The sequence below is a fragment of the Arthrobacter psychrolactophilus genome, from assembly GCF_003219795.1.
Lineage (GTDB): Bacteria > Actinomycetota > Actinomycetes > Actinomycetales > Micrococcaceae > Specibacter > Specibacter psychrolactophilus.
This window is the reverse complement of the sequence record NZ_QJVC01000017.1, coordinates 1-56,486: the sequence shown is the minus strand read 5'-3', so window position 1 is coordinate 56,486 and position 56,486 is coordinate 1. Positions and strand designations below refer to the sequence as shown.

At 61.1% G+C, this 56,486-nt stretch carries 56 protein-coding genes and 2 riboswitches; of the genes, 34 read left to right on the top strand and 22 right to left on the bottom strand.

Annotated elements, in window-relative coordinates; translation table 11 throughout:
- The first annotated feature begins 31 nt into the window (after window positions 1-31).
- The 4 genes from CVS30_RS13950 to CVS30_RS13935 all read left to right on the top strand — a co-directional run bounded on the left by CVS30_RS13950 (window position 32) and on the right by CVS30_RS13935 (window position 4,636).
- Window positions 32-958 carry an ABC transporter permease gene (locus tag CVS30_RS13950; RefSeq protein WP_110485934.1) on the top strand — a complete coding sequence of 309 codons (927 nt, stop codon included), beginning with the start codon at window positions 32-34 and terminating at the stop codon, window positions 956-958.
- Window positions 951-1,973: an ABC transporter permease gene (locus tag CVS30_RS13945; protein ID WP_110485933.1), complete on the top strand. Its 1,023-nt coding sequence runs from the start codon at window positions 951-953 to the stop codon at window positions 1,971-1,973. The genes CVS30_RS13950 and CVS30_RS13945 overlap by 8 nt, the downstream gene beginning before the upstream one ends.
- Before the next feature lie 5 nt (window positions 1,974-1,978).
- Window positions 1,979-3,679 (top strand): ABC transporter ATP-binding protein, encoded by a 1,701-nt coding sequence (locus tag CVS30_RS13940; protein WP_110485988.1) that lies wholly within the window; start codon window positions 1,979-1,981, stop codon window positions 3,677-3,679.
- A gap of 99 nt (window positions 3,680-3,778) precedes the next feature.
- Entirely contained in the window at window positions 3,779-4,636 is an 858-nt protein-coding gene (locus CVS30_RS13935; protein WP_110485932.1) for a PIG-L family deacetylase, read from the top strand.
- Here CVS30_RS13935 and CVS30_RS18645 read toward each other — a convergent pair.
- Both CVS30_RS18645 and CVS30_RS18640 read right to left on the bottom strand, forming a co-directional pair.
- On the bottom strand, window positions 4,621-4,749 hold the full coding sequence (locus CVS30_RS18645) for a hypothetical protein (protein WP_442320001.1): 129 nt from the start codon (window positions 4,747-4,749) through the stop codon (window positions 4,621-4,623). The genes CVS30_RS13935 and CVS30_RS18645 overlap by 16 nt on opposite strands.
- Before the next feature lie 288 nt (window positions 4,750-5,037).
- Window positions 5,038-5,220, bottom strand: coding sequence for a hypothetical protein (locus tag CVS30_RS18640; RefSeq protein WP_442320002.1), 183 nt, complete (start codon window positions 5,218-5,220; stop codon window positions 5,038-5,040).
- Window positions 5,221-5,382: 162 nt separating this feature from the next.
- On the opposite strand from CVS30_RS18640, the gene fdxA reads away from it, so the two are divergent.
- From fdxA to CVS30_RS13900, 6 genes are all read left to right on the top strand, one after another.
- On the top strand, window positions 5,383-5,706 hold the full coding sequence (gene fdxA, locus CVS30_RS13925; protein ID WP_110485930.1) for a ferredoxin: 324 nt from the start codon (window positions 5,383-5,385) through the stop codon (window positions 5,704-5,706).
- A gap of 10 nt (window positions 5,707-5,716) precedes the next feature.
- A complete protein-coding gene (gene dapC / locus CVS30_RS13920) occupies window positions 5,717-6,865 on the top strand; it encodes a succinyldiaminopimelate transaminase (protein WP_110485929.1) in 1,149 nt (382 codons plus the stop codon).
- Between the two features lie 215 nt (window positions 6,866-7,080).
- Window positions 7,081-8,364 carry a citrate synthase gene (locus CVS30_RS13915; protein WP_110485928.1) on the top strand — a complete coding sequence of 428 codons (1,284 nt, stop codon included), beginning with the start codon at window positions 7,081-7,083 and terminating at the stop codon, window positions 8,362-8,364.
- Window positions 8,365-8,449: 85 nt separating this feature from the next.
- Entirely contained in the window at window positions 8,450-8,641 is a 192-nt protein-coding gene (locus CVS30_RS13910; RefSeq protein ID WP_146233402.1) for a hypothetical protein, read from the top strand.
- 78 nt (window positions 8,642-8,719) lie between these two features.
- Window positions 8,720-9,367 (top strand): TetR/AcrR family transcriptional regulator, encoded by a 648-nt coding sequence (locus CVS30_RS13905; RefSeq protein WP_110485926.1) that lies wholly within the window; start codon window positions 8,720-8,722, stop codon window positions 9,365-9,367.
- A 154-nt stretch (window positions 9,368-9,521) separates the two neighbouring features.
- Window positions 9,522-10,133: a hypothetical protein gene (locus CVS30_RS13900; protein WP_110485925.1), complete on the top strand. Its 612-nt coding sequence runs from the start codon at window positions 9,522-9,524 to the stop codon at window positions 10,131-10,133.
- 6 nt (window positions 10,134-10,139) lie between these two features.
- Here the strand turns inward: CVS30_RS13900 and CVS30_RS13895 are convergent, their stop codons facing one another.
- From CVS30_RS13895 to CVS30_RS13865, 7 genes are all read right to left on the bottom strand, one after another.
- Entirely contained in the window at window positions 10,140-11,015 is an 876-nt protein-coding gene (locus CVS30_RS13895) for a hypothetical protein (protein WP_110485924.1), read from the bottom strand.
- Window positions 11,016-11,057: 42 nt separating this feature from the next.
- Window positions 11,058-12,047, bottom strand: coding sequence for a 2,3,4,5-tetrahydropyridine-2,6-dicarboxylate N-succinyltransferase (gene dapD / locus CVS30_RS13890; RefSeq protein ID WP_110485923.1), 990 nt, complete (start codon window positions 12,045-12,047; stop codon window positions 11,058-11,060).
- A gap of 61 nt (window positions 12,048-12,108) precedes the next feature.
- Window positions 12,109-13,692 carry a molybdopterin-dependent oxidoreductase gene (locus CVS30_RS13885; RefSeq protein ID WP_110485922.1) on the bottom strand — a complete coding sequence of 528 codons (1,584 nt, stop codon included), beginning with the start codon at window positions 13,690-13,692 and terminating at the stop codon, window positions 12,109-12,111.
- Window positions 13,693-13,801: 109 nt separating this feature from the next.
- Complete coding sequence (locus CVS30_RS13880; protein ID WP_110485921.1) at window positions 13,802-14,584, bottom strand: anti-sigma factor; 783 nt, start codon at window positions 14,582-14,584, stop codon at window positions 13,802-13,804.
- Window positions 14,584-15,165, bottom strand: a complete 582-nt coding sequence (gene sigK / locus CVS30_RS13875; protein WP_110485986.1) for an ECF RNA polymerase sigma factor SigK — start codon at window positions 15,163-15,165, stop codon at window positions 14,584-14,586. The genes CVS30_RS13880 and sigK overlap by 1 nt, the downstream gene beginning before the upstream one ends.
- An 81-nt stretch (window positions 15,166-15,246) precedes the next feature.
- The gene (locus tag CVS30_RS13870; protein WP_110485920.1) at window positions 15,247-15,924 is read right to left on the bottom strand and encodes a fasciclin domain-containing protein; all 678 of its coding nucleotides are present in this window, start codon (window positions 15,922-15,924) and stop codon (window positions 15,247-15,249) included.
- A 177-nt stretch (window positions 15,925-16,101) separates the two neighbouring features.
- On the bottom strand, window positions 16,102-16,965 hold the full coding sequence (locus CVS30_RS13865) for a LysR family transcriptional regulator (protein ID WP_110485919.1): 864 nt from the start codon (window positions 16,963-16,965) through the stop codon (window positions 16,102-16,104).
- A 79-nt stretch (window positions 16,966-17,044) separates the two neighbouring features.
- Here CVS30_RS13865 and CVS30_RS13860 point away from each other — a divergent pair, with 79 nt between their 5' ends.
- The 3 genes from CVS30_RS13860 (at window position 17,045) to dapE (ending at window position 19,807) form a co-directional block, all read left to right on the top strand.
- Complete coding sequence (locus CVS30_RS13860; protein WP_306418781.1) at window positions 17,045-17,998, top strand: EamA family transporter; 954 nt, start codon at window positions 17,045-17,047, stop codon at window positions 17,996-17,998.
- Window positions 17,999-18,026: 28 nt separating this feature from the next.
- Entirely contained in the window at window positions 18,027-18,626 is a 600-nt protein-coding gene (locus CVS30_RS13855) for a class I SAM-dependent DNA methyltransferase (RefSeq protein ID WP_110485918.1), read from the top strand.
- Window positions 18,627-18,715: 89 nt separating this feature from the next.
- Window positions 18,716-19,807, top strand: coding sequence for a succinyl-diaminopimelate desuccinylase (gene dapE, locus CVS30_RS13850; RefSeq protein WP_110485982.1), 1,092 nt, complete (start codon window positions 18,716-18,718; stop codon window positions 19,805-19,807).
- Window positions 19,808-19,890: 83 nt separating this feature from the next.
- On the opposite strand, the gene CVS30_RS13845 is transcribed toward dapE, so the two are convergent.
- The 4 genes from CVS30_RS13845 to CVS30_RS13830 form a co-directional block, all read right to left on the bottom strand.
- On the bottom strand, window positions 19,891-20,733 hold the full coding sequence (locus CVS30_RS13845; protein ID WP_110485917.1) for an amino acid ABC transporter permease: 843 nt from the start codon (window positions 20,731-20,733) through the stop codon (window positions 19,891-19,893).
- Window positions 20,730-21,380, bottom strand: coding sequence for an amino acid ABC transporter permease (locus tag CVS30_RS13840; RefSeq protein ID WP_110485916.1), 651 nt, complete (start codon window positions 21,378-21,380; stop codon window positions 20,730-20,732). Before CVS30_RS13840 ends, CVS30_RS13845 begins: the two co-directional genes overlap by 4 nt.
- A gap of 88 nt (window positions 21,381-21,468) precedes the next feature.
- Window positions 21,469-22,302: a glutamate ABC transporter substrate-binding protein gene (locus CVS30_RS13835; protein WP_110485980.1), complete on the bottom strand. Its 834-nt coding sequence runs from the start codon at window positions 22,300-22,302 to the stop codon at window positions 21,469-21,471.
- Between the two features lie 144 nt (window positions 22,303-22,446).
- Window positions 22,447-23,205: an amino acid ABC transporter ATP-binding protein gene (locus tag CVS30_RS13830; RefSeq protein ID WP_110485915.1), complete on the bottom strand. Its 759-nt coding sequence runs from the start codon at window positions 23,203-23,205 to the stop codon at window positions 22,447-22,449.
- A 120-nt stretch (window positions 23,206-23,325) separates the two neighbouring features.
- Here CVS30_RS13830 and CVS30_RS13825 point away from each other — a divergent pair, with 120 nt between their 5' ends.
- The 5 genes from CVS30_RS13825 to CVS30_RS13805 all read left to right on the top strand — a co-directional run bounded on the left by CVS30_RS13825 (window position 23,326) and on the right by CVS30_RS13805 (window position 26,668).
- Window positions 23,326-24,102 carry an LOG family protein gene (locus CVS30_RS13825; RefSeq protein WP_110485914.1) on the top strand — a complete coding sequence of 259 codons (777 nt, stop codon included), beginning with the start codon at window positions 23,326-23,328 and terminating at the stop codon, window positions 24,100-24,102.
- A gap of 45 nt (window positions 24,103-24,147) precedes the next feature.
- Window positions 24,148-24,480 (top strand): DivIVA domain-containing protein, encoded by a 333-nt coding sequence (locus CVS30_RS13820; RefSeq protein WP_110485913.1) that lies wholly within the window; start codon window positions 24,148-24,150, stop codon window positions 24,478-24,480.
- On the top strand, window positions 24,477-25,046 hold the full coding sequence (locus CVS30_RS13815; RefSeq protein WP_110485912.1) for a DNA-3-methyladenine glycosylase I: 570 nt from the start codon (window positions 24,477-24,479) through the stop codon (window positions 25,044-25,046). Before CVS30_RS13820 ends, CVS30_RS13815 begins: the two co-directional genes overlap by 4 nt.
- Window positions 25,043-26,308: a putative hexosyltransferase gene (locus CVS30_RS13810; protein WP_245934609.1), complete on the top strand. Its 1,266-nt coding sequence runs from the start codon at window positions 25,043-25,045 to the stop codon at window positions 26,306-26,308. Before CVS30_RS13815 ends, CVS30_RS13810 begins: the two co-directional genes overlap by 4 nt.
- A gap of 192 nt (window positions 26,309-26,500) precedes the next feature.
- Window positions 26,501-26,668, top strand: coding sequence for a DUF3117 domain-containing protein (locus CVS30_RS13805; RefSeq protein ID WP_110485976.1), 168 nt, complete (start codon window positions 26,501-26,503; stop codon window positions 26,666-26,668).
- 84 nt (window positions 26,669-26,752) lie between these two features.
- Here CVS30_RS13805 and CVS30_RS13800 read toward each other — a convergent pair whose 3' ends face one another.
- Window positions 26,753-27,385 carry an O-methyltransferase gene (locus CVS30_RS13800; protein ID WP_110485911.1) on the bottom strand — a complete coding sequence of 211 codons (633 nt, stop codon included), beginning with the start codon at window positions 27,383-27,385 and terminating at the stop codon, window positions 26,753-26,755.
- 194 nt (window positions 27,386-27,579) lie between these two features.
- Between CVS30_RS13800 and sigE the strand changes: the two genes are divergently transcribed.
- Both sigE and CVS30_RS13790 read left to right on the top strand, forming a co-directional pair.
- Entirely contained in the window at window positions 27,580-28,191 is a 612-nt protein-coding gene (gene sigE / locus CVS30_RS13795) for an RNA polymerase sigma factor SigE (RefSeq protein WP_110485910.1), read from the top strand.
- Between the two features lie 130 nt (window positions 28,192-28,321).
- Window positions 28,322-28,762 carry a twin-arginine translocase TatA/TatE family subunit gene (locus CVS30_RS13790; protein ID WP_110485909.1) on the top strand — a complete coding sequence of 147 codons (441 nt, stop codon included), beginning with the start codon at window positions 28,322-28,324 and terminating at the stop codon, window positions 28,760-28,762.
- Between the two features lie 89 nt (window positions 28,763-28,851).
- Here CVS30_RS13790 and CVS30_RS13785 read toward each other — a convergent pair whose 3' ends face one another.
- Genes CVS30_RS13785 through CVS30_RS13775 form a run of 3 tightly spaced genes read right to left on the bottom strand, consistent with a single transcriptional unit; the run spans window position 28,852 to window position 31,851 of the window.
- The gene (locus CVS30_RS13785) at window positions 28,852-29,976 is read right to left on the bottom strand and encodes an Mrp/NBP35 family ATP-binding protein (protein ID WP_110485908.1); all 1,125 of its coding nucleotides are present in this window, start codon (window positions 29,974-29,976) and stop codon (window positions 28,852-28,854) included.
- Window positions 29,977-29,987: 11 nt separating this feature from the next.
- Window positions 29,988-30,575, bottom strand: coding sequence for a DUF1003 domain-containing protein (locus tag CVS30_RS13780; protein WP_370801070.1), 588 nt, complete (start codon window positions 30,573-30,575; stop codon window positions 29,988-29,990).
- Window positions 30,568-31,851, bottom strand: coding sequence for a magnesium transporter MgtE N-terminal domain-containing protein (locus CVS30_RS13775; protein WP_110485907.1), 1,284 nt, complete (start codon window positions 31,849-31,851; stop codon window positions 30,568-30,570). Before CVS30_RS13775 ends, CVS30_RS13780 begins: the two co-directional genes overlap by 8 nt.
- A gap of 113 nt (window positions 31,852-31,964) precedes the next feature.
- On the opposite strand from CVS30_RS13775, the gene CVS30_RS13770 reads away from it, so the two are divergent.
- From CVS30_RS13770 to CVS30_RS13760, 3 genes are all read left to right on the top strand, one after another.
- Complete coding sequence (locus tag CVS30_RS13770; RefSeq protein WP_110485971.1) at window positions 31,965-32,783, top strand: YflT domain-containing protein; 819 nt, start codon at window positions 31,965-31,967, stop codon at window positions 32,781-32,783.
- 156 nt (window positions 32,784-32,939) lie between these two features.
- The gene (locus tag CVS30_RS13765; RefSeq protein WP_110485906.1) at window positions 32,940-33,395 is read left to right on the top strand and encodes a hypothetical protein; all 456 of its coding nucleotides are present in this window, start codon (window positions 32,940-32,942) and stop codon (window positions 33,393-33,395) included.
- The gene (locus CVS30_RS13760) at window positions 33,392-33,676 is read left to right on the top strand and encodes a transcriptional regulator (RefSeq protein WP_110485905.1); all 285 of its coding nucleotides are present in this window, start codon (window positions 33,392-33,394) and stop codon (window positions 33,674-33,676) included. Before CVS30_RS13765 ends, CVS30_RS13760 begins: the two co-directional genes overlap by 4 nt.
- Window positions 33,677-33,780: 104 nt before the next feature.
- Here the strand turns inward: CVS30_RS13760 and CVS30_RS13755 are convergent, their stop codons facing one another.
- Window positions 33,781-35,352, bottom strand: coding sequence for an aminopeptidase P family protein (locus CVS30_RS13755; RefSeq protein WP_245934608.1), 1,572 nt, complete (start codon window positions 35,350-35,352; stop codon window positions 33,781-33,783).
- A 104-nt stretch (window positions 35,353-35,456) separates the two neighbouring features.
- Here CVS30_RS13755 and CVS30_RS13750 point away from each other — a divergent pair, with 104 nt between their 5' ends.
- The 3 genes from CVS30_RS13750 (at window position 35,457) to CVS30_RS18160 (ending at window position 38,503) form a co-directional block, all read left to right on the top strand.
- Entirely contained in the window at window positions 35,457-36,305 is an 849-nt protein-coding gene (locus CVS30_RS13750) for a PHP domain-containing protein (RefSeq protein ID WP_110485967.1), read from the top strand.
- 365 nt (window positions 36,306-36,670) lie between these two features.
- Entirely contained in the window at window positions 36,671-38,362 is a 1,692-nt protein-coding gene (locus tag CVS30_RS13745) for a sodium:solute symporter family protein (RefSeq protein ID WP_110485904.1), read from the top strand.
- Between the two features lie 9 nt (window positions 38,363-38,371).
- Complete coding sequence (locus tag CVS30_RS18160; RefSeq protein ID WP_220033925.1) at window positions 38,372-38,503, top strand: putative transporter small subunit; 132 nt, start codon at window positions 38,372-38,374, stop codon at window positions 38,501-38,503.
- Between the two features lie 91 nt (window positions 38,504-38,594).
- Here the strand turns inward: CVS30_RS18160 and CVS30_RS13740 are convergent, their stop codons facing one another.
- Together CVS30_RS13740 and CVS30_RS13735 are read right to left on the bottom strand one after the other, a co-directional pair.
- Window positions 38,595-40,241: a DEAD/DEAH box helicase gene (locus CVS30_RS13740; RefSeq protein ID WP_110485903.1), complete on the bottom strand. Its 1,647-nt coding sequence runs from the start codon at window positions 40,239-40,241 to the stop codon at window positions 38,595-38,597.
- A gap of 263 nt (window positions 40,242-40,504) precedes the next feature.
- Complete coding sequence (locus CVS30_RS13735) at window positions 40,505-41,962, bottom strand: RNB domain-containing ribonuclease (protein WP_110485965.1); 1,458 nt, start codon at window positions 41,960-41,962, stop codon at window positions 40,505-40,507.
- Between the two features lie 65 nt (window positions 41,963-42,027).
- Here CVS30_RS13735 and CVS30_RS13730 point away from each other — a divergent pair, with 65 nt between their 5' ends.
- Window positions 42,028-42,732, top strand: a complete 705-nt coding sequence (locus CVS30_RS13730; RefSeq protein WP_110485902.1) for a ferritin-like fold-containing protein — start codon at window positions 42,028-42,030, stop codon at window positions 42,730-42,732.
- Window positions 42,733-42,831: 99 nt separating this feature from the next.
- Entirely contained in the window at window positions 42,832-44,241 is a 1,410-nt protein-coding gene (locus tag CVS30_RS13725; protein ID WP_245934607.1) for an MFS transporter, read from the top strand.
- Between the two features lie 162 nt (window positions 44,242-44,403).
- On the opposite strand, the gene CVS30_RS13720 is transcribed toward CVS30_RS13725, so the two are convergent.
- Window positions 44,404-45,648, bottom strand: coding sequence for an MFS transporter (locus CVS30_RS13720; RefSeq protein WP_245934606.1), 1,245 nt, complete (start codon window positions 45,646-45,648; stop codon window positions 44,404-44,406).
- 119 nt (window positions 45,649-45,767) lie between these two features.
- Here CVS30_RS13720 and CVS30_RS13715 point away from each other — a divergent pair, with 119 nt between their 5' ends.
- Window positions 45,768-46,751, top strand: coding sequence for a LysR family transcriptional regulator (locus tag CVS30_RS13715; protein ID WP_245934605.1), 984 nt, complete (start codon window positions 45,768-45,770; stop codon window positions 46,749-46,751).
- A 46-nt stretch (window positions 46,752-46,797) separates the two neighbouring features.
- Here CVS30_RS13715 and cycA read toward each other — a convergent pair whose 3' ends face one another.
- A complete protein-coding gene (gene cycA / locus CVS30_RS13710; RefSeq protein WP_110485899.1) occupies window positions 46,798-48,270 on the bottom strand; it encodes a D-serine/D-alanine/glycine transporter in 1,473 nt (490 codons plus the stop codon).
- A 177-nt stretch (window positions 48,271-48,447) separates the two neighbouring features.
- Window positions 48,448-48,564, bottom strand: a riboswitch (glycine riboswitch).
- 223 nt (window positions 48,565-48,787) lie between these two features.
- Window positions 48,788-48,883, top strand: a riboswitch (glycine riboswitch).
- A gap of 153 nt (window positions 48,884-49,036) precedes the next feature.
- Here cycA and gcvP point away from each other — a divergent pair.
- From gcvP to CVS30_RS13685, 5 genes are all read left to right on the top strand, one after another.
- On the top strand, window positions 49,037-51,904 hold the full coding sequence (gcvP, locus tag CVS30_RS13705) for an aminomethyl-transferring glycine dehydrogenase (RefSeq protein WP_110485898.1): 2,868 nt from the start codon (window positions 49,037-49,039) through the stop codon (window positions 51,902-51,904).
- A 33-nt stretch (window positions 51,905-51,937) separates the two neighbouring features.
- The gene (gcvT, locus tag CVS30_RS13700; RefSeq protein WP_110485897.1) at window positions 51,938-53,059 is read left to right on the top strand and encodes a glycine cleavage system aminomethyltransferase GcvT; all 1,122 of its coding nucleotides are present in this window, start codon (window positions 51,938-51,940) and stop codon (window positions 53,057-53,059) included.
- Between the two features lie 84 nt (window positions 53,060-53,143).
- A complete protein-coding gene (gene gcvH / locus CVS30_RS13695; protein ID WP_110485896.1) occupies window positions 53,144-53,527 on the top strand; it encodes a glycine cleavage system protein GcvH in 384 nt (127 codons plus the stop codon).
- Window positions 53,524-54,840 (top strand): serine hydroxymethyltransferase, encoded by a 1,317-nt coding sequence (glyA, locus tag CVS30_RS13690; protein WP_110485895.1) that lies wholly within the window; start codon window positions 53,524-53,526, stop codon window positions 54,838-54,840. The genes gcvH and glyA overlap by 4 nt, the downstream gene beginning before the upstream one ends.
- A 139-nt stretch (window positions 54,841-54,979) precedes the next feature.
- Window positions 54,980-56,377, top strand: a complete 1,398-nt coding sequence (locus tag CVS30_RS13685) for an L-serine ammonia-lyase (RefSeq protein ID WP_110485894.1) — start codon at window positions 54,980-54,982, stop codon at window positions 56,375-56,377.
- The last annotated feature ends 109 nt before the right edge of the window (window positions 56,378-56,486 follow it).

The following is a 56,486-nucleotide window of genomic DNA, read 5'->3' as shown; positions in this document are numbered from 1 at the left end:
GATCGGAATCCCGGCGAAAGGGGACACCGCAATGGTGATGTTCGCTTTTCGCCGCTTCCTGCAGCTGATTCCCGTATTTTTCGGGGCCACGCTGCTGGTTTATTTTTTGGTCTTCGCCACCCCTGGAGACCCCATTGCCGCCCTATCCGGTGGCAAGCCGATGGCTCCCGCCGTCGAAGCAGCATTGAGGGCCCAATACAATTTGGACCAGCCTTTCTGGATTCAGTACGGGCTCTACCTGAAGAACCTCGTCACTTTGAACTTGGGGCAGACCTTCTCGGGTCAGGAAGTCTCGGCAGTTATTGCCAGGGCATACCCCGTGACGGCTCGCCTGGCCATTATGGCCCTGGCTATTGAAGCCATCTTCGGTGTGCTCTTCGGTGTTATCGCCGGTCTGCGCAAGGGCAAGCTGTTCGACAGCACTGTCCTCGTTGCCTCCTTGGTAGTTATCGCTGTCCCGACCTTCGTCTTGGGCTTCGTTTTGCAGCTCGTTGTTGGTGTCAAGCTGGGCTGGGCACGTCCCACCGTCAGCGGAGCAGCACCGTGGAATGAACTCATACTTCCCGCAGTGGTGCTCGGTTTGGTCTCCTTGGCGTACGTCATTCGACTGACCCGCACCTCCATCAGCGAGAACATGAACGCCGACTATGTACGTACGGCAACGGCAAAGGGCTTGAGCCGCCGCCGCGTCGTCGTGGTGCACATCCTGCGCAACTCATTGATTCCGGTCATCACCTTCCTCGGCGCCGACCTTGGCGCCTTGATGGGTGGAGCCATTGTCACGGAGGGAATTTTCAACGTTCCCGGTGTCGGTAACCTGTTGTACAAGGCCATCTTGAAGGGCGAAAGCGCCACCGTCGTCGCTGTCGTGAGCATCTTGGTCATTGTCTTCGTGGTTGCCAACCTCATTGTGGACTTGTTGTACGCGTGGCTCGACCCAAGGATTCGTTATGTCTGAGAACCTCACACCCGAAAATGACCTGAGTAAGTCGGCGAAACCCGCCGCACGTCAGGGAAAAGTCTCCTCACGCGTCATCGAGCACTTCGTGGCGCCGCTGGAGGAAACCCCGCTTGTAGCCGTCGATAAGGTCGATATGACTGCGGCACCTTTGAGCCTTTGGGCCGATGCCTGGAAGAACCTGCGCAAGCAGCCGTTGTTCATCATTTCGGCGCTATTGATCTTGGCCGTGCTTGTCGTGGCCATCTTCCCCCAGTGGTTTACCCATATCGACCCGACGGACCAGTCCACCTGTTCTCTGAATGACTCAGGCGAGGGTGCCCGTTCGGGTCACCCCTTGGGCTTCACCCTGCAGGGCTGTGACGTGTACGCACGCATGATCTACGGAACACGCGCCTCCCTCATGGTGGGTGTCTTCACCACCATCGGTGTCCTGCTCCTGGGCGGCATCATGGGTGCTCTTGCTGGCTACTACGGTGGCTGGCTCGATGCGATCTTGGCTCGTTTGGGCGATATCTTCTTCGCACTGCCCATGATCCTCGGCGCCATCATCATCATGCAGTTACCGGCATTCCGCGACAACCGCAGTGTCTGGACCGTTATCGTGACCCTCGTGGTCTTTGGCTGGCCACAGATTGCGCGCATCACCCGTGGTGCCGTCATTGAAAACCGCAACGCAGACTTCGTCACGGCCTCCAAGGCGTTGGGGCTGTCCTCGTTCAAGGCCTTGGTCAAGCACGTCATCCCCAACTCCATGGCACCTGTCATCGTTGTTGCCAGCATCTCGCTGGGTACCTTCATCGTGGCCGAGGCAACCCTGTCCTTCCTGGGCTTGGGTCTGCCGCAGTCGGTCATGTCGTGGGGAAATGACATCTCCGATGCGCAGCCTCAGGTACGTAACAACCCGGCCGTTCTGCTCTGGCCCGCTCTTGCGCTCTCCATCACCGTCTTGAGCTTCATCATGCTCGGCGATGCCCTGCGCGATGCGCTGGATCCCAAAGCAAGGAAGCGGTGACGGATATGAACGTCAATGAAAGAAACACCCCCATGAACGACGCCGAGACTCCGCTATTGGAAATCCGCGATCTGGCCATCACCTTCGACACCTCCAATGGGCCGGTCAACGCTGTGCGTAACGCACACCTGACCATCATGCCCGGCGAGACGGTGGCCATCGTGGGTGAATCCGGTTCCGGTAAATCCACCACGGCCTTGTCCGCGATTGGCCTGCTACCCTCCAACGGGCGGGTCAGCGGCGGTCAGATCCTTTTCGACGGCGAGGACATCACCCACGCCAGCGAGAAGCGCATCATTGAGCTGCGCGGCAACTCGATCGGCATGGTTCCCCAGGACCCCATGTCGAACCTGAACCCGGTCTGGAAGATTGGTTTCCAGGTCAAGGAGACGCTCAAGGCCAATGGTCTTGCCGGTGCCAACTCCAAGGACCGCGTCGCCGAGGTGCTGGCCGAAGCTGGCCTGCCCGATGCTGCGGCCCGTGCCAAGCAGTACCCGCACGAGTTCTCCGGTGGTATGCGCCAGCGTGCCTTGATCGCAATTGGTCTGGCGTGCCGTCCGCGTTTGCTGATCGCCGATGAGCCCACCTCGGCACTGGATGTTACCGTCCAGCGCCAGATCCTCGATCACCTCGACACCATGACAACCGAGCTCGGCACGGCTGTGCTGCTCATTACGCACGATCTGGGCCTTGCCGCCGAGCGTGCCGAAAAGGTTGTTGTGATGTACAAGGGGCAGGTGGTTGAATCGGGTCCCGCTTTGGAGATCCTGCGCAACCCGCAGCACCCGTACACGCAGCGTCTGGTGAACTCGGCCCCGTCCTTGTCTTCTCGGCGCTTGCAGTCCGAGAAGTCCAAGACAGCCGAAACACAGCTCACCAAGCCCGCAGTTGTGGCCGCTCCCGTCGCCACCGCCGATGATCACATTGTTCAGGTTTCAAACCTGACCAAGGTCTTCAAGATCCGCGGCGCCCTGGGTAAGAGCACCGATTTCAAGGCCGTTGATGACGTCTCCTTCGACGTCAAGCGCGGCACCACCATGGCGATTGTGGGCGAATCCGGTTCGGGTAAGTCCACCGTGGCACAGATGGCGTTGAGCTTGTTGACCCCCACCGAGGGCAATATTAAGTTCGACGGCGTGGACGTCACCAGCCTGCGTGGCAAGGCACTGTTCGACTTCCGTCGCCGTGTTCAGCCCATCTTCCAGGACCCGTACGGTTCCTTGGACCCGATGTTGAACATCTACCGCACGATCGAAGAGCCGTTGAAGATCCACAAGATCGGTGACAGCAAGTCGCGCGAGAAGAAGGTCCGGGAATTGTTGGATCAGGTGTCCATGCCTGCCGCCACGATGCACCGTTACCCGAACGAGCTCTCCGGTGGCCAGCGCCAGCGTATCGCCATCGCGCGTGCCTTGGCCCTGAACCCGGATCTAATCATCTGTGATGAGGCTGTTTCGGCTTTGGACGTTCTGGTGCAGGCACAGGTTCTGAACCTGTTGGCCGAGCTCCAGGAAGACCTGGGCCTGACCTACCTGTTCATCACCCATGACCTGGCCGTAGTCCGCCAGATCGCGGACAACGTCACGGTCATGCAGAAGGGTCGTGTGGTGGAGTCGGGAACGACCGATGAAATCTTCGCGAATCCCTCGCAGAGCTACACACAGGATCTGCTCAACGCCATCCCCGGAGCAACCCTCCTGGCCTAAGACGCATCGCAGAATCACCGCGACCGGGCCGGTATCCGCAACAGAACTGTTGTGGATACCGGCCTTCGTCATTCCCAGGCTGCGGGTAGATTGGACTCTATGGAAACAACTGCCTTAATGCCCGGAGTCGAGGCCGGAGCCACTGTGCTCTTTGTGCACGCTCATCCCGATGATGAAACCCTGGTCACAGGTGCCACGATGGCGGCCGCGGCCGCTGCCGGAGCCACAGTGGTCCTGGTGACGTGCACGCGTGGGGAACTCGGCGAGGTCATTCCGGCCGAACTGGCACACCTTGAGGTCAAGGCCGCGGACCTTGCCGCGGGTCAGATCGCAGAAGACGGACTGGGAGCCGGGCTGGCCCTGGAACGCGAAAAGGAACTAGCCGCCGCACTTCAGGCGTTGGGTGTGAAGAAGCACATCTGGTTGGGGCAAGGCCTTGCCGCCCCCGCACAAGGACCCACGACCTTCCGCGACTCGGGCATGCAATGGGGGTCCGATGGCCGAGCCATCGCCGCCTCCACGATCCTGCCGGGCTCCTTCTCCCGGGCCCCTCTTCATGCAACGGCGGCGCTCTTGGCCGCCACAATTCGCGCCCTGCGCCCCGCCGCTGTCATCAGTTACGCGGCCGACGGCGGCTACGGTCACCCCGATCACGTGCGGACCCATGATCTCACCATGGCTGCCCTGCGTCAGGCAGCTGACGGGGATGCCGCATGGCAGGTACCGCACCTGTACGCGATCGTCAGTGACCGCCCGGAACGCCCGCTCGAGGATGGTGTGGTGCGGCTGGCCGTTGCCGGCGATCTGGCCGCCAAGACCGCAGCCATGCGGGCCCACCGCACCCAGATCACCGTGGAGGGGGAGCGCTATGCGCTGTCCGACGATGTTTGGAAAGACATTAGCGCCGTGGAAGAATTTGTCGCGATCGATCCCCGCACCGTTTATGAGTTGCCATGAGCCTGGCGCAGCCCGAAGGTGGCAACCTCACCGCTAAACGCTGGAGCGGCGTGATCGCCGCGCTTGGCGCCGGAATCGGGGCTGGCTTGTTGGGGACATCGCTCCACGGACATGCCTGGTTCCCCTCAGGCGCGGTGGTTCCCTACGGCGCGGCCCTTGCCCTGCTGCTCGTCGCCGCCGTGAGCATCTTTGTGGCGCTGTGGAGTAAAAAGTCGTGGAACGCCGTGTGGTGCGGCGCCGCAGCCTATGCCACTGCCGGGCTCTTGTCCTTGCAGCTAGGTTCCTTTGGGCTGATCTTTGACAACATGCAGGGCCGGATCTGGCTCTATGGCATAGCCGTCATCGCACCGCTGACCGGATGGCTGGCCTGGCTCATCCTGCGTGGTCAACGACGGCGTGACCTAATCCCGCACTGCCCGCTCACGCCGCGCGGGAGGCGGGGGAACCGGCTTAGCCAGCGTGACGTCGTCGTACTTAATAATGACGGGACCGGAGCGGGAGATAATGGTGCAACCGAAGCTGTCGCGGGCCGTGAGGAGGCCCAAGGCGTCGGTCAATCCGCCGTCAATCCGGTAGCGGACCACGACCCGGGTGCCTAGGGGAAGGGTGGCGAGTCGGTCAAGTGCGGTGTTCACCACTTCATACTAAGTCTTGCCTAGGTGCATGGTGTGGCGGTGGTGGGGGATAATGGGAGAACCGGTGACGATTTGTGCCGGAATGAGACTTTTGAAGGAAGGTTGGGGTTCGTGACGTACGTAATTGCGCAGCCGTGCGTGGATGTCAAGGACAAGGCATGTGTTGAGGAGTGCCCTGTTGACTGTATCTACGAAGGCGAACGCTCGCTCTACATCCACCCCGACGAGTGCGTTGACTGTGGTGCTTGTGAACCAGTTTGTCCCGTAGAGGCCATCTACTACGAGGATGATACCCCGGATGAGTGGGCCGAATACTACAAGGCCAACGTGGAATTCTTCGACGTGCTCGGTTCTCCCGGTGGAGCTGCCAAGATCGGCAACACGCACACCGACCACCCGTTCATCGCAGCGCTCGCGCCGCAGAACCAGGACTGATCCGCGCACCATGACTGCAGCTTCGCGCACCTTTGGCCTGCAACTTCCCGACTACCCGTGGGATGCGTTGGCGCCTTATCAGGCGATCGCCGCCGCTCACCCGGATGGTTTGATCAATCTCTCGATCGGCACGCCCGTGGATCCCACGCCGGCGCTGATCCAGGAAGCCCTAGTCGCGGCGGCTGATGCTCCCGGCTATCCCACGACCCACGGCACGCCGGCCCTGCGCCAGGCAGTTGTGGACTGGTTTGCGCGGCGCCGCAATGTGCCCGGACTTGATCCTGCCAATGTCATGCCCACGGTGGGCTCGAAGGAGCTCGTGGCCTGGCTGCCGCTTCTGCTGGGGCTGGGTGAGGGCGATGTTGTGGTGCGTCCGCGCGTTGCTTACCCCACCTACGACATGGGTGCCGTGTTTGCCGGGGCTACCTCGGTTGCGGCTGATTCACTGGACGAGCTCGACGCCGAGACCCTCGCCAAGGTGCGTCTGATCTGGGTCAACTCGCCGGGTAATCCCACCGGCATCGTGCGTGGCGTGGCCGAGCTGAAGACTCTCGTGGAGCAGGCGCGGGCCGTTGGCGCCGTGGTTGCCTCCGACGAATGCTATGGCGAGCTGGGCTGGGGTCAGTGGGACCCGGAAAACGGCGGCGAGGCCGTTCCGAGCGTGCTGGATCCGCGCGTCACGGGTGGCTCACATGAGAATCTGCTGGCTATTTACTCGTTGAGTAAGCAGTCAAATGTTGCCGGCTACCGTGCCGCGTTTGTGGCAGGGGACGGCGCCATTGTGGCGAACCTCGTCAACAGCCGCAAGCATGCCGGCATGATCGTGCCGTACCCGGTACAGGAATCCATGCGCGTGGCCTTGGGCGACGATGTCCACGTCAGCGCACAGAAGGCGCTGTACCGTGCGCGCCGCGAGCAGTTGGTGGGCGCCTTGGAGTCCTTCGGGCTCACGATCCACCACTCCGAAGCGGGGCTGTATCTGTGGTGCACCGCTGGCGAGGATACCTGGACAACGATTGGGCGTCTGGCAGAGCTGGGTATCGTTGCCGGACCGGGCACCTTCTACGGCGAGGCCGGCAACGGTTTTGTCCGAGTAGCACTGACCGGCACGGATGAACGCATCGCCGCGGCAGTCGCGCGACTGGGCGCAAAATCGTAACGATTTCCCGCAAACAGTACCCAAATGGCGCTCAGGATTAGTCTAGTTGGCCCTTAAAGCGGTAGTTTCGTAGATAGCCGTGTAGGCCACCGGACGCTTAAAATGCTGAGTTTTATCTTGGGGATTGCCTCAAGCTGGCGTGGGTGACCCGCCAACGGATAACGAGCATTGAACTAACCAAAGCCTTTCGAAGGCTACCTCATGAAGGGGACTCCATGACTGATTCCACGAGCGCATCGCTGCGCTACGACGGCGGAGAGCTTGAACTTCCGCGACTTGAAGCAGTAGAAGGCAACGCCGGCTACGACGTTTCCAAGTTGCTCAAGACCACCGGCGCGGTCTCCTATGACCCCGGTTTTGTTAACACGGCGGCAACGTCGTCGGCCATCACTTACTTGGATGGTGACGAGGGCATCTTGCGTTACCGCGGATACCCCATCGAAGAGCTGGCAGAGCACTCCAGCTTCTTGGAAGTTTCCTACCTGTTGATTTACGGGAACCTGCCCACCGCAGCCGAGTTGGACAAGTTTGACCAGCGCATCCGTCGCCACACCATGCTGCACGAAGACCTCAAGGGCTTCTTCGGCGGTTTCCCGCGCGACGCACACCCCATGCCGGTGCTTTCTTCCGCTGTTTCTGCGCTGTCGACGTTCTACCAGGATTCACTTGACCCGTTTGATGACGAGCAAGTTGAAATGGCCACCATCCGCCTCATGGCCAAGCTGCCTGTTTTGGCTGCTTACGCTCACAAGAAGTCCATCGGTCAGCCCATGCTGTACCCGGATAACTCCATGGGCCTGGTGGAGAACTTCCTGCGTCTGAGCTTTGGTCTGCCGGCCGAGCCCTACGAAATGGATCCCATTGTTGTCAAGGCCCTTGACCTGCTGCTGATCCTGCACGCTGACCACGAGCAGAACTGCTCCACGTCCACCGTGCGCATGGTGGGTTCGGCCAACGCCAACATGTTTGCCTCGGTTTCCGCTGGCATCAACGCCCTCTTCGGCCCGCTGCACGGTGGCGCCAACGAGGCCGTGTTGAACATGCTCCGTGACATTCAGGCCAGCGGCGAGCCCGTTGAGAAGTTCGTCGAGCGCGTGAAGAACAAGGAAGCCGGTGTCAAGCTCATGGGCTTCGGTCACCGCGTCTACAAGAACTACGATCCGCGCGCCAAGATCGTCAAGAACATGGCTCACGAAATCCTGGCCAAGCTCGGCGGCAACGACGAACTCCTCGCCATCGCCATGCGTCTGGAAGAGGTCGCGCTGACGGATGAATACTTCATCTCACGCCGCCTCTACCCGAACGTGGACTTCTACACCGGCCTGATCTACAAGGCCATGGGCTTCCCCGAGAAAATGTTCACGGTGCTCTTTGCTATTGGCCGTCTGCCGGGCTGGATTGCCCAGTGGCGCGAAATGATGAAGGACCCGGAAACCAAGATTGGCCGTCCGCGCCAGCTCTACATCGGCGAGCCGGAGCGCATGTACCCTTCGCGGTAACATTGCCTTAAGCACGACGGCGGCGGGAGACTTTCCCTGGAGAGTCTCCCGCCGTTTTTCTGTTCAACAGACGAAAGTAAACCACATGAAAATGTCCACCCTGTTGCTGCACACCTTCTCCATGGCCTTCCCGATTGTCGTGGTGGTTCTGGGAGTCATGGTCCTCATGGGCAAGTCCGTATTCCTGCCGTTCTTTATCGTTGCCCTGGTCATCATGATCGTGTTGCTGGTGCTGCTGGCCCGAGATAAGAAGAAGAACCCCACCGACGGCAAATAAGCCACCTCTAGTAGTGCTGCCTTCGCACAGGGACTTCCTGATTGAGGCATCATGAAACATCTGTGCTAAAAAAGAGCTGTGCCTAAAATTGTTGATGCAGACGATCGCCGTGAGCTGGTCGCAGACGCCGTTTATCAAGTCATTGCCGAGCATGGACTGACACAAGCTTCGCTACGTAATGTAGCCAAGGCCGCCGGACTGGCCCTGGGGTCGGTACGGCACTACTTTGATAACCAGGCCGAGCTCATGGAATTTGCCTTTCGCGTGAACTCCGAGCGGATTCACCTGCGAGCCCTGGAATCCCTTGAAGCCTTGGAACAAGAACCACTTCCTCTCGAGCGCGGTGGCTTGTTGGAGAAGTGCGCTGCGGTTCTGGAAGAATTGCTGCCCCTTGATGAGATACGTCGCGCGGACGCCGTGGTGCACATGGAGTTCATGCTCGATGCCCGGACGAACGCGGGGCTGACAGAGGCCGCGCAGGACGACTACCGGGCAACCGGTGCCGTTGTGGGCCGGGTCCTGCTCCAGCTCATGGAGAGCCCACTCGCACAGGAGGCTCTCGTGCCCATAGATGAAGCCGAACGGCTCATTGGGCTCCTCGATGGGCTCAGCCTGCGTATGGTGCTGCAGCCGGCCTGGGCGGCTCCCGAGCAGGGCCGAGCAACCCTCCGCCGCCACCTGGATTCCCTCCTCATTCCTAACGCCGCACCACTTTACGGCGTTTAAACCGTTTCGCTCCCTCACTCATTGAGGGAGCGAAACGGTTTAAAGCCCTGAAAGTGATGCGGCGTCTGAAGGGGAGTGCCGAGCTGGCTGCTTCGGAGTAGCCTAGTAAGAGGGATTGCGGCTCTTGCTGAGCAGCAGGCTGGAGGCAGAAACTATGCATCACACCGGTGGACCTGGCTGGCGAATTACCATGGACACATGCACGCCCATGTTGTTGGCACTGTACTTACGGGACGTGGCAGGACTTGCCGGAGCAGGTACGCCGTCCCTATCGCATGTGGTCCCCTCGATTCGGGCGGCCGACCATTCCCTTCTGACCTCGGCCGTGGGTGGCACCGACGCGCTGCGCGATCAATGGGAGGTTTGGTGGGGCAGGCTGCTCAAGGCTCTTCCCGATGGCCGTTATGAGCTCACGCCTCCGGACTTTCCCGAGCTGGCCGGTATGCCCGCCCTGCAACGAGTCGCGCACGCGCATTACGGGGCCGCCCTGAGCTGGTCTAGGGAGCAAACACAGCTGTATTCCATCATGAGCGCGGAACGGGAAACCTTGGGCGGGCACAAGATCCTCGCCGATCTCGTGCAAAACCGCGAGATGGAATTAGGTAGAAGCGCCCGCGACTTCACCTTGACCATTGTGGAGGTGCCCCTCGCGGAGCAGCGGGCCTGGTTCATTGAGCCAAACCGGCTCATCATGAGTTCGCATCTGCTGGCCGATCAGGATGTTTTCCGCAGTTACGTCCAGCCCGTCGTGGAGCTGCTGGTTTAGTCTCTCCTAGGGTGTGGCGGCCGGCAACACGATGGTGAGCTGGCCTGCGGTCGTCGAAGTGCTGGGCGCCCACCCCTTGTTGTGGCCGTCAGCATTAGAGTTGCGGTCCCAGGCCTGGCCGTCGTAGCTGACCTGGCTAATGCCGAATTGGTTGGCGTTGGCCAGCGCCCAATGTGCCAGCATCCAGCCGTAGGCCTCATGCACGGAGAAATGAACCGTAGTTCCAGCGCCATCGATCGAGGTTGTGGCACTGACCTGACCCACTGCAGTTTGCGCGGCGGCAATCACAACATCCGGTGCACTGCTGCTGGTCACGGGAGGTAGGGTGCAATTGAGAGCCTCTTGTGACTGCCCCGTCAATGCTGAGGCAAATGCGCGCGACAGCGGCTCGTGCTGTGCGTAGGCGTAGGGAAATCCCGAGCGTTGGACGATTTGCGCGGCGTCGTTGATGGGCATGTTGATGTAATCGGGCACCTTGGAGAGCACGTCGTAGAAGGCGTTGGTGGAGTACACGGGGTCCATGATTTCTTCCACCGTGCCCCAGTCCTGAGACGGCCGTTGCTGAAACAGACCCACCGAATCCAAGTCGCCGTAATCAATATTGCGCAGTCTGGATTCCTGCATCCCCGTGGCTAAGGCAATCGTGGCGGCCCGTGCGGGCATGCCACGTTGAATGGCGATCGAGGAGATCAGCGCGGCGTTTTCGGTTTGGTCCAGTGCTAAAAAGTACTGCTGGTCGGCAACGCTGGCGGTGCAGCCCAGCGAAAGACCCGGGGCGAAAGCATTTTTGACGGTGGTGACGACCCAGATGCCGCCACCGATTATGACGGCGATGACGAGGAAAAGGATCAAGAGCCACCAGAGGGCGGCGCGGCTTTTCATCGCCGGCCACCCTCTGGGTATGCAACTGCGGTAGGCAGGTATTTAGTTAGCATGCAGGCTTTCGTTCAGGGCAACGGTGGTGCCGAGGCGAGGAAGTACCTCGACCTCACCCGTCGTGGAGTTGCGGCGGAACAAGAGGTTCGCCACACCGGAAAGCTCGCTGGCCTTGACGATTACGGTGGTGTCTTCGCCGTCGTCGTTCTTGGGGCCCACAACGCGCACTCGGGTACCGGCCGTGACGTACAGGCCGGCCTCGACGACGGAGTCATCGCCAATGCTGATGCCCACGCCCGAGTTGGCGCCGAGGAGGACGCGCTCGCCCAGGGTGATGCGCTGCGTGCCGCCGCCGGACAGGGTGCCCATGATGGAGGCACCGCCGCCAACGTCGGTACCATCGCCCACCACGACGCCGGCGGAGATGCGGCCCTCAACCATGGACGTGCCGAGCGTGCCGGCATTGAAGTTCACGAAGCCCTCGTGCATGACGGTGGTGCCAGGTGCCAAGTGAGCGCCAAGGCGGACACGGTCGGCGTCGGCTACGCGCACGCCTGCGGGGACAACGTAGTCCACCATGCGCGGGAACTTGTCGATGGAGAAGACGGTCACAGGACCGCGTGCGCGCAGCTTGGCGCGCGTGAGTTCGAAGCCCTCGACGGCCGCGGGACCGAAGTTGGTCCAGACGACATTGCTGAGCTTGCCGAAGACGCCGTCCAGATTGATGCTGTTGGGGGTGACGAGGCAATGGGAGAGCAGGTGCAGGCGCAGGTAAGCGTCGACGGCGTCGGCGGGTTCGGCGTCGAGGTTGATCTGGGCAAAGACAACGCTCTGGTGCACGCCGCGGTCGGCGTCGGTGCCGGCCTCGGCTAGAGCGGAAAGTTCGGGGCTAGCCTCTGGGGTCTGGCCCAGGGCATCTGCCGCAACACCAAGGGCGGGGGCGGGGAACCAGACATCCAGCACAGTGCCGGAATCTGTGATGGTGGCAAGGCCAAAGCCATGGGCGGAACGGTCGGTCAACGGCGCAGATTCAGTCATGGCCTAAGTCTATCGAGGCAGCCGCAGGTCCCCAACATCTGCTACCTGTTCTGGACACAGTTTAGGTCACGGTGAAGTTGATGGAGTGCCAGCCTGTGGAACCATCCGGCTCCGGGGGCGCCTGGTCCTCAATTTGCAGCTCTCCACCGGTGTCATAGGCGCGAACCCGGACCTTGTGGGTGCCGGCAGGGGCGTCGTTCCAGATAAACGACCACTGTCGCCACGTGTCTATTGAGGCCTCGGCCGCGAGCGTGGCCTCCTGCCAAGCGCCGTCGTCGAGCTGGATCTCCACCTTCGAGATGCCCTTGGTTTGCGCCCATGCGCTGCCGCCGATGGACACCTTTCCGGCTGGAATTCGCCCGAATGCGCGAGGCACCTCAACCCGTGACGCGGTCTTGATGGGCCCGTGCGACGACCAGCCGCGGGAGGTCCAGTAGCCAGCCTTTTCGGCAAAGGTAGTGACCTCTAGATCAACAACCCACTTGGTGGCCGAGACAAAACCGTAAAGCCCGGGAACCACCATGCGGACCGGGAAGCCGTGTTCCAAGGGCAACGGCTCGCCGTTCATGCCGATCGCCAGCATGGCATCCCTGTCGTCCAGTAGCACGGGAAGGGGAGTCGAGGCGCTGAAGCCGTCGCTGCTGGTGGACAAAACCATGTCAGCGCCAGCCGTCGGCTTGGCACGGGCCAATACCTCACGCAAGGGAAAACCCAACCATTTGGCGTTGCCGGCGAGATTTCCACCCACAACATTTGAAACACAGGTCAGGGTTACATGCGATTCGATCAGTTCCGATTTCAGGAGCTCATCGAAGGTGATGCGCAATTCTTCTTCCACCATTCCATGGACGCGTAATTCCCACGTCTCAGGGTCCAGCTCAGGAACAATCAAGGCCGTATCGATGCGGTAAAAGTCCTCATTGGGTGTCACGAATGGCGTGACGCCGTCCACCGGAGCCTGGACACCGACTGGCAGGGGCGCTGCCTTGATTTTCGGGGACGGTAGCTTCAAGGCGTCACGGAATGCCCTGGCCGTGTTCCTTGAGGCCGAAAGGACGCTGCCGCCAAACCCGGCAACAATGGCAACACCGGCCAATGTTGCAGACTTGATCAGGAACATGCGTCGGCTGGGGGCCGCTCCTGGTACAGGATCCGTTTGCTCAGTTCCGCGGGTGCCCGGCTGGGTCAGCAAACTCTGGCTCAGGAAACGCAGCGCCCACAAACCGGCGGCCGTTCCAACGAGAAGGGGGAGCAGGTCGAAGGGGCCAGCGCCTGCGCGGGTAATGATGCAGACCGCCATGACGAGGGCAAAGGCGCCGACCATCCCCATAGCTATGCGCAGGGACTTCAGCGCCACGACTCCGGCAACTGCCGACAGCAGAGCCGCAACGATCCCCATGGACAATAGGAGCACCATCTTGTCATTCGTGCCGAACGTGGCAATGGCAAAGTTCTTCATCCACGCTGGTGTGAAATCGATGAAGGTGGAACCCACAGATGTCAGGGGGGAGGCCACCGGTCCAAAGAATGCGGCAATCAATTCGGCGATGGCGAACAGCACACCCGCCGAGATCAGCCCGGCTAGCGCCCCCACACCGACTGTTCGCCAGTCCTGCTTTTTAGACTCCGTGCTTCGCTTGCCCATGGGAGGCTCCTTTGAACTCTTTATTGGCTACCGCTTGGTATCCGGTAGAAGTACGTGCTGGTACTTCGGAGCCACACGCCCTCCGGATTGCTCCTGAGGGCGAAGGTTTCTAGATTTCCTGCACCAGTATGGGCGTTGTGGTGGGTTTCTCCGAGCCACCCAGTGGTTCCACGGTGATGCCAACGTGAGTTGCGCCGCCCATGTCGCCGTCGAGCAGCTGCATGGCCGGACCCTTGGGGCTGTCCATTAAGCCTGCTGGCACTGCTCCTGCTGCGGAGATGAACCAGAGCTCATAGGTTTTGCCCTCTGGCAGCGGTGGCATGTCATTGACCATGACAGCTGCCTTGTTGGCTTTGCCGGACGATGCAACTGTCACGGTTCCGCCATTGGAGAGCGGAGTTGTGGCAATTTGGGCGTCAGGGGAACTCATCAGGGCAAGCATTGCTTGCTGCTGTGCCTGTGAGGCCACAAGCTGTTCCTTGATGTCCTGCTCGGAAGAGTTTTGGCCAGCAACCCAACCACCAACTCCCACGCCGGCAAAAAGTGCCAGTGCGGCCGCGGCGCTTAGGGCCGGCACCCAACGACGGCGCTGCGTGGCTCCGCTCTCGGACCTCGACTTGGCGCTGCGGGCGGAGGAGATGTCTCGCACCACCGAACTAGCCGGCAGCTGGCGGGTATTGCGAATCGCGGACATGACGTTGGCCTTGAGAGCCGGTGGTGGTGTTTCCTCGGCCGTCCCGAACGCCAGGAGCGCTGCGGTCTCGCTCAGACTGCGCACTTCCTCCAGTGTCTGGGGATCGGTGAGTGCATGGCGTTCAAAGTCACTGCGCTCACCGTTGTTTAAGGCGTTCAAGGCGTAGGAGCCGGTCAGTAGATGTAGTTGTTTTTCCATCACGCCACCCCTAACTTGTCCCTGAGCCTGATCATGCCGTCTCTAATTCTCGTTTTAACTGTCCCAACCGGGATTTTGAGCAGCTCGGCTACTTCCTGATGGGTATATCCACCGTAGTACGCCAAGCTGATAGCTTCTCGTTGCGGATCTGTGAGAGTCTCCAAAGCTTTACGTACCCGTTCGGCCTCCATCTGTGTTTCCACAGTGTCTGCCACATTGTCATAACTCTCTTGGAATTCCTTGATGCCTTGGCGCAAGTCACGATCCGCGCTGGCTTGGCTTGCACGAACCCTGTCAACGGCCCGTCTGTGGGCTATGACAAGAATCCAGGACATGGCCTTTCCTCTGTCCGCATCAAAGCGGGAAGCTTGCGCCCAAACATCAACAAAGACTTCTTGGGTGACTTCCTGACTCTGTGCCGGGTCTCGAACCACGCGGCGAACGAGTCCGTAGACCCGTGGTGCCACCGCATCGTAGAGTTCTTCAAAGGCCGCCTCGTCGCCTAGGGCGACGAGGCGGATTAGATCCTCATGGGTTGGTGGTGCCAAAGGCTCCACGGACCGCATCCAAGGTAAACGCATAGTGTCTACCTTGCCACGGTCCGTGCCCATGAGCCCATTCCCTTCAAGACGTGTTGCATTTTGTTCCGTGAGAAGCCGGAGTTACTTCTTGGCCGGCGGCATCAGGACGGTGTCGACGAGGTAGACGGTTGCGTTGGCGGTCTTGACGCCGCCGCAGATCACCTTGGCACCGTTGACCATCAGGTTGTCGCCGCTTCCGGTGACCTCCAGGTTGCTGCCTTCAGCCGTTGCATGCTCGCCGGCAACGGCGCTGGGAGCCAACTGGCCGGGAACCACATGGTAGGTCAGGATGGAGGTGAGGGTCTTCGAATCGGTCTTCAGGCCCTCGATGGTTGCTGCCGGGATCTTGGCGAATGCATCGTCAACGGGTGCGAAGACTGTGAAGTCGCCGGAGTTGAGCGTGTCTACCAGGTTGACATCCTTGTTCAACTGGCCGGAGACGGCTGCGGTGAGGGTCTTCAGCAGCGGGTTGTTGGAGGCCGCCGTGGCAACCGGGTCGGCGGCCATGCCAGCGACGGAGCCCGCTCCATCGGGGACAGCTGCTGCGTACGCTGCACAGCCCGAGCCGACAAGATCCGAGGCCGGGTCCATGGCTGCACTGGTGGCCGGCGCCGGAGCGCTAGTCGCCATGGGTGCCTCAGAGGAAGCGCTGGGTGTGCTGGCCGAGCTGCAGGACGTCATGCCCAAGGCTGCAACGGCCAGGAGACCGAGTCCCATGGTGATGCTCTTACGGGTTCCAAGCTTCTGGGTGATGTTCATGATGATTCTCCGTAGTGTGAAGGCGGAATGATTCCGTGGTGCTTCTCCCGAGTCGCTTCTCAATTTCTTGGTCTGCAACGGTGGGCTGTCAGGTAGTACTTCGGAGCACTAGGGGAAGCGGATTGGAGAGTTTTTAGAATTCTTTTCGACCTTCAACATCCGAACAATCGGTGGCTGCTAGTGTACGAGCCCCAGGAACGCCAGAGCCGCGGGGCTGGGATTGAAATCACTCCACGCCAGATACTCAATTCGAGTGGGGCCGTCGGTAACCGGAACAGCCAGAAAATCGCGGCCATCCGGAATGAGGGCGGGGGAGAGCATGGCAATGGCAAGGTTTTGCTCAACCAGAGCGAGGAGTGATTCGGTATTCATCATTTCAAAGGCCACCCGCCGTGGTACACCCGCCGAAGAGAAACTGAGATCGGACTGCGCGCGACCCGATGTGCCCAAAGGAAAGTCTGCGAACGTTTCATCGGCCAGATCGCTCAAAAGTAGCTGGCCCTGTCCGGCGAGGCGGTGCGTGGAATTCATGACAGCGACAAGGCGTTCTCGGGTGATGACTTTGCTTGCGACTCGAACAGGGACGACGGCATCTGGTAGCCCCAGGACGGCAACATCCATCGCCCCGTCGCGGATGGCGGAGATGAACTCCTCGCTGCCTCCCACGCTGATCCTGATCTGTACCGACGGATGGCTGCGATGAAATTGTCCCAGGGCTGCCGGGATGTCAATGCCGGTGACGGTGGGGATGATGCCGATGGACAATTTGCCGCGGATCTCACCTGTTGCGGCCACGGCGTCAGCCGCCGCCCGATCTGCCGCGTCCAGGGCGACCCGCGCGGCAGGCAGGAATGCTGCTCCCGCCGCCGTCAGCTCGACCCGGCGGCTGCTGCGGGCAAAGAGCAGTACCCCGAGCTCACGTTCCAGTGCCTTGATCTGGTGGCTCAGTGCGGACTGCACAACATGGCATTTTTCTGCCGCTCGTGTGAAGTTTCGTTCCTCGTCGACGGCCAGTACGTACCGCAATTGCTGCAATTCCATTGATCTATCGTGTCACACGATCGCTGGGATGATAACTATGTGTTGGACTCATTGATACCTGTGGCGCGATAGTTTATCGGTGAAGAAAAATACTAGCCATATCGCGCCGAATTCGGTCGGCACCCGAGTGACCGCCACGCTCATGACAGCAATCGCCCCCATCGTGTGGGGAACGAGCTACATCGTGACCACGGAATTGTTGCCGCCCGGGCATCCTTTGTTCGCCGCCCTGATGCGCTCCTTGCCGGCCGGCGTCATTGCGCTGGTGATCGCGCGCAAACTTCCGAAGGGCGCGTGGTGGTGGAAGTCGGCCATTCTTGGCACGCTGAATATTGGGCTGTTCTTTCCCTTGCTGTTTATCGCCGCGGGTCGCCTTCCCGGTGGGGTGGCGGCAACACTCGGAGCTACTCAACCAATCCTTGTCACGATTCTGGCCGTCCTTGTGCTGGCGGAGCGCCTATCATGGTGGCGCTTGGGCTGGGGACTCGTGGGTGTGGGCGGTGTTGCCTTGGTGGTGCTGGGACCCGGTGCGGGTTTCGATCCGGTGGGCATTGCCGCCGGTATCGGCGGCTCCGCGGCGATGGGGGTTGGGGTGATCCTGGCCAAACGGTGGGGGCGTCCTCCGGGTCTTAGCGCCATGGGATTCGCCGGTTGGCAACTCGCCGCAGGCGGTCTCGTGCTCTTGATCCCGACCCTAGTCTTTGAAGGCATCCCCGCCCGGATCGACGCAGCTGGGGTGGCCGGCTACCTCTGGCTCGGCCTTATCGGCGGCCTTCTGGCCTACACATTGTGGTTTCGCGGGATCGGCCGACTCCCCGTCACGGCAACAGCACTTCTGGGACTGCTCTCTCCTCTGGTCGCAGCCAGCCTGGGTGTGACGATTGGAGGAGAGACCCTCGACAACCTTCAACTTGCCGGTTTTGCCCTCGCGCTCGCCGCCCTGGCTGCCGGGCAATTTTCCCCGCGCTTTCGACGGCAGGATTCTCTTCCACCCTTAACGAATCGATTTCAGCAGAGTCATGAGCTCAGGTAGCGGCGAGAGGAAAACCTACACTTATCGCATGACAGAAGAGCAAGTGCGCCAGGCCTACGCCGCTCGAGCATCGGAATACACGGCTCTTCTAGGTTCGATCGAGGATGTGCATGAGCTTGATCGACAGCGCATCACGCAGTGGGCCGAGCCAATTTCTGGACCCATACTCGACGCCGGATGTGGGCCAGGACAGTGGACAGAATTCCTGCACCGGCAGGGAACTGAAATTTCCGGACTCGATCTGGTGCCGAACTTCATAGAGACGGCACGCATCCGATTTCCCGACGTCGCATTTGCGCAGGGTTCCCTGAAGGCTCTTGAGATGGCTGACGGGAGTCTTCAGGGAATTCTTGCCTGGTATTCCTTAATTCACTTTTCACCGGAGGAGCTACCCGCTGTTCTCGCTGAGCTGGCTCGCGTCCTCGTGCCGGCAGGACGGCTCCTCGTGGGCTATTTCGACGGCGAGGCGGGAGCGCAGTTTGGGCATGCGGTCGCTACGGCGTACTTTCACTCGGCGGCGGAGTTGACCGGCCTGTTGCATGACGCTGGCTTTGACACGATAGACGTTCAGACTCGTCAGGATCCTGGCAGCAGGCCCCACGCGGCGCTGTCCGCGATTCGGCGCTGAGGCTGCGCCGCTAAACTGGTCTAATGACCAACGCCACCAGCTCCGCCCAGTCCACCTCCTTGCCAACCGGCCAAGGCGACCCGGGAGGGATGAGCCCGGCAGGCACCGTCGTTCTTGATTTGACCCAGGATGTGGCCTTCCTGACGGCGGCGCTCATGGACATTGAGAGCGTCTCGGCGAACGAGCGGGCCATTGCCGACGCCGTCGAGGTGGCGCTGCGGGCCCTGCCGCACCTGGAGGTTACGCGTAATGGTGACTCGATCGTGGCGCGGACCTCGCTGGGACGCGATGAGCGCGTCATCTTGGCCGGGCATCTGGACACCGTGCCGCTGCCCACGACGCCGGGATCGCGCGGTACCGTCCCGAGCAGCTGGGACGGTGAGGTGCTTTACGGTCGCGGCGCTACCGACATGAAGGGTGGGGTCGCCGTGCAGCTGGCCCTCGCTGCCACGCTGACCGAACCGACCAAGGACGTCACCTTCATCTTCTACGACCACGAGGAAGTGGCTGCCGTCAAGAGTGGATTGGGTCGTCTGGTTCGGGAAAACCGGGAACTGCTCGACGCCGATTTCGGTATCCTCCTGGAGCCGACGAACGGCACGGTTGAGGGTGGCTGCAATGGCACGATTCGTTTTGAGGCCACGACGCGCGGCAAGGCTGCCCACTCGGCGCGTGCGTGGATGGGGGAGAACGCCATTCACGCCGCGGCTCCCATTCTGGCCAGGCTCGCCTCGTACGAACCCGCCACGATCAACGTTGACGGCTTGGATTACCGTGAGTCGCTCAACGCCGTCAAGGTGCACGGTGGCACGGCCGGAAACGTGATTCCGGATCTGTGCGTTGTAGAAATCAACTACCGCTTCGCTCCGGATAAGACCCCGGACCAAGCCGAGGCGCACGTTCGTGAACTGTTGGAAGGCTTTGAGATGGTGCGCACCGACTTCTCGGCCGGCGCCCGCCCCGGGCTCAACGCTCCTGCCGCCGCGTCGTTTGTTGCCGCCGTAGGCCGCGAACCCCTGCCTAAGTACGGCTGGACAGACGTTGCTCGCCTGAGCGAGATGGGTATTCCAGCCGTCAACTTTGGCCCCGGCGATGCCTTGCTGGCGCACAGCGACAACGAGCATGTCCATGCCGACGCCATCCGCGAATGCTTGGCGGCCCTGCGACGCTGGTTGGCCTAAACCGCGGTTAAAGTTCGACGGCGGGAGGTTCCCTTTTCATCGAAAAGGGAACCTCCCGCCGTCGTTATGGCCAGAGGCCCAAATCAGCTCGTGAGTCCGACCTTGGCCTTGATGACCTTCACGCGAGATGACATCTTGTATTCGGTGAACTTGGCAACTCCGGAGAGCACCAAACACAGACCAACGTAGATGACGGCCGCCACCATGAGCGCCGGAACCACGGGGGAGCCGTACTGGCCCTGGGACCCGAGGAAGTTGGCGTACTTGAGGATCTCGTCGTAGGTGATGAGGAAGCCGAGCGCGGTGTCCTTCATGATGACGACGAGCTGGGCAATGATGACCGGAAGCATGGAACGAACAGCCTGCGGTAGCAAGATGCTGCGCAGCACCTGCCCCTTTGACATGCCAATAGCCAAACCGGCCTCGCGCTGCCCCTTGGGTAGAGATTCAATGCCGGCGCGGAAGACCTCAGCCAGTACCGAACCGTTGTACAAGATCAAACCAACCACGACGGCGATAAAGGGCGTGATGCCCTTGACGCCTGCCGACGGCAGACCGTAGTACATGATCATCATGAGGATCAGCAGCGGTACGGCACGGAAAAGCTCCGTGAACCAGTAACACGGGACCCGAACCCACTTGGTGTCAGCGAGACGGCCAAAGGCCAACAGCACACCCAACACGATGCTGCCGACGGCGGCAACGGCGAAGGCACTTAGCGTGGCACCAATGGCCTTCAGGAATGTCTCCTGAACACGCGGGAAGGTGAAGATCTCCCACTTCTTAGCTGTGAACTGCCCAGACTCATAGAAGCGGAACATGATGAAAGCAATAGCGCCCACCACGATGGCAACAGTGACGACATTGAGGTAGACGTTGCGCGTGCGGGCTTTAGGGCCGGGAACATCGAAAAGTACTGCACTCATCGCGCTACCCTCCACTTCTTCTCAAGGTAGCGTTGCAGCGGTGTCAAAATGCCCAGTACCAACACCACAAAGATCAAGGCAACCCACAACAAACCAGGCAACAACGGTTCGCCACGTTCGCTGAGGTAGGCACGAATAGCACCGGCCTCGAAAACGGAGAACCCAGCGGCAACCGTGGTGTTCTTCAACAGGGCGATGAACACGCTAAACAACGGCGGAACCACGGAGCGGAACGCCTGGGGCAGAACGATCAAGGTCAGGGTTTGCATGAAAGGCAAGCCAATGGCTCTGGCTGCCTCAGACTGACCCACGGACACGGTGTTGATACCGGAGCGGATCGCCTCGGAAACGTAGGTGGCCGTGTAGAGCGAGAGGCCAATGGCGGCCGCCGCAAGGAAGTCAACAGAGGGCAATCCCAGCTTGGGGTAACCCAGGGCAAAGAAGGCCAAGATCAGCGTGAGCGGGGTATTGCGGACAAAATTGACGTAAACAGTTCCGGCGGCGCGCATGGCCGGGGCTGGAGAAACGCGCATGCCAGCAACGATGGTGCCCAGAATCAGGGCGAAGAACGCTGAGATGACAAACAGGATCCCGGTGTTCTTGAAACCTGTCAGGAACAGGTCGCTGTTATCAGTAATTACATTCACAGGCCAGTGTCACTTTCAGTGAATTAGAGAGGACGAAGTGGTGGTGTTACTTAGCCCGCAGGCCAAAGTAACACCACCACTGGCGGGTTTAGTACTGGTTGACCTCAGGCTGTGTCACCTTGGTACCGGAGAGACCCAAGGTGGAATCGAAGATCTTGGTCCAGGTGGCGCCACCATCGGTGAGTGTCTTGTTCAAGAAGGTACGCAGCGCGGTGTCACCGAGCTTCAGGCCGATGCCGTAGTTCTCCGTGGTGAACGGCTCACCGACAACCTTCAGAGCCTCAGGGTCCTGCGAAGCAAAGCCCAACAGGATGGCCTGGTCGGTGGTTACGGCGTCAACGTCGCCATTCTTCAAGGACTCAACACACTTGGAATAGATATCGAACTCGACTGGCGTCGCTTCCGGGAAGTTCTCCTTGATGTTCTGGATCGGTGTGGAACCGGTAGCGGAGCAAACCTTCTTGCCGGCTAGGTCCTTTTCGCTCGTGATATCCGTGTTGCTCTTTGCCACCAGGAGGCCCTGGCCTGTCACGAAGTACGGTCCGGCAAAGTCAACAAGCTTCTTGCGCTTGTCGGTGATGGAGTAGGTACCCACGTAGAGGTCAACATCGCCATTGGCCAGTGCAGTCTCACGGTTGGCCGAAGGAATGGACTTGAATTCAATCTTGTCCGCGGCAACGCCGAGAGAAGCAGCCATCCAGCGGGCGATTTCAATATCAAAGCCGGTGCGGTCTCCCGTGGCTGCATCGAGGTAGCCCAGACCGGGCTGATCTTCCTTGACGCCGATGCGGATTGCGCCGGAGGACTTGATCTTGTCAAAGGTGGGGCTGCCGGTCAGGGCAACATCCTTGGCGACCTCAAATGCGGGAGCGTCGCCGGAGCCTTCGCCAGCGGTGTCGCCGCCGCCGCCACAGCCGGTCATGGCCAGGGCTGATGCCGTCAGAAGTGCGGCGAAGCCGAGAGTTGTCTTGCTAAAGAACTTTTTCAAGAGAGGTTCCTTTCATAATCGGCCATCACGGCCGGTGTAATGAGGGCTGAAGCAGCCGGAAATCGTCGGTTGGGTGATTTACCCGTTGGTCAGGATCTTCGAGAGGAAGTCCTTGGCCCGGTCTGTCTGCGGATTGGTGAAGAAGTTCTCGGGAGTAGCTTCCTCCACGATCTGGCCGTCTGCCATGAAAATGACACGATCGGCTGCCTTGCGAGCAAAGCCCATCTCGTGGGTGACAACCACCATGGTCATGCCGTCCTTAGCCAGCTCGACCATGACGTCCAAGACCTCATTGATCATTTCGGGGTCAAGGGCACTGGTGGGTTCGTCGAACAGCATGACCTTTGGCTTCATTGCCAAAGCTCGTGCAATTGCGACGCGCTGCTGCTGGCCGCCGGAGAGCTGAGCCGGCAGCTTGGCTGCCTGATGCCCAACGCCGACTCGTTCCAACAAGCTCAAGGCGAGCTTGTCGGCGTCGGCCTTGGCCATGCCCTTGACCTTGATGGGTCCCAGCGTGACGTTTTCCAGAATCGTCTTGTGCGCAAACAAGTTAAAGGACTGGAAGACCATACCCACATCGGCACGCAAACGAGCCAGTTCCTTGCCTTCTGCGGGAAGTTCCTTTCCTTCAATCGTGATGGACCCGGTGTCGATGGTCTCCAAACGGTTGATGGTGCGGCACAGAGTTGATTTGCCGGACCCGGAGGGACCAATGACAACCAAGACTTCGCCCTTGGCGACCTCTAAGTTAATATCCTTGAGCACGTGGAGGGCGCTGTAGTGCTTATTGACAGCTTTAAGCTCCACGAGTGCGGGAGCATGTGCGGGATTTGTCATGCAATGAATCTATCCATATTCACAAGTACCGGTAATGCTTTTGGACATCTCGAGCAGGATCGTAACCCTAACGAGATCTTGTGAGGCTGGACACGGTGGCTTTCGCGTACTCTTGGGTGCATGAGTGCACCTACTGAATCCAGCCGCCACACTAATTCGCCGCTTCCCGGAAGCGGCGCCTGGCGAAAAAACGGTGCCACCCACCAGACCGCTGATGCGAAACTTCTTGAGACACCACGCAGCAGCGCTTTCACCCACACCGACCCGTGGCGCGTCATGCGGATCCAAAGCGAGTTCGTCCAAGGTTTTGACGCGCTCGCCGAGGTCGGCCCGGCCATTAGCGTCTTTGGCTCGGCACGCACCAAGCCCGATTCCCCCTACTACATCACCGGCATGGAGGTGGGGCGACGTCTCGTCGAGGCCGGCGTAGCCGTCATCACCGGCGGTGGCCCGGGCTCCATGGAGGCAGCCAACCGCGGGGCCGCCGAAGCCGGGGGACTCTCCATTGGTTTAGGCATTGAGCTGCCCTTTGAACAAGGGATGAACGAGTGGGTCGGCCTGGGCGTCGACTTCCGTTACTTCTTTGCCCGCAAGACCATGTTCGTGAAATATGCGCAGGGCTTCATCGTGTTGCCCGGCGGATTGGGAACGCTCGATGAGCTCTTTGAGGCCATGGTCCTAGTGCAGACCGGCAAGGTCAGCAGCTTCCCGATCGTGCTGGTCGACAGAAACTTCTGGGCTCCCTTGCTCGACTGGATCCGTAGCACCATGGTGACCGAGGGGCTGGTCTCACCCGGTGACCTGGACATCTTCTCACTCGCGGACACGGCCGAGGAAGCCGTGGCCCTTGTCTTGGCGGGCAAGGCCGGGGAGCAGCTCGCCGCGCAGGAGAGTTAACGGTCATAACGCTCTAAGGCGCTGCACATCTGGCACCATGTATCTGTGAGCTATTTCCTGATCTTTCTTGCCGTGATCCTGGCCGCCGGGGCTGCAATTTATGTTGTGGGACTGAATCGGCCCCACGCCACAGCTCCCGTCTACGACGATGCCCTGGCAGCACCGGTGGCCAATCTGCCACCTGTCTTGCTGCCGGGGGAGCCTGTGCCGGCCGACGTGGATCGTCTGCGCTTTTCCCTGGGACTACGCGGCTACCGCATGGACCAGGTGGATGAGGTGCTTGATCTCTTGCGCGATGAGCTGGCCGTCAAGAATGCGCGCATTGCCGAGCTCGAAGCCTCTCTCGCGGGCACCGGCACGGCTGCTGACGCTTCGTGAGTGCTGAGCGAAAGATCCGCTGTGGCTGGCCCGGGCTCGAGAGTGATGAGCTCTATCAGCGTTACCACGACGAGGAATGGGGCCGCTCCGTCACCGGTGAAGCCGAACTCTTTGAACGGCTCAGCCTTGAGGCCTTCCAATCGGGACTGAGCTGGATCACGATTCTGCGCAAGCGGGAATCGTTCAGGGCCGCTTTTAGCAACTTTGACCCGGCGGCCGTTGCCGCGTTTGGACCGGCAGACTTTGACCGGCTGATGGCCGACGCCTCGATTGTGCGCAACCGTCTTAAGATCAACGCCACGATCGCCAATGCCAAGGCCCTTTTGGCTCTTCCCCAGGGCACGACCCTGGCGTCCATCATCGCCGAGCACACTCCGGCCCCGAGATCCGCCGATGAGGCCATCCCGGCCCAAACGGATGAGTCCAAGGCACTCGCCAAGGCCCTGAAGAAACGTGGCTTTGCCTTCGTGGGCCCCACGACCGCCTACGCCATGATGCAGGCCATCGGTGTGGTCAACGACCACCAAGCGGAGTGCTGGCTGGCTGGCGGCACGGAACCAGAGTGAGAATACGCGGCGAGAATCTCACCCGTTCACGAGAGGACCGCGCCGGCGCCCCCACGATCAATGACGCGATCTTCACGGCGCTGGGCCGGCTCCTGAGTCCCTTGCGCAGGGCCCCTTGGTGGCTGCAGGTCAGCGTGCTGTTCCTCGCTGCCCGCCTCGTGAGCTTCGCGATTCTGCTGGGCGCAGCATGGCATGCCGAGGAATCGCCCTGGGGAGGACGGCAACCCGACTACCTGACGTTCATCGATCGCTGGGATGCTGGCTGGTACGAGAGAATTTTCGACGGCGGATATCCCACCTCGATCCCGCGGAACGATGACGGGACAGCCCAGCCCAATCAATGGGCGTTTTATCCCGTGTTCCCGTTCCTAGCCCGTGGCCTCAGTACCGTGACTGGACTGGGCTGGCCGGCCGCAGGCGCCCTCGTGGCCACCGTGGCCGGACTCGGCGCGGCGTTCGTCATCTACCTCTTGTTCAGGCGCTTTGCCTCACCCGGAACTGCCCTGTGGGGTGTGGCGTTCTTCGCCATGTTCCCCGTCTCTCCCGTGCTGCAGGTTCCCTACGCCGAATCGCTGGGTCTGCTTTTCCTGGCCGCGGCACTATATTTGCTGATCAAGGAAAACTATTGGGCGTCGTTGCCCATGGTGGTGCTGCTGTGCCTCTCGCGCCCGGCAGGTGTGCCGTTTGCCGCCGTCGTACTGGTCCACCTGCTGCTGCGCTGGCGGAAGCGGGAGCAGCAGCCGTTCCCGCCACGGGACCAGGTGGCGGGGGTGGTGCTGCTCGTGGCCAGCGGGATCATGGCGTTCGCCTGGATGGGCATCGCGTGGTGGGTGACGGGGGAGCGGACGGCGTACACCGACACCGAAACAGCGTGGCGCGGCTCGGATTTGGTGTTGTTCAAGCCCTGGTTCGACGCCGGGATCGAGCTCGTGGGGCCGTTCTGGGGTCCGCTGCTGCCGATACTTTTTGTGGCCCTGGTGGCGCTCTATCTGAATTCGGCGGCGGTACGAAAGATCGGCCTTGAGCTGCGCGTGTGGTGCGCCATGTACCTGTTGTACCTGCTGGCCGTGCTGCATCCGCAGTCGAGCACCTTCCGGATGTTGCTGCCGCTGTTCCCGCTGGCGCTGGCCGCCGCCCTGATCTCGGGGTCGCGCGCGTACCGCTGGAGTGTGCTGGTCATGTTCTCGGTGCTGCAGATCGTCTGGGTTGTCTGGCTGTGGCAATTTTCCGCGATCAGCACGGGGCAGGCCTGGCCTCCCTAAAGCCTGCGGCATAGGTTACTAATCGGTAGCTAAATGACAAAAAGCTACCCGCGGCGACGCGTCGAGGAACGCTCCGATTAGCGCCCGGGCCCTCGCATACGGAATAATGGGCTGTGAGCAAGACAACAGCAAACGGCTCGTTGAGGAAAACTCAAGCGCGGCGTGAATGCACTACAAAAAGGGGAGCTCCTGATGGCGGCCATGAAACCGAGGACCGGCGACGGTCCAATGGAAGTGACTAAAGAGGGTCGGAGCCTGATCCTTCGACTGCCGTTGGAAGGTGGCGGACGGCTCGTAGTTGAGATGAATGCAGATGAGGCAGCAAGCCTCAAGGAGTGCTTGGTAGGCGTGACCGAATAAGGTCCGCAACGAAGACTTAAATAAAGGAACCGGCGGACAGCACAAGCTGTCCGCCGGTTCTTTTTGTTCTAGGCTGGCGCGTTGTTAACGCTTGACGGCCAGCAACAGGCCATCGCCGGTGGGCAGCATGGCGCTGACCATGGCATCGTTCTCGCGGATCATCTTGCCCACGCGGCGCAACACCACGGTGCTGTTCTCGCGAATGGCGGGATCGGAGACGCGATCCTTATCCATGGCGTCATTGATGATCAAAAGACCGCCGGACTTCAAGAGCCTGATGCCCTGCTCAACATATTCCGGGAAGCTGGGCTTATCGGCGTCGATGAACACCAGATCGTACGCCTCATCCGTCAGACGCGGCAGGACATCTTGGCCACGACCGGAAATAGTGCGGGTGCGGTTCGCGGGGGAACCGGATTCGGTAAAGGCCTCGCGCGCCGCGCGTAGATGGTCAATATCGGGATCGATCGTGGTCAAAACCGCACGCGGGCCCAAGCCACGCAGGATAGAAACGCCAGAAACGCCCGCGCCGGTGCCAACTTCCACGGCCGTTTGTGCCTTCGACGTGGCGGCCAGGACGGTCAAGGCTGCCGCGACTCCCGGGCTGACGGGGAACAGGCCCAGCTCGTGCGAGCGTTCGCGGGCACGTCGCAGGACACTATCTTCCACGGGTAGGCCCTCTGCGTAGGACCAGCTGGTGGATTTATCGGCACTCATGGGTGGTATTTCCTAAACTGTTGCGATGATTCCCTCTAGCCTACTGCCTCAACACCTCAGGGGAGGGGCCGGGGCCGTTCAGCAAAATGTCAGCTTCATTTGGCAGACTAGGTTGACTCGAGGGAAACGTCCCGGAGGATATCCAGGGCCGATTTTCCGCACCGCAGGAAAGCAGAAGAAGTGAGGTGGAGAATATGGAAACTACACAGTTCACCGAGTGGGTCACGCCGTCATGGGACGAAGTTGTCAATAACCACTCGGCCAAGGTCTTCCGGCTCGCCTTTCGCTTGACGGGCAATAGGTACGACGCCGAGGACCTCACCCAAGAGGTTTTTGTCCGCGTCTTTAAGTCCCTCGCCAATTTCAAACCCGGCACACTCGATGGTTGGCTGCACCGCATCACCACGAATCTCTTCCTCGATCAGGCACGCCGTAAACAACGCATTCGCTTTGATGCGTTGTCAGAAGATGCCGCCGCACGACTGCCCGGAAACGATCCTGGCCCCGAGCGAACCTTTGAATTTAACAATCTGGACCACGACATTGCCGCCGCATTGGAGGCGTTGCCGCCAGACTTTCGTGCCGCCGTCGTACTGTGTGACATGGAGGGCCTCTCCTATGACGAGGTGGCTCTGGCCCTGAATATCAAGTTGGGGACCGTGCGCTCCCGCATCCACCGAGGGCGCGCCATGCTGCGCGAATCGCTGGCCGACAGGGCGCCGGGACGCGATGGGGCGAAGGGTAAGGAGCTGCGCCCTCCGCGAAAGCCGCTGTTGGTGCTGCCGCGCATCGCTGGGGCACGCTAGACTTTTCCCGCTGGCCAGCACCGTTCACGATGGTGGCCGAAAAGTTGAATCCACGTCAATAAGCTAAATACTTTCGAGCGTTACCGCTAGGAATCGTTGCTTTGAGTCTTGAGAGGGTAATCTTCCTAACGTGTTTGGTATCAATACCCCTGAGCTGATCCTGATTGTCGTCCTGGCAGTCTTACTTATTGGCCCCACCCGGCTCCCCGGTTACCTGGAGAAGCTGAAGAACCTCATTCGCGAGGTACGCAAGATGGCTTCCGGCGCGCGCGAAACCATTAAGCAAGAAGCCGGCGTTGATATCGATGACATCGACTGGAAGAAATACGATCCCCGCCAGTACGATCCGCGCCGCATCATTCGCGAGGCGTTGCTGGACGACGATGACGTGGAAAACCTCAAGTCGTTGAAAATGGCTCCCGGCGCCGCCATCGCATCCATGATGGGCAAGGACGAGCTCAAAGGCATTGAAGGCGCCGAGGCGCAGCCCGGTGACGCACTTCCGGCAGCTCCGGAGATTGAACGTTTGGCCGAAGGCGAGCGGGCCCCCTTCGATGTAGAAGCGACCTAAACCCTCAGCTACCCCAACGCCGCATCACTTTAAGTGATGCGGCGTTGGCGTTTAATGGCCGGAAAGTGATGCGGCGTTTAGGGAGTGTTTTAGGAGCGAGGGGTGACGCCTAGCTTCATGCCGGCCAGGCCCCTCGGGCGTACGGCGAGCTTTCCTGCGATGCTGATCAGCGCCAGCGCTGCCGGTGATTCGAGAGCCGAGAGCACGATGGGCACGCCGGCATCGCCACCCTCACGCAGGGCCACGTCCAAGGGGATCTGGCCCAGCAGCTCAACCGGTGCGTTGACGGTCTGGCTCAGGCGCTGGGAGAGGATCTCCCCACCTCCGGAGCCGAAGACCTCCATGGTGCTGCCGTCGGGCAAGGTCAGGAATGACATATTCTCGATGACCCCGGCAACCTTCTGGCCTGTTTGGACGGCGATGGCACCGGCACGTTCGGCCACGTCCGCGGCGGCGGCCTGCGGGGTGGTCACGACAAGAATCTCGGCCTTAGGCAAGAGCTGCGCGACGGAGATGGCGATATCGCCCGTGCCAGGCGGCAGATCGAGCAGCAAGATGTCGAGGTCGCCAAAGTACACATCCCCGAGGAACTGCTCCAAGGCTCGGTGCAGCATGGGGCCACGCCATGCAACAGGCTGATTGCCCGCCACGAACATTCCAATGGAAATGACCTTTACGTCGTGGGCGACGGGTGGCAGGATCATTTCATCAACCCGCGTAGGGGTTTGCTTGATGCCCATGAGTCCGGGAACGGAGAAGCCGTAAATATCGGCGTCGACAATGCCCACACGCAAGCCCTTGGCTGCCAGGGCACAGGCCAGGTTGACGGTGACGCTGGACTTTCCCACGCCACCCTTGCCGCTGGCCACGGCGTACACCCGGGTCAGGGAATCCTCGGCATTGAACGGGATGCCGCGTTCGGCGGCGCCGCCCTTGAGGCGCTCCTTGAGTTCTGCGCGTTGCTCTGCCGTCATGACGGTGAGGTCCACGCGGACGTCCGTGACGCCGTCGAGCTTTAACAAAGCATCCGTAGCGTCGCGGGTGATGGTCTCATGAAGGGGGCAACCGGCGATCGTGAGACGGATGACGGAGGTGACCGCTCCGGCGTCGTCCATGGAGACCGACTCGACCATGCCGAGCTCCGTGATGGGGCGGCGCAACTCGGGATCGATGACCGTGGCGAGGGCGGCAAGGAGTTCGGATGGGGAAAGCATGGGGTAAGACCTTAAGAATTAGAGGAGCGCTTAGAGGAGCCGTTTTTCGTCGAGGAGTTCTTGCTGGAGGAGCCGCTCGTGGGCCGGGCATCCTCGGCGTCGTCCGCGTCCTGAAGGGCGATGAGCTCCTCGAGGAGGCTACGCAATTCGGACCGGACAAAGTCACGCGTGGCCACCTCGCGCAGGGAGATGCGCAGCGCCGCGACCTCACGCGTCAGGTACTCGGTGTCGGCCAGGTTACGCTCATTGCGGGAACGATCCTGCTCGATCTGGACCCGGTCACGGTCATCCTGCCGGTTCTGTGCCAACAAAATCAAGGGTGCGGCATAGGAGGCCTGTGTGGAGAAGAACAGGTTGAGCAAAATAAACGGGTACGGATCCCATCTCAATCCGAACAGACCAATGACGTTCACTGCGATCCAGACGATCACGAAAATGGTCATGTAGAGCAAGAAATTTGCCGTGCCCATGTAGCGGGCAAAGCGTTCGGCGAAGCGGCCGAAGAGATCCGGGTCGCTCGTGAGGTTCGGGAGGAGCCGAGACTTCAGCTCCATCGGGGTATCGAGGCCGCCGCCCTTTGCATGATGCCGCTCAGCCAATGCGTCCTCCTAGCTTCCGAAAGGGGGCACCGTCATCGTGCGTGCGCCAGTCTTCGGGTAATAGATGATCCAGTAAGTCATCGACGGTGACGGCACCGACGAGGCGCCCTTCCTTGTTAACTACGGGAAGTGAGTTCAAGTTGTACGAGGCCATGATGTGGCTGACGGTGCTGATGTCGTCCTGGTCCGACGCCGGCTCAAGGTTTTTATCAACGAGGGTGCCCAGTTGTTCTGGAGGTGCGCTGCGGAGCAATTGCTGAATGTGGACCACGCCAAGGAAACGACCCGTGGGGGTTTCCATGGGCGGACGGCAAATGAAGATTGTCGAGGCCAATGACGGGGAGAGGTCCTCGCTGCGAACATGCGCGAGGGCCTCTGCGACGGTGGCTTCGGGCGGCAGGATGACCGGCACGGGGGTCATGAGGGCTCCCGCGGTGCCTTCCTCGTACTGCAGGAGTCGGCGGACGTCCTTGGCTTCCTCCGGCTCCATGAGCAGCAGGAGCTCTTCGGCCTTGGCCTGGGGGAGGTCGGCGAGAAGGTCGGCGGCGTCGTCGGGGTCCATCTCCTCCAAAACGTCGGCAGCGCGCTCGTTATCCAGAGCCGTCAGCAAGGTGACCTGATCGTCCTCAGGAAGCTCCGACATGATGTCGGCGAGTCGCTCATCCTGGAGCTCGCTGGCGACCTCAACACGACGCTTGTCGCTCATCTCCTGCAGGGCGTCGGCGAAGTCGGCCGGCTTGAGATCCTCATGCGTGGCGACGAAGTGTGTGGCGCTTTGCGGTTCCGCAGCGGATTCGGTGTGGGCCTCGGACCAATCGATGAGCATGGTGTGGCCGCGGCGCAGCCCACGCAGGCGAGACGTGGAGGAACCTCGGCGGACAAAGAGCTTGGTGATGAGCCAGTCGCCGTTGCGTTGCTGATCCATGGCGATGTCTTCGATGACGGCAACCGTGCCATCGTCGACGAGGGTGACCTTGCGGTCAAAGATGCCGCCAACGACCAATTGTTCGGCCCCGCGCTGTTCAAAGCGGCGCAGATTGACCAGCCCGGTACAGATGATTTGGGATTGGTCCATGGATGTCAGACGCGTCATGGGCACAAAGACACGTTTCTTGCCGGGGACCTCCACCACGATGCCGACGGCGTGGGGTGCGGTGTTTTGCCGACGGCCCAAGACGACAACATCGCGCAACTTGCCCAGCCTGTCGCCCATGGGGTCAAAGACGTCCAGACCGAGGAGGCGTGCGACAAAAATGCGGGTAGGTTGAGTGCTCACAGATACAGGCTACTTCCCTTATCTGGCAATATCCCAAACAATGTTTCAGAGAGGTCGTTTCACTACCAGCGATACTCCAGCCAACGTGCAGGAACATGGTGAACAATGGGGGTATGGCAAACCTCTTTGGACGCACCCGGCCCCTGGACGAGGCACGCCTCGTTCCCACGGGCGAAACAATCGGTTCCTACATTTCCTACCTGGATGCGCAGAAGGCGGTTGACTACCTCGCTGACGAGAAGTTCCCCGTTCGCTATGTCTCCATCGTGGGCAATGATCTAAAAATCGTAGAACGCGTGACCGGCAAGCTCAGCTACCCGCGAGTTGCTCTCAGCGGTGCCATGACCGGCGCCTGGTTTGGCTTGTTCATTGGCGTCATGCTCTCTTTCTTTGACTCGGCCAACAATGCCGGAGCTCCCTACATCAACGTTTTCACGGCCGTGCTCCTGGGTGCAGCCCTCTGGATGCTGTTCGCGATCATCGGTTACGCGGCGCAGCGCGGTAAACGTGACTTCACCTCCACCAATCAGGTGCTGGCCTCCAGCTACGACGTCATTGTTGCTCCGGAGGTCGCCGGCGAAGCTCGCCGCTTGCTGGCGCAGCTGCCCATGAACTCCAACGCCCAGCGTCCGGTTCACAGCACACCGGACCAGGGCTACCGCCCGCCGGTCCAGCCGCCTGCCGCGGGTGCCGCGCCGACCCGTCCGGAAGGTTGGCACGACCCCTACGCCCCGGCAGAACCTGCCGCAGGCGATACTGCGGGCGCCGAGAACACTGATCGCCCCGGGCAGGCTCCGCTGGATGGGCCGCGTCGCGGCCAGTTCCCCGATCTGCCCGACGGTCGCCCGCAGTACGGCATCCGCGTCGAGGCGCCGAAGCCTGCTGAGCCGGAAGTTCCAGCTCCGAAGGCTCCGGAGAACCCGGAACAGTAGCCACCGCTTACCGCCCCTCATCGAGGAGGCAATTGGTGGATGAGACAACCCGAAAATCGAGGGTTTTCATCCAACGACTGCGTACTCGATGGCGTTTGGGGTGGGGAATGGGCCAGGGTTGACTTTCCACTCTGGAAAGAGTTTATACTTTCCACTATGGAAAACATTTCTTCGCAGGACGCCGCTGCAGCGTTGGCCTCGATTGATCAGGTTCGCTCCGAGGCTGCTGAGCGGCTGACGACTCCGTGGTGGTATCACCCGATCCTCGGCCTTCTGGCCGCTGCTTTCGTGGTCGCCTACACGATTGGTGGAACTGGCGTGATGATTGCCGTCGCTGTTGTGTATTTCCTGGGTCTGGGCATTCTTATGGGTACTTACAAGAAGCAGACCGGCGTGTGGATCAACGGTCTCAAGGCGGGCAAGGCAACGTGGTGGACGCTGCCACTGGTTGTCCTCATGGTGGCGGGAATGGGCGCAGCCTTTTACTTCCATGCGGAGCACGGCATGCATTGGCCTGCCTGGGCAGCTGGAGCGCTCGTGTTCATTGCCGTGAACGTCTTTGGCCGACGCTTTGACGGAGCCCTGCGTTCACAGCTACGAGGTAAATCATGAGCGAGGGCCTCAACGAGATCATCCATGCGCCTAACAGGCTGCGCATCTGCGCTTTTCTCAGCACCCTCGAGCAGGCCGAGTTCGCCACCATCCGGGACATGCTGGGCGTCGCCGATTCCGTGGCCAGCAAGCAGCTCAAGGTTTTAGAAGAAGCCGGCTATGTAAAGCTGAGCAAGCCCAAGGGGCTGGGGCGCGTCAAAACCTGGGCGGCACTCACGCCCGAGGGCTCGCGCGCATACTCCATTCACGTCGCGGCGCTCAAGGCGCTCATCGCGGGGTAGGCAAGTGCCGCCGTCGTCCTTAAAGAACTCTGCCGCACTTAGTGCACGAAAAACACCCTTTTAGGATGAATCCTTGCAATAAGTGCGGCACAGCTACCAAAAGGCTAGGAGAGCTTGGCCATCCAAGCCTCGACGTCATCCGGCGTGCGGGGAAGCGCGGCGCTCAGGTTGACGGGGCCGTTGGCGGTGATGAGGATATCGTCCTCGATGCGCACGCCGTTGCCACGGAACTCGGCCGGGATGGCCAGGTCCTCATCCTTGAAGTACAGGCCGGGTTCGATCGTGAAGACCATACCCTCGGTGATGACGCCGTCAAGGTAAAGCTCGGCACGTGCCTGGGCGCAGTCGTGCACGTCCAGACCGAGGTGGTGGCTGGTGCCATGCGGCATCCAGCGGCGGTGCTGCTGACCTTCGGGGGAGAGGGCGACCTCTGCCGTGACGGGCAGCAAGCCCCACGCGGCGAGCCGGTCGACCAGCACCTCCATGGCTGCCGTATGGACTTCACGGAACTTGCGTCCCGGAACGGCGACGGCGAATCCGGCGTCGGCGGCATCCAAGACAGCCTGGTAGATCTTGCGCTGCACCTCGGTGTACTTACCGTTGACCGGGATGGTGCGCGTGATGTCCGCCGTGTAGAGCGAATCGGCCTCGACACCGGCGTCAACGAGCAACATCTGGCCCTCGTTCACGGTTCCCGTGTTGCGGTTCCAGTGCAGCACGGTGGCGTTGTTGCCGCCAGCAGCAATGGTGTCATAGCCAAGCTCGTTGCCTTCTTCGCGGGCACGGGCAAAGAAGGCGCCTTCAACGACGCGCTCGCCGCGCTCGTGAGCCACTGCCCGGGGCAGGGCCTTGACGATGTCCTCGAAGCCGTTGATGGTTGCGGCAACCGCAATCTTCATCTGCTCGATTTCCCAGGCATCCTTGATCAGGCGAAGCTCGGAAAGTGCCTCGGCCAACTTGCCGTCCAGATCGTCTAGGGCGCCAAAGTCCAGGGCGTCCGGGTTCTGGGCCGTGTTGTAACGGGCCGTGTCCACGAGAGCGTCGATGTTCTCGTCAACCTTGCGGACCAAACGGATGGAGGTGCCACCCACGGAAGACTCGCCAACATTCTTGGTGATGGCCACCTCCAGTTCGGTGACATCGGCCGTGGGCATGCCCAACAGCGCCTGGAACTCGGGCAGGGTGGGGCGTGTGCCAATCCAGAACTCGCCGCTGCGAGAATCCGCGTAGAACGCCTTCGTGTCCCGGCCAGCCATGGGGCGGAAGTACAAGGTGGCGCGGTGGTGGCCGCTGTCGTCCCCGGTACCCTCGGCAACCGGGTCCATGACGAGCACGGCGTCGGGCTCGTGGTCCACGCCGAGGCCGGTCAGGTGGGCAAAACCGGAATGCGGGCGGAAGCGGTAATCGCAGTCGTTGGAGCGAACCTTCAAGGGCCCTGCCGGGATGACGAGGCGCTCGGACTTGAACTGCTCGGAAATCGCACGACGGCGGCGGGCGGCATGGTCTGCCACCTCGGCTCGGGCGGGGAGTTCGGCAGTCGACGGCGCCCAGTTGGCGGCCATGAAGGAACGGAAAGCGTCAGAGTCGGGGCGCTGCGAACGGTTGTTCACGCGCTCCTCGAGAGGCTGATCGCTTGAGTGGTCGGGGTGCGCGGAGGATTGCTCTGTCTGGTTCACCCCTTAAGTCTCCCACCGCATCCGCCGTGGGACAAAGAACCGCCCAGGGCGGCCGTTTGAGTGCGGCGCTGCGCTCTGGCCCGGAAGCCACGTACTCTATGAAGGTGAGGATCGATTTGCATGCGCACTCAAATATTTCCGACGGCACCCAGCGCCCTGCCGAGCTCGTCGCGGCCGCTGCAGCCGCGCGGTTAGACGTGATGGCGTTGACCGATCATGACACCACAGACGGCTGGGCCGAGGCGCTCACGGCGGCGCGGCACCATGGCGTCGGCCTGATCCCGGGCATGGAGATCTCGTGTAAAACCTCCCAAGGCATCAGCGTTCACCTGCTGTGTTATCTGCACGACCCACTCGATGCCGGCCTGGTGGAGGAAATCACGAAGGCGAAGGTGGCTCGCCTGACCCGGGCCGAGAGCATGGTGGCACGGCTGGCCGAGGACTACCCGCTGAACTGGGACGACGTCAGCGCCCATGTTGCCCCCGGCGCCACGATCGGCCGTCCGCATATCGCCGACGCGCTGGTTGCCGCCGGGATTGCTGCCGACCGCAACGAGGCCTTCGCCACCATCCTCACCTCGCACTCGCGCTACTTTGTCAGCCACTACGCCCCGGATCCCGTCCTAGCCGTGGAGTTGGTTCGCGCGGCCGGTGGTGTCCCCGTGTTCGCGCACCCGCTGGCGTCGGCCCGGGGTCGGGTGGTGGCCCCGGAGATCTTCCATGACATGATCGACGCCGGACTCCTCGGTTTGGAGGTCGAGCACCGGGACAATCCTCCCGAGGCCCGCATCTGGTTGCGCAGCCTAGCCCTGGAAAAGGGTCTCATCGTGACCGGTTCCTCGGACTATCACGGAGCCGGCAAGCCCAATCAGTTCGGCGAAAATCTGACGAGCCCCGAGGCGTTGGAACGCATCGTGGCACAGGGAACCGGCACGGCACCCTACCTGCCCTAACCGCACTGGTTTGCATCTTCGCTATTCTCTCTTAGAAGCAGCAATCATCTTGAATCATGAATGCGCTGTTACAGTAAGAGTTGACGATTGCTTTACAGAGGGTGGCTACACGCTGCCCGTGAATCGTCGTATTCCCGTTGCCGGCTGAACGTCAGCCGTTGAATTTCCGGTAGTGAAACCTCGCGTGAATCGCGATTCACTTTGGGCCGCCTGCGCAGAGAAATCTGCTTGCCTTGGCGGCTGATCCCGGGCGGGAAAGCGCGCCAGCTAGGTCCCTCACCGGATGATTTTCTGCACCCTTTTGCGGCGGCGCGCGCTGTTGTTGGCGGAATGCCGTTGGATTCCGTCCTAGCGAGAGGACAAGTATGGTGCCGGATGGCGCAGGACTGAACCAACTGGGAGGTTGGACAGTCATCAGCTTATTAGTGCTCTTTTTTGGTGGCACGTTACTCATGACCTTCTTTATTGGTCGAAAGAATGAAAATGCCGACGGATATATGACCGCCGGTAACAAGGTGGGCTTTGGAATTTCCGCGGCCAGCATGACAGCGACATGGATTTGGGCGTCGTCAATGTACGCCTCCGCAACATCGGGCTACACCTACGGGATTTCCGGGCCGATTCACTATGGCTTGTGGGGAGCGTTGATGATCTTGTTCATCTACCCCTTTGGCAAGCGCATCCGAGCCGTGGCACCCAAGGCTCATACCCTGGCCGAGATTCTGTATGTGCGGCATGGGAAGTCGAGCCAGCTGATGCTGGCAGGGTCCAATATTGTGGGCTCCCTGATCAGCATCACCTCCAACTTCATCGCCGGCGGCGCCTTGATTGCGCTGCTGTCCCCGTTTAACTTCACGCAAGGCATCGTGTTCATCGGCACGGGCATCTTGTTGTACTCGCTCTGGTCAGGTTTCCGGGCATCTGTCCTGACAGATGCGGCGCAGATCTTTGCCATGCTGGGCGCCGTCATCATCATTATTCCGGTGGTGTTCTTTGCCACCGGTGGTACGGATATGTTTGTCACGGGGGCTGCGAATCTCACTCCGCAGCAATCGAGTTTCTTCTCCTCGGATGCATTCCTGAATCAAGGCGCGCCCTATATTGCAGCCGTTCTGGCCTACGCCATTGGTAACCAGACCATTGCGCAGCGCCTCTTTGCCGTGCGTGAGGATCTTATAAAGAAGACCTTCATCACGGCCACCGTGGGCTATGGTGCCACGATCATTGGTATCGGCATGCTGGGCGTTATTGCCCTCTACGCCGGCGTCGTCCCGTTGGATGGGGACACCAACAACCTGATCCCGCAGATGGCCGCGACGTATCTGAGCCCCGTCTTGCTAGGCCTCTTCCTTGTCATGATTGTTGCCGCGCTTTCATCCACGGCAGACTCGGATCTCTCCGCCATGTCCTCCATCATGATGGCCGACGTGTATGGGCAGAACATCGCCAAGGAAGGCCAAGCCAACCCCAAGACGATGTTGTTCATTGGCCGGATCACGATGGTGGTCGCCACAGGGGCTGGGCTGTACTTCGCAAGTGGGCAATTGAACATCCTTGACCTGTTGGTCTTTGTCGGTGCCCTCTGGGGTGCCCTGGTCTTCCCTGTGATTGCGAGCTTCTACTGGGAAAAGGTCACCAACAAGGCCTTCACCGTCTCGGTTTTGGTGGCACTTGCGTGCTTTATCCCGGTGCGTTTTGCGTGGATTCCCATGTCGGGCGCCACCGGAATCATCGTCGACATTCTCGCCACGGTCGGCATTGGCGTGGTTCTTGGCCTGATGGCATTTGGCTTCTTCGGGCTCAAGGTCGCCAAGATTGTGGCAGCCGTGGCCATCCTGGCGACGGCACCCTTCGCCATCGGATTCTTGCACGATTACGCGATCCTCTCCGGATCACTCGTGGCGTACTCCGTCAGTACCTTGGTCTGTTATTTCATGTGCTTCCGCAACCAGGCCAACTTTGATTTTGACACCATCAAGGAGCGGATCGGCGACTTTGATAACCGCCAGGAAACCAACCACGAATCCGCAGAAGCATTGCTCGAGAAGAAAGCGTAGGCGCAATCCATGAGCGTATTTTTACTCTCCCTGTATGTCTTGATTTGGCCGGTCATTGTTGCCGGTGTGCTGTTTGTCCTGGGCCGGGGCCTGTGGCATGAGATTCGCGAGGCTAAGCGAGAAGGCCGCTCGCTGATTTAGTCAGCCAATAAAAAACCCGCAACTGCTACTCACGGTGCCCCTCAAGGGAGCATCGTGAGCCAGCGGCTGCGGGTTACTTTGTAAAAGCGGATTACTCGCCGTTTTGCGGCTGCGCAACCGTTTCGCCGTTACGACGACGGGTACGCGTGCGACGGGCGCGCGGAGCAGCTGTTTCGGTGCTGGCGCTGGTGGTCTCGGTGGGAGCGGCGCTTTCAGAAGACGGACGACGGCGGCTCCGGCCACCCTCGCGCTTCTCGGCCGAGTCGGAGGTGTTCCGGCTTTGGCCCTGGTTCTGGCTGGTGCCACGGTTTCCACCGCGACCGCCGCCACGAGGTGCATCCTGCCTGGGGGACTTGCCCTTGCTCGGTCCGCCCAGATCCTCGAGCACCTCGGCGCCAATACCGGCGTGCGTGCGCTTGTCGCGCGGCAGACGACCCTTGGTGCCGGCCGGGATATCCAGATCCGTGTACAGGTGCGGCGAGGAGGAGTACGTCTCGATCGGCTCGGGCACGTTCAGGCCCAACGCCTTGTTCACGAGAGCCCAGCGGGGCATGTCATCCCAGTCGACAAAGGTCACGGCCGTACCCTTGTTGCCGGCGCGACCCGTACGGCCTACGCGGTGCAGGTAAATCTTCTCGTCTTCAACACATTGGTAGTTGACCACGTGCGTGACATCGTCGACGTCGATACCGCGGGCGGCAACGTCGGTAGCGACGAGCACATCTACCTTGTTGTTGCGGAAGGCACGTAGTGCCTGTTCGCGGGCGCCCTGGCCGAGGTCACCGTGGATGGCGGCTGCGGCAAATCCGCGGTCCACCAATTCCTCGGAGACCTTGGCAGCCGTGCGCTTGGTCTTGGTGAAGATGATGGAACGGCCGCGGCCATTGGCCTGCAGGATGCGGGCCAAGACCTCGATCTTGTCCAAGTTGTGGGCGCGGTAGATCAGCTGGCGAATATCGCGCTTGGTCATGCCCTCGTCCTCGGGATCCGCGGCGCGAATGTGCGTGGGCTGTGACATGTAACGGCGGGCCATGGCAATGACCGGGCCGGGCATGGTGGCCGAGAACAACAGGGTCTGGCGCACGGGGGGAGTTCCGGCAATGAGGGTTTCAACGTCGGGCAGGAAGCCCAGATCCAGCATTTCGTCGGCCTCATCGAGAATCACGATGCGCACGTGCTTGATGTTCAGGTGACGCTGCTTGAGCAGGTCAATCAAACGGCCCGGCGTACCAACAATGAGCTCGACACCCTTTTGCAGGGCCTCGACCTGAGGCTCGTAGGCGCGCCCACCGTAAATCGTGGCGATGCGGATGCCGCGGTGCTTAGAGGCGGTGGTGAGGTCTCCAGCGACCTGAACCGCGAGCTCGCGAGTCGGCACGATGACCATGGCCTGAGGGGCGCCCGGTGCGGCAAGCTTCTCAAAGCCCTTGTCCTTGGGAGCCACGATGCGGTTCAGCGCCGGGATACCGAAGCCAAGGGTCTTACCCGTTCCGGTCTTGGCCTGGCCGATGATGTCGTGCCCCGTCAGGGCGATCGGCAGCGTCATGGCCTGGATGGGGAAGGGGTGGAGAATGCCGGCCTCGGTCAAGGAGGAGACAATCTCGTGGTGCACGCCAAAGCTGGCGAACGTTTCTTTTTCTTCGTGGCGGGCTGGCTCGTCGCTGCTCAAGGTTCCGTCAATTTCAACGATCTCGTTGCTGCTGTCTGCCTGCAGGAGTGAATCTGCTTCAATGCTCAAATGCTTACCATTCAATTCGTCTATACAAGGTGCCAGTGGCCGGGCTCAACGCGGGCGCGGGAGGCCTCACGGAACGCAGGACAGTGGCACAATCTAGGGAAGCCGATCGCGGGCTAACAAAAACTTGCCCTCCCTTCGTTTCATAAACGGTGCGGGAGGAGCTGAAAAGACGCGCGTTGGGGCGGGTTTGTTGAATCAATACTCTTTAATCAACGACCGGGCATCCATGTCTACAAGAATCAGTCTAGCCGCACACCTTAGCTTTACGCTGCCGGAACGAACGTTACGCTGCGCTTGGCAATATCGACGGCGGCCAGCTTGACCCGCACCACGGTTCCGGGCGTCAGATCCCCTTCGCAATAAGCACTCACGGCGGGGACACGGATCTGGATCGAGCTGCGTGGTGTGGACTTGGATCCATTAGAGCGCGGCCCGGCCACCACGACGGCGTCAAACTCCTCTCCCAACAGATGGCTCAGGAGGGCGGCCTCGACCGTGTCGACGGCGGCGCGGTCCACCTTGCCGGCGAGCTGATTCGAGACCGACATGATCTCGGGAAGTTCCATTAAAGCCTCGATCGCCCAGGCCGGGACGTCGTCATTGGCGCACAGCGCGGCACAGATCGCCAGGACAAAACGGTCAACGAGCCGGCGCAGCGGCGCCGTGGTGTGGGCGTAAGGAGCCGCGACTGCCGCCTGCATGATGTCATCCGGCACCGTGCCGTTGAACGGCGTGTACGTGGCGCCTCGGAAGAGGGAGGTGGCCGCGTGCATGATGGCGAGCTGTTTCGGGTCCTCGGTGTTGAGCCGGCGCAGGTACTCGCCATAGGCGATGTCCTTGGTCCACGGTGTTCCCAGGGCCACGGTTTGCAGCCGGAAGGTGGCGACGGCCTCTTCATCCGGGGTGGGCATGGTGCGAAGAATCCCCACCTTGCCCTCGATCATGATGGAGGCTGCGGCCATGCCGGTCAGCAAGGAAATTTGCGCATTCCAATCCTCGATGGGCAGATTCGGGCGGAACTCCAAGACATACCGCCCATCCACGAACTCGACCTCCTGAGCCGGCACGTTCAGGCTGGCTCCGCCGCGGGCCCGCTCGAGGGCGATCCGCTTCGTCCCAATCTCGGCCAACAGCGCTAAGGTGCTGGCGAAGGCGGCAGGCGCGGTCCCGGCGTCGTACATCTTTTGCGCCTCCTCGTAACCGAGTTTGGCGACGCTTTGGACCGTGGCCCGGCGCACCGTCGCGGAGCTCTGGGAACCGTCGGCGGCCAGATGGATCTCCCAGACATAGGCGGAGCGAGGCTGCTGGGCGAAGAGGCTCGCGGCACCCTCGCTCAAGGGCGCGGGGTGCAGGGGAATGCGCTGGCCGGGGGTGTAAATGGTCTGGCCGCGGCGGCGCGTCTCGGCATCGAGCGGACCTCCGGCGGGCACAAAGGAAGGGACATCGGCGATGGCGTAGTGCACCACATAGCCGTCATCGCTGCGCTCCAGATACATGGCTTGGTCCAGATCCTGCGAGGTGGGCGGATCGATCGTGATGAACGGCAGGGCGCTTAGATCCGGCGCGGGGAGCTCATGGGCGGCAATCACCTGCTCCACCTCGGTCAGGACCTCAGGGGCGAAGTCGCGGGGGAGCTTGAACTCCTCGCTGAGCGCGGCAAGAGCTTGGGCAAGGGACTGTTCTGCGGCGCTACTTCTGACGCCAATGTGAGAGTACGGCACGGTTTCAGCGTAAACGATTGCCGCGGAGGAACAAGGGCGGCGCGGCACGGACTACGCTGGTAGTTATGAGTATTTCAGCTTCCGCCGCCGATGATTCCGTTTCCGCAGGCGAACTGAGCGCCCGCTATGACAATTTCGTGGTGGATTTGCTGGGCAGCATCGCGTACGGGGAACTCTCGGCTTTTGAACGTTTAGCGACCGACGCGCGGCACTCGCCATCGCTCGCCGACCGGGCCGTCCTGGGGAAGATGGCCGTTGCCGAATACGGCCACTACGAATCCATGTGTGCCCGGCTCAACGCCATAGGCATGGATCCTGAGCTGGCCATGGCGCCGTATCAGCGCATGGTTGACGCCTTCCACGAACGCACGCGTCCGGCCGATTGGCACGAATCGCTTATGAAGGCGTATGTCGTAGAGGCCATCACGGAGGAGTTCTACGCCGCCATCGCCAAGAACCTCGATGAGCCCACGCAGCTAGCCATCGCCGCGGTACGCACGAGCGACGAGCAGCTAGCCGCCTTGACAGCATTGCTGAAGAAGATGCTGGCCGAGGACCCGCGGCTCTCCTCGCGCCTGGCCCTGTGGGGTCGGCGCATGGTGGGCGAGGCACTCACACAGGTCCAACGCATTGGCGCCAAGCACAGCTTCCTCGTGGGGCTGCGCCCGGATGGCACGCAGGAGCAAGCCGCCGCCGAGGTTGCCGTCATTGTGAGCGCACTGACCCGCAACCATTCCCGGCGCATGAGCCAGCTGGGACTGACCGCCTAAGTCCCTACGCCCCACGCTGCGGGTTGTTCTGCGTAGATCGCTCGGTTCAGTGAGTGGACGTACTGTGTCACATCGTGGGCATGTGGCTAGGCTTGTGCGGTGAGAATCAAAAGCACGACGACGAACGGCAGCAGCTCCTTTAGCCGCGCCTTGGCGCTTTTGGTCGCCGGGACCTACTTCATGGAGATCCTGGATGGGACCATCATCGCCACGGCGGCCCCGGGGATCGCTGCCGATCTAGGGGTCCGGGCGGTGGACATCAATCTGGCCATGACGGCGTACCTGATCACGCTGGCCGTGGGTATCCCCATCAGTGGCTGGCTCGCCGAACGCTTTGGCGCCCGCAAGGTGTTCACGGCAGCCATTGCGGTCTTCACGATCGCCTCACTCCTGTGTGCCTTCAGCCCCAACCTCGCCGTGCTCTGTGGTGCCCGCATGCTGCAGGGGCTCGGTGGCGCCATGATGGTTCCCGTGGGCAGGCTCGTGGTGCTCCGCGACGCCGACCGCAAAGAATTCCTCGAAGCCATTGCTTATCTGACTTGGCCGGCGCTCATTGCTCCGGTACTGGCCCCGGTCCTTGGTGGTTTATTTGTCACGTACGCCAGCTGGCACTGGATCTTCCTGATCAACGTCCCGCTGGGCGTCATCGCCTTCATCGTGGCCCTGCGCGTGGTGCCGGATATCCGCGCTCGCAGGGTGCCGCCGCCGGACTGGGTGGGCTTCATCCTATGCGGGTTGGCCTTGGCAGCCTTGGTGATTGGCATGGAACTGGTGGGTTCGGATCCCACGCCGTGGACCGCCGTCGTGCTGTGGCTTGTGGTATCCGTGGTCAGCACGGTGGCGGCGCTGGGCTGGTTCAAACGCTCCCGACACCCCTTGCTGGATCTACGCGCCCTGCGGATTCAAACCTTCCGGGTGGGCAATGCCGGAGGCGGCATGTACCGACTCATCATCAATGCCGTGCCATTCTTGCTGCCGCTGATGTTCATGCTGGGATTTGGCTGGAGCGCCTTCGAGGCAGGGCTTATGACCATGGCTGTGTTTGCCGGCAATGTCCTCATCAAGCCGGCCACCTCGCCGCTGATTCGCAGCCTCGGATTCCGCAATGTGCTGCTGCTGAGCAATATTGGCGGCGCCGTGGTGCTATTCGCCTGCGCCTTCCTCGGGCCACAGACACCGCTGGTCGTGACCGCCGCGGTGCTCTTCCTCAGTGGTGTGCTGCGATCCATCGGTTTCAGCGCCTACAACACGCTGCAATTTGCCGATGTGCCCAAGGCTCGGATGGCGGGGGCGAATACGCTCTCGTCCACGATCGCTCAGATCGCGACCGGACTTGGGGTGGCCGTGGGCGCGCTGATCTTGCGCGCCACCCAAAGCCTCTTGAATGGATCGGAGGCCGTGGTGAGTTATCAATGGACCTTTGCCGTACTGGGTCTGATCATGCTGTATCCGGTCATCGAAGCCGCGGCGATGCACCGCAGCGGCGGCGATCAGGTCCGCACCAGGTAATTTTGTACCCATTCCGTACTTCGCCGCACTCTTTTAAGCAGTACCTGCGGGTGTTGCGTGGCCCCGGAATTCTCTTAAGCAGCTTCGGTGGGTGTTTGGCCGCCTGACCCGCATGAGCTGCTTAAAGGATTTCTCCACACTGCCGCTACCCGCAGGAGCTGCTTAATCGATTTGAGAAGTGCTTTGATTTCGGCTGCTTGTCACCGGTCGTCCCGGAAGAAGTGTCACGGCCGCCACCGCAGCGACAAGGGCCAGAACGGCCAAGACGCCAGCCATCGCACTCCACCCGAGCTGCTGGAAGACAAGTCCCGAGCTCCAGCCCACCACGCTTGATCCGGCGTAGTAACTGAGGTTGTACAGCGAGGAGGCCTGAGCGCGTCCCGTCGTGGCCAGGGCGCCGGTCCAACCCGAGGCGATGCTGTGAGCGCCAAAGAAGCCCGCCGTGAATAGCACCAAACCCATGAGAATCACGGCCACGGGGGCCGCCAAGGTCAGGGCAAGCCCGGCCACCATGGCTCCCGTGCAGCCCAGCAAGACCGTACGTCGCCCCCAACGGCTGGCAAGAGTGGCCACCATTTTTGAGGACACCGTACCGGCGAGATAGGCCAGGAACAACAACGCCACGGCTGATGCCGGAAATAGATACGGCGGGGCTTCGAGCCGGAAACCGAGATAGTTGTAAACACTCACGAAGGACCCCATCAAGAGGAAAGCCTGAGCGTAGAGAGCTAGGAGCTTGCCATTGCGCAGCTGGGGGAGCAGCTTGCCAAGGACCGAGCCAAAACCCTCGGAGCGCGCGGGCACAAAGCCGCGTGGTTTCGGTGCCAACACGAGGAAGGCCACAGCTGCGGCGGCGGCACAGAGCGAGACGGCCAAGGTGCCCATCCGCCAACCGGCAACGTCGGCCACGGGGCCAGCTAAGAGCCGGCCAAAGAGGCCACCTAGCGAGGTTCCGGCAACGTACGCCCCCGCGGCGGCCGTTGCATTGCGTGGGCTGACTTCCTCCGTGAGATATGCAATGGCCAGAGCCGGAATGCCACCCAGCGCGGCACCTTCTAAGAAACGCAGAACTAGCAGGGCCTCAAAGGTGGGAGACAAAGGAACCAGTAGCCCCAGGATAGTGGCCAGGATGACGGCCAATCCCATGGTGCGGACGCGGCCCCACCGGTCAGCGGCAAACGACCACGGCAGGACAGCCACGGCTAGACCGACGGTGGCCGCCGAGATGCTGAGCGCAGCTTGTGCGGCGGAGACATTGAGATCGCGGGAGATGAAGGGCAAGATGCCCTGCAAAGAGTACAGCTGGGCAAAGGTGGCGACACCGGCACAGGCCAGTGCCGCGAGGATCCTACGGTAGCCGGTGCTGCCTTGGAGGTGACCCGCCCACGGGGTGTCGGTCTTAAACACGATCCACGTCGATCCCGTGGTTATTTGAGAAGTTATCGGCCCTATTCACATATTCCACCGTAGAACGCAGTAATTAATGCGTCTAATGCATTAGAAATGCATAAATAATCCATATTTGGATGACTTGGGGCGTGGCTGCGTGGTTCCATGAGGTTATGGACACTGACGAGAAGGATCTGGCGAAGCTCTTACCGGCCCTGCCCATCCTCGTGGAATTGGGAATCAGCCGGCATATCACGGCCACCGCCGAAGCGTTGGGGATTCCGCAGTCCACGGTGAGTCGCACCTTGGCCAGGGCGGCAGAGGTTGTGGGGACACCGCTGCTCTTGCGTAAAGGGAGAGGCGTGGAGCTGACACCGGCAGCGCTGGCTCTCATCCCGCGAGCGGCGGAGGCCTTGGACCAGATCCGTGAGGGTCTAGCCTTGGCGCGGCAAGAGTCGGGGCAACAATTTGGTCGCATCCAAGTGGCTTTCCAACATACTTTTGGTGAGGTGGCGCTGCCGATCCTCATCAGGGCCTTCGCGCACGAGCATCCCGGCGTCACCTTTGATTTACAGCAGGGGAGCAGGGCCTTCTGCTTGGATCTGCTGACGACCGGATCTGCGGATCTTGCCCTGGTCGCGCCGCCGCCGGCGCCCAGCAGAACCATGGGGTCTGAGGTGCTGTATTCGGAACCATTGAAGCTCGTGGTACCGGCGAGCCATCCGCTCGCGGGATCGCCCGGCATCAGACTCGATGCTGTTCGGGACGAACCTTTTGTCATGCTGGAACCTGGCTTTGGCATGCATTCGATCGTGCAGTCGCTGTGCCAAAGCGCAGGGTTTCGTCCGCGGATGGCATTTCAAGGCCAGGACCTACACACGATTCGAGGCCTCGTCTCGGCAGGTCTGGGACTTGCCGTGGCCCCTCCGGAACGAGAAACGACCCAAGCGCTGCGCAGTGGCGGCTTGGGTCGTTGCGAGGTGGATATTCTCTGGCCGAGTGCTCATCGAGAGGTGGGCTTGGTCTGGCGGAACCGCTCTGATGGATCCGCTCAGGCCACTCGCTTTCGCGATATGGTGCTCTCCTCAGGCAAGCAACTCCTGGGGACCATGCTGCAGTGAGGTTTGCCCACGAAGGTACGGGCAAACCTCACGGCTGTTATTTTTCTTAGGAGCTCTTGTCCGCGTCCAAGTAGGCATCGCTTTCGTCCTTGTCGGTGCGCAATTCCTCCTTGAACTTTGCGTAGCGGGCGCGGTGGCTGGGGGTCTTGCCCACGAGGTACCAAACTATGGCTAGAGCAATGAACCAGATCGGCGTCACCAGCAGGGCGATCAAGGTGTCACGCTGCGTGGTCAATGCCCAGAGAACAAAGGCAAAGAAGACAAAAACCGTGTAGACCATGGGTTTGCCACCAGGCATCTTGAACTTGGAGCTCTGATGCAATTCCGGACGGCGCCGACGGAAGGCCAAGTAGCTGGCCAGAATAATGGACCAGACAAAGACGAAGCAGACAGCGGAAACGGTGGTGACCATTTCAAAGGCCTTGCTGACATCCTCCCCGACGTACAGCAGCACCAGGCTCGAGAGGAGCAGGATGCAAGAGAGGAACAGGGCATTGTTGGGGACCTTGCGCTTGGACAACTTCGCAAAGCGCGACGGCGCATCGCCTTCCTGTGCCAAGCCGTAGACCATGCGCGAGGTGGAGTAGATGCCCGAGTTGGCCGACGACATGGCCGAAGAAAGGACAACCAGGTTGATGATCGTGGCGGCGGCACCGAGGCCGGCCAGGGAGAACATCGCGATGAAGGGGCTCTTGCCTGCCTCGAACTGGGTCCAGGGAATGACCGACATCAAGATGATCAAGGCACCTACGTAGAAGAGCAGGATGCGGACCGGGATGGAGTTGATGGCCTTGGGAAGGTTCTTCTCCGGGTCCTTGGCCTCGGCGGCAGTCGTTCCAACCAGTTCAATGCCCACGAAGGCAAAGACGGCAATCTGGAAACCAGCAACGAAGCCCATGAATTCGTTGGGGAAGAATCCGCCATGGCTCCAGAGATTGGTGAAGCTGGCGGTGCCGGAATCCGACTGGAAACGGCTCAAAATCATGAACAAGCCCACAAAGATGAGCGCCGCAATCGCGATGATCTTGATCAAGGCGAACCAGAATTCCGTCTCGCCGAAAGCCTTCACGGTCGTCAGGTTCAGTACCAGCAAGATGCCGATCGTGACCAGGCCTGGGACCCAGAGGGGGATTCCCGGCCAGAGTACCTCGGAGTAGGCGGCGATGGCGATGACATCGGCAATGCCGGTGATGACCCAGCAGAACCAATACGTCCAGCCGGTGAAGAAGCCAGCCCAGGGGCCGAGCAAGTCAGCAGCGAAGTCGCTAAATGATTTGTACTTGAGGTTGCTCAGCAGGAGTTCGCCCATGGCGCGCATGACGAAGAACAGCATGAAGCCGATGATCATGTACACGAAAATTACGGAGGGCCCGGCGGCCGAGATGGTCTTGCCTGAGCCCATGAACAAACCGGTGCCGATGGCCCCGCCAATGGCAATGAGCTGGATATGCCGGTTGCTCAGCTGCCGCTCTAGATGCGGCTCCGACTGGGCTTGCGTGCTGGATTGGATACTCGTCAAAGGAAGACCCTTCGTTTTAGGTGGCAGGGTGCACCACGAAGATTTGCTTCCTCCCCACTCTGTCTGGGACCTGAGAGTTTCCGCGATGCCTTGACATACTTTAAGGCACCGCTTGCACCTTCGGTGAGCACGGATCGGTGCGCGGAGCGCAAAGGCCATGCTGCTTTCCAGAGTTGCCTCGCCGCGGCGGTACATGGGCCTGAGAGATTCCCGGGGAGGGTTTGCTCCTTCGGCGCCCACTGACTGGCTGCGCTGAGCGTAGCTGTACCGGCGGAACTCTCCCGCCGCGGATCATAGGCACTTCAATTACTAAGTTTGGTGACGCGAATCACAGAATATCTAAAGTGTCTACCGGGCGCAATGTCTGTCCACAATATGACAGAAGGAAATTGTCGCGAACACATGGCGGGAGGAATTTGTCGCGAGAATTTGAAGCCATGCGCTGGACAATGCTTGGCAGTCGAGGGTTTTATCGTGTAGTCTGTGCTTCGAATCACCCCCAATTTAATATGCCTTTTGAACCGTGGCGGGAGAGTCCTCCAGCTATTTTGGTGGCGCCGTAGGAGCAAATCCTCCCCAGGAATCTCTCAGGCCCCCGTACCGTCATGGTGAGGCAACTCTGGAAAGCAGCCACGGGTGTTTCGTGGCTCACCGACGGTGCAAAGTGAATGAATCATTCACGGAATCTCTCAGGTCCAAGACAGAGCGGGGAGGGACCCAGCCCATGCCGCATCCCCTATGGTGCGGCCGTATCTTGGAGTTCCTCATGACGATTCAGTCCAGTCCAGCGATTTTTGCCGACCGACACATCGGTGCCCGCCAGCCGTCCCACATCGAGACCATGCTCAAGGCCATCGGCTACGACAGCGTTGACTCCCTCGTTGACACGGCTGTTCCCGATTCCATTCGTCAATCACAGCCCTTGGCACTCCGCTCGGCCCTGAGCGAAGTTGAAGTTCTCGCGGAGCTGCGAACCATTGCAGGCAAGAACAAGACGGCCGTTCAGATGATCGGTCAGGGCTACTACGACACCGTGACCCCTCCGGTGATCATGCGCAACATCCTTGAAGCCCCGGCCTGGTACACGGCTTACACCCCGTACCAGCCTGAAATTTCTCAGGGCCGCCTTGAGGCACTCCTGAACTTCCAGACCATGGTCAGCGACCTGACGGCTCTGCCCGTCGCTAACGCCTCCCTGCTCGACGAAGCAACCGCCGTCGCCGAGGCCGTGCTGCTCATGCGTCGCGCCAACAAGTCCAAGACGGCCGCTAACGGCAAGACCGTGCTGGACGCGGATCTGCTCCCGCAGACCATCGCCATCGTCAAGGGCCGCGCCGAAGCTCTCGGCTTCGAAGTTGAGGTCGCCGATCTCGCGCAGGGCCTGCCCGACGGTGAGATCAACGGTGTCGTGCTCCAGCAGCCTGGTGTTTCCGGCCGCGTCTTCAACCACGCACCCGTCATCGCTGCAGCCAAGGAGCGCGGCGCGCTTGTCACGGTTGCCGCAGACCTACTGGCGCTGACCTTGATCAGCCCTCCTGGTGAACAGGGCGCCGACATTGCTGTTGGAACTGCCCAGCGCTTCGGCGTGCCGCTGTTCTTCGGTGGCCCGCACGCCGCTTACATGGCCGTCCGCAACGGCATGGAGCGTTCACTGCCCGGCCGTATTGTTGGTGTTTCCGCGGACAACACCGGCCTGCCGGCTTACCGTTTGGCGCTGCAGACCCGCGAGCAGCACATCCGCCGCGAAAAGGCTACGTCCAACATCTGTACGGCTCAGGCCTTGCTGGCGATTGTCGCCTCGATGTACGCCGTCTACCACGGCCCGGCCGGCCTGAAGGCTATCGCCGAGACGGTCAACGGCCACGCCCGCACCTTGGCATCGGCACTGCAGGCGTCCGGCGTCGAACTGGTTCACACCTCCTTCTTCGACACCCTCACGGTCCGCGTTCCCGGCCGTGCCAGCACGTTGATTGCGCTGGCCGAAAAGGACGGCATCAACCTGCGTCCCATCGATGCTGACCACGTCGGTATCTCCGTCGATGAAACCACGACGGCGGACATCGTCGCTCGCGTAGCCGTCGTGTTTGGTGCCGCGGCAGCAGGAGACGGAACGGACCAGGGCGCTGTCTCTGACTTCGCGCTTCCGGCCGAGACCGTGCGCAGCTCGGACTTCCTGACTCACCCCATCTTTAACACGCACCGCTCAGAAACTCAGATGCTGCGTTACATCCGCCGCCTCAGCGACCGCGACCTGGCACTGGACCGCACCATGATCCCCTTGGGCTCGTGCACCATGAAGCTCAACGCAACGGCCGAGATGGAAGCCATGTCCTGGCCCGGATTCGCCTCCATTCACCCCTTCGCTCCGGATTCTCAGACGGAAGGCTGGCGCGAACTCATCGGTGGTTTGGAAGCCGATTTGGCTGAGATCACCGGTTACGACCAGGTCTCCATCCAGCCCAACGCTGGTTCTCAGGGCGAGCTCGCCGGCCTGCTGGCCATCCGCGGCTACCACCTCTCCCGCGGCGATGTGCAGCGCACCATCTGCCTCATCCCGCAGTCGGCTCACGGCACGAACGCTGCCTCGGCAGTTCTGGCCGGCATGAAGGTTGTTGTTGTGGCCACGGCCCCCGACGGCACCATCGACCACGCTGACCTGAACGCCAAGATCGAGACCCACAAGGATCAGCTCTCGGCCATCATGATCACCTACCCGTCCACGCACGGCGTGTACGACGCCGATGTGCGCGAGGTGTGCGATGCCATCCACGCAGCCGGTGGCCAGGTGTATGTTGACGGTGCCAACCTGAACGCTCTCGTTGGACTCGCTCAGCCCGGCAAGTTCGGCGGCGACGTCAGCCACCTGAACCTGCACAAGACCTTCTGCATCCCGCACGGTGGTGGCGGCCCCGGTGTTGGCCCCGTTGCTGCCAAGGCTCACCTGGCACCGTTCATGCCCGGCGATGCTAACTCGGCCCAGACGGGTGCCGGTATCCCGATCTCGGCTACCCGCTTCGGCTCGGCTGGCGTTCTGCCGATCTCCTACGCTTACGTCAAGCTCATGGGTGGCAAGGGCCTGACCGAGGCTACGAAGTCAGCGCTGTTGGCTGCGAACTACATCGCCTCACAGCTCAACGAGCACTTCCCGGTTCTCTACACGGGCGAGGGCGACCTCGTTGCTCACGAGTGCATCTTGGATCTGCGCGACCTGACGGCCAAGACCGGCGTCACGGCAGAAGATGTCGCCAAGCGCCTCATCGACTATGGTTTCCACGCACCCACCCTGTCGTTCCCCGTCTCGGGAACCTTGATGGTGGAGCCGACCGAGTCTGAAGACCTGGGCGAGATCGACCGCTTCATCGACGCCATGATCAGCATCCGTGCGGAAATCGATCAGGTTGCCGACGGTGCTTTCACCTTGCTGGACAGCCCGCTGCGCAACGCCCCTCACACGGCTGCCGCCGTCGTGGATTCCAACTGGGACCGTGGCTACTCACGCGAACAGGCCGTCTTCCCCGTGGCCAGCCTGCGTCAGGATAAGTACTTCCCGCCGGTCGGTCGTATCGATGGCGCAGCAGGCGACCGTAACCTGGTCTGCTCCTGCCCGCCCATCGAAGACTTCGAAGAAAACTAAAGCGTTTACTCTCCCCACCGCAAAGGAATTCCCATGACTGAGAACCACACAGCCCTTTACGGCGAGCACCAGAAGGCCGGAGCTTCATTCACCGACTTCGGTGGCTGGCAGATGCCTTTGAAGTACTCCTCCGAATTGGCGGAGCACCACGCAGTACGCAACGCTGCCGGCCTCTTCGACCTCTCCCACATGGGTGAAGTTTGGGTCACCGGCCCGGATGCCGCAGCGTTCCTGGACTACGCCTTGGCTGGCAAACTCTCGGCTGTTGCCGTCGGCAAGGCCAAGTACTCGCTGATCTGCAACGTTGACGGCGGCATCATCGATGACCTCATCTCCTACCGCCTGGCCGACGAGAAGTTCCTCGTTGTCCCGAACGCGGGCAACGCCGTGACCGTGGCCGGACTCTTGGCAGAGCGCGCCGCAGGCTTCGACGTTGTCGTCGAGGATGCTTCCGCGGCAACTTCGCTGATTGCCGTTCAGGGCCCTAACGCCGTGGCCATCTTGTTGACCTTGGTACCTGCCGAGCAGCACGCTCTCGTGACCGAGATGAAGTACTACGCAGCCTCGGAAGTCACCATCAACGGCCAGGATTTGCTGCTGGCTCGCACGGGTTACACCGGCGAAGACGGATTCGAGATCTACGTTCCCAACGCCGACGCAGCCGGTCTCTGGCAGGTGCTGTTGGAAAATGGTGCGGATCAGGGGCTCATCCCGGCAGGCCTGGCCTGCCGCGACTCCCTCCGCCTCGAGGCTGGCATGCCCCTCTACGGCAACGAGCTCGCCGTGACCGGCCACGCGTACTCCGCCGGGCTCGGCCCTGTGGTCTCGCTCGCCAAGGAAAGCGACTTTGTTGGTAAGGCCGCCTTGGCTGCCATCAAGGAAACGGGCGACGGCGTCACCTCCGGCCGCCGTCTGGTGGGCCTTAAGGGTCTGGGACGCCGTGCGGCTCGCGGACACTACCCGGTCCTCAAGGATGGTGCCACGATTGGTGAAGTCACCTCGGGCCAGCCCAGCCCCACGCTGGGTTATCCCGTGGCGATGGCCTACGTTGACGTGGCCTTCTCCGAGGTTGGCACCGCCCTTGATGTGGATCTTCGCGGCAAGGCTGAGCCGTTCGAAGTTGTTGCACTGCCGTTCTACAAGCGCCAAAAGTAGTTCTTAGTCTCTGCTCCCGCACGAAAGCGGCGGGAGCAGAGGCCACACTCATCGTTTACCCACACTTTTAAGACAAGGATCATCATGAGCAAGGTAGCAGCAGAACTGAAGTACTCCGTCGAACACGAGTGGATTGCTCAAGACGGCTCAGGCCCCACCACCATCGGCGTCTCCGCCGTGGCCGCCGACGCACTCGGCGACATCGTCTATGTAGACCTGCCCGAGGTTGGTTCCACCGTCACAGCAGGCGAGACCTGCGGCGAGATCGAATCCACCAAGTCCGTCTCTGACCTGTTCTCCCCGGTCACCGGCACCGTCACCGAGGTCAACACCGCGGCCATCGATGACCCCGCAGTAGTCAACTCAGACCCGTACGGAGCCGGCTGGCTCTTCAAGGTTGAGGTTGAGTCCTTTGGCCCGCTGCTCAGCGCAGAAGAGTACGCAGCAGCAAACGGTGGCGAGCTGTGAGCGCCGCAACCGCGACCTTTGTCCAGGTAACCTCACCGAGTCTTGACGCCAAGCTTTCTGAGCTCGACCCGGAAGTTGCCGCATCCATCGATGCTGAGCTGGGTCGCCAGCGCAGCGGCCTGGAAATGATCGCCTCCGAGAACCACACCGCGGCAGCCGTCATGGCCGCCCAGGGTTCGGTGCTGACCAACAAGTACGCCGAGGGTTACCCAGGCCGCCGCTACTACGGTGGTTGCGAGCATGTTGATGTCGTCGAGCAGCTGGCCATTGACCGAGTCAAGGCCTTGTTCGGCGCCGAATACGCCAACGTTCAGCCGCACTCCGGTGCTCAGGCTAACGCGTCTGTCATGCACGCCCTCATCAAGCCGGGCGACACCATCATGGGTCTGAACCTGGCTCACGGCGGACACCTGACACACGGCATGAAGATCAACTTCTCCGGTCGTCTGTACAACGTGGTCCCGTACCAGGTACGTGAAGACACCCACCAGGTGGATATGGCCGAGGTTGAGCGTCTGGCGCTCGAGCACAAGCCGGCCCTGATCGTTGCTGGCTGGTCGGCGTATGCCCGTCAGTTGGACTTCGCAGAATTCCGCCGCATTGCTGATCTGGTCGGTGCCTACCTCATGGTGGACATGGCTCACTTTGCTGGGCTCGTCGCTGCCGGTTTGCACCCCTCACCCGTGCAGCACGCCCATGTCACCACGTCCACGACGCACAAGACCCTGGCAGGCCCTCGCGGCGGCATCATCTTGAGCAACGACGCCGACATCGCCAAGAAGATCAACTCGGCTGTCTTCCCCGGACAGCAGGGTGGCCCCTTGGAACACGTGATCGCTGGCAAGGCTGTGGCCTTCAAGATCGCTGGGTCTCCGGAATTCAAGGAACGCCAGGAGCGAGTACTCGCTGGTGCCCACATTCTGGCCGAACGCTTGAACCAGCCCGACGTAGCTGCCAAGGGAATCTCCGTCATTTCCGGTGGCACCGATGTGCACCTGGTGCTGGTTGACCTGCGCAATTGCGAGCTCAACGGTCAGGAAGCCGAAGACCGTTTGGCAGCGATTGACATCACCGTCAACCGCAACGCTGTGCCGTTCGACCCCCGTCCGCCCATGGTGACCTCGGGTCTGCGTATTGGTACGCCGGCTCTGGCGACCCGCGGCTTCGGCGAGGCTGCCTTCGCGGAAGTGGCAGACATCATTGCCGAGGCGCTCATCACGGACGCTGGGGCAGATCTGTCGGAGTTGCGCGCCCGCGTGCAGCATTTGGCTGATGCTCATCCGCTGTACCCGTCGGTAGGGAATCTCTCCTAGCGATACAGTTGCTCACTGCGGTGGATGCCTTGGAGGGCGTCCGCCGCAGTGACCGGCCTTGCTTGCACCGACGTGGTGTGCCCGGCCCTCCGTCAGGATTTTTGACGGAGTAGTATTTGCACTTGAATGAGGTACTCACATGTCTGTTGGCGTTTTTGACTTGTTTTCTGTGGGAATTGGCCCGTCCAGTTCACACACCGTGGGGCCCATGCGGGCTGCCGCAGCGTTCGTCCGCGAACTGGCTGCCAAAGAGTTGCTCGATCAGGTTGCCACCGTCCGCGTAGACCTTTATGGTTCGCTGGCTGCAACCGGTCGTGGACATGGCACCATGACCGCCGTGCTCCTGGGTTTGGAAGGTCGCGAACCCGAACTGATCCTCCCCGCCGAGGTGGAATCCCGGCTGGCAGCCTTTGCCACCGGAGAGCCTTTGCTTTTGGGTGGCAAAATTGCCCTCCCTTATGGCGCAGATGACATCATCTTGCACCCCCTAACGATCCTGCCGCGCCATACCAATGGTGTGAAATTCAGTGTGAGCGATGAGGCTCAGACCGTTGTGCATGAGGCCACGTACTTCTCGGTGGGCGGTGGATTCATCATTCGCGAAGATGCGGTGGATGAAGCCGTTGCCGAGCTCGAGCACTCCAAGGCGCTCCTGCCGTACCCGTTCCGCACCGCCGCAGAATTGCTGGCCCATTGCGAAAGCAGCGGCGGCAACTTTAGCGACGTCATGCTCGCCAACGAACTTGTTGAGCGCAGCGAAGACGAGGTGCGCAGCGGCTTGCTGCACATTCGCGACGTCATGGAAGAGTGCAAAGATGCCTCCTTGACGCGCGAAGGCTTGTTGCCGGGTGGTTTGGGAGTTCGACGGCGTGCCCCGGGTTGGCATGAACGTCTCCGCCGTGAGGACCCTGATCGGGATCCGAAGTTTTGGCAGGAGTGGGTCAACCTCGTGGCCTTGGCCGTCAACGAGGAGAACGCCTCGGGCGGACGTGTCGTCACAGCCCCCACCAATGGTGCGGCGGGCATCATCCCGGCTGTCATGTTTTACGCGACTCACTACACCGACGGCATGCAGAACGCTTCGAAAGAGGCGATTGACGCCGTCGTGGTTAAATTCCTGCTGGCTGCGGGAGCTGTTGGTGTCCTGTACAAGGAGCAAGCCTCCATCTCCGGCGCCGAGGTTGGCTGCCAGGGTGAAGTGGGATCGGCGTCGTCGATGGCGGCCGCCGGACTTGCCGAGATTATGGGTGGCACGCCGGAACAGGTGGAGAACGCGGCCGAGATCGCCATGGAACACAACCTGGGCCTGACCTGCGATCCCATCGGTGGCCTGGTGCAGGTTCCGTGCATTGAGCGCAATGCCATTGCCGCAGCGAAGGCTATCAACGCGGCGAAGATGGCGCTGTGGGGCGACGGTCAGCACCGCGTCTCACTGGACGAAGTAATCATCACGATGCGTGAAACCGGACGAGATATGTCCTCGAAGTACAAGGAAACAGCCATGGGCGGACTGGCCGTCAACGTGGTGGAATGCTAGACCAATCAGCTTGCTGGGCAGTTAATCTGCGAGCAGAAGGAGTTCTTTCATGACGTTGGCGCCTGAGGGTCGTAAGTTGTTGCGTATTGAGCAGCGTAATGCTGCTGTT

What these genes read in the sequence shown, in the direction of transcription:
- CVS30_RS13950 (WP_110485934.1), top strand. Translation starts at nt 32, where the DNA reads ATGGTGATGTTCGCTTTTCGCCGCTTCCTGCAGCTGATTCCCGTATTT.
- CVS30_RS13945 (WP_110485933.1), top strand. Translation starts at nt 951, where the DNA reads ATGTCTGAGAACCTCACACCCGAAAATGACCTGAGTAAGTCGGCGAAA.
- CVS30_RS13940 (WP_110485988.1), top strand. Translation starts at nt 1,979, where the DNA reads ATGAACGTCAATGAAAGAAACACCCCCATGAACGACGCCGAGACTCCG.
- CVS30_RS13935 (WP_110485932.1), top strand. Translation starts at nt 3,779, where the DNA reads ATGGAAACAACTGCCTTAATGCCCGGAGTCGAGGCCGGAGCCACTGTG.
- CVS30_RS18645 (WP_442320001.1), bottom strand. Translation starts at nt 4,749, where the DNA reads ATGTCCGTGGAGCGATGTCCCCAACAAGCCAGCCCCGATTCCGGCGCC.
- dapC (WP_110485929.1), top strand. Translation starts at nt 5,717, where the DNA reads ATGACTGCAGCTTCGCGCACCTTTGGCCTGCAACTTCCCGACTACCCG.
- CVS30_RS13915 (WP_110485928.1), top strand. Translation starts at nt 7,081, where the DNA reads ATGACTGATTCCACGAGCGCATCGCTGCGCTACGACGGCGGAGAGCTT.
- CVS30_RS13910 (WP_146233402.1), top strand. Translation starts at nt 8,450, where the DNA reads ATGAAAATGTCCACCCTGTTGCTGCACACCTTCTCCATGGCCTTCCCG.
- CVS30_RS13900 (WP_110485925.1), top strand. Translation starts at nt 9,522, where the DNA reads ATGCATCACACCGGTGGACCTGGCTGGCGAATTACCATGGACACATGC.
- CVS30_RS13895 (WP_110485924.1), bottom strand. Translation starts at nt 11,015, where the DNA reads ATGAAAAGCCGCGCCGCCCTCTGGTGGCTCTTGATCCTTTTCCTCGTC.
- dapD (WP_110485923.1), bottom strand. Translation starts at nt 12,047, where the DNA reads ATGACTGAATCTGCGCCGTTGACCGACCGTTCCGCCCATGGCTTTGGC.
- CVS30_RS13885 (WP_110485922.1), bottom strand. Translation starts at nt 13,692, where the DNA reads ATGGGCAAGCGAAGCACGGAGTCTAAAAAGCAGGACTGGCGAACAGTC.
- CVS30_RS13880 (WP_110485921.1), bottom strand. Translation starts at nt 14,584, where the DNA reads ATGGAAAAACAACTACATCTACTGACCGGCTCCTACGCCTTGAACGCC.
- sigK (WP_110485986.1), bottom strand. Translation starts at nt 15,165, where the DNA reads ATGCGTTTACCTTGGATGCGGTCCGTGGAGCCTTTGGCACCACCAACC.
- CVS30_RS13870 (WP_110485920.1), bottom strand. Translation starts at nt 15,924, where the DNA reads ATGAACATCACCCAGAAGCTTGGAACCCGTAAGAGCATCACCATGGGA.
- CVS30_RS13865 (WP_110485919.1), bottom strand. Translation starts at nt 16,965, where the DNA reads ATGGAATTGCAGCAATTGCGGTACGTACTGGCCGTCGACGAGGAACGA.
- CVS30_RS13855 (WP_110485918.1), top strand. Translation starts at nt 18,027, where the DNA reads ATGACAGAAGAGCAAGTGCGCCAGGCCTACGCCGCTCGAGCATCGGAA.
- dapE (WP_110485982.1), top strand. Translation starts at nt 18,716, where the DNA reads ATGAGCCCGGCAGGCACCGTCGTTCTTGATTTGACCCAGGATGTGGCC.
- CVS30_RS13845 (WP_110485917.1), bottom strand. Translation starts at nt 20,733, where the DNA reads ATGAGTGCAGTACTTTTCGATGTTCCCGGCCCTAAAGCCCGCACGCGC.
- CVS30_RS13835 (WP_110485980.1), bottom strand. Translation starts at nt 22,302, where the DNA reads ATGACCGGCTGTGGCGGCGGCGGCGACACCGCTGGCGAAGGCTCCGGC.
- CVS30_RS13830 (WP_110485915.1), bottom strand. Translation starts at nt 23,205, where the DNA reads ATGACAAATCCCGCACATGCTCCCGCACTCGTGGAGCTTAAAGCTGTC.
- CVS30_RS13825 (WP_110485914.1), top strand. Translation starts at nt 23,326, where the DNA reads ATGAGTGCACCTACTGAATCCAGCCGCCACACTAATTCGCCGCTTCCC.
- CVS30_RS13805 (WP_110485976.1), top strand. Translation starts at nt 26,501, where the DNA reads ATGGCGGCCATGAAACCGAGGACCGGCGACGGTCCAATGGAAGTGACT.
- CVS30_RS13800 (WP_110485911.1), bottom strand. Translation starts at nt 27,385, where the DNA reads ATGAGTGCCGATAAATCCACCAGCTGGTCCTACGCAGAGGGCCTACCC.
- sigE (WP_110485910.1), top strand. Translation starts at nt 27,580, where the DNA reads ATGGAAACTACACAGTTCACCGAGTGGGTCACGCCGTCATGGGACGAA.
- CVS30_RS13785 (WP_110485908.1), bottom strand. Translation starts at nt 29,976, where the DNA reads ATGCTTTCCCCATCCGAACTCCTTGCCGCCCTCGCCACGGTCATCGAT.
- CVS30_RS13770 (WP_110485971.1), top strand. Translation starts at nt 31,965, where the DNA reads ATGGCAAACCTCTTTGGACGCACCCGGCCCCTGGACGAGGCACGCCTC.
- CVS30_RS13765 (WP_110485906.1), top strand. Translation starts at nt 32,940, where the DNA reads ATGGAAAACATTTCTTCGCAGGACGCCGCTGCAGCGTTGGCCTCGATT.
- CVS30_RS13760 (WP_110485905.1), top strand. Translation starts at nt 33,392, where the DNA reads ATGAGCGAGGGCCTCAACGAGATCATCCATGCGCCTAACAGGCTGCGC.
- CVS30_RS13745 (WP_110485904.1), top strand. Translation starts at nt 36,671, where the DNA reads ATGGTGCCGGATGGCGCAGGACTGAACCAACTGGGAGGTTGGACAGTC.
- CVS30_RS18160 (WP_220033925.1), top strand. Translation starts at nt 38,372, where the DNA reads ATGAGCGTATTTTTACTCTCCCTGTATGTCTTGATTTGGCCGGTCATT.
- CVS30_RS13730 (WP_110485902.1), top strand. Translation starts at nt 42,028, where the DNA reads ATGAGTATTTCAGCTTCCGCCGCCGATGATTCCGTTTCCGCAGGCGAA.
- CVS30_RS13715 (WP_245934605.1), top strand. Translation starts at nt 45,768, where the DNA reads ATGACTTGGGGCGTGGCTGCGTGGTTCCATGAGGTTATGGACACTGAC.
- gcvP (WP_110485898.1), top strand. Translation starts at nt 49,037, where the DNA reads ATGACGATTCAGTCCAGTCCAGCGATTTTTGCCGACCGACACATCGGT.
- gcvT (WP_110485897.1), top strand. Translation starts at nt 51,938, where the DNA reads ATGACTGAGAACCACACAGCCCTTTACGGCGAGCACCAGAAGGCCGGA.
- gcvH (WP_110485896.1), top strand. Translation starts at nt 53,144, where the DNA reads ATGAGCAAGGTAGCAGCAGAACTGAAGTACTCCGTCGAACACGAGTGG.
- CVS30_RS13685 (WP_110485894.1), top strand. Translation starts at nt 54,980, where the DNA reads ATGTCTGTTGGCGTTTTTGACTTGTTTTCTGTGGGAATTGGCCCGTCC.